The sequence below is a fragment of the Aminobacter ciceronei genome (assembly GCF_014138625.1).
Classification (GTDB): Bacteria; Pseudomonadota; Alphaproteobacteria; order Rhizobiales; family Rhizobiaceae; genus Aminobacter; species Aminobacter ciceronei.
This window is the reverse complement of record NZ_JACJHY010000003.1, coordinates 1-57,671: the sequence shown is the minus strand read 5'-3', so window position 1 is coordinate 57,671 and position 57,671 is coordinate 1. Positions and strand designations below refer to the sequence as shown.

The 57,671-nt window shown below is 65.0% G+C and carries 48 protein-coding genes (1 of these 48 running past the window's edge); 22 read left to right on the top strand and 26 right to left on the bottom strand.

Annotated features, from left to right (window positions below; translation table 11 throughout):
• The 4 genes from bglA to HNQ95_RS04135 all read right to left on the bottom strand — a co-directional run.
• On the bottom strand, nt 1–637 hold the 5' portion of the coding sequence (gene bglA / locus HNQ95_RS04150; protein ID WP_371746536.1) for a beta-galactosidase BglA. It extends 1,016 nt beyond the left edge of the window; 637 of the gene's 1,653 nt are visible here — the first part of the coding sequence; its start codon is at nt 635–637; the stop codon falls past the left edge of the window.
• A gap of 17 nt (nt 638–654) precedes the next feature.
• Nucleotides 655–1,809, bottom strand: coding sequence for a carbohydrate ABC transporter permease (locus HNQ95_RS04145; RefSeq protein ID WP_154384537.1), 1,155 nt, complete (start codon nt 1,807–1,809; stop codon nt 655–657).
• A 1-nt stretch (nt 1,810) separates the two neighbouring features.
• A complete protein-coding gene (locus tag HNQ95_RS04140; protein WP_067965784.1) occupies nt 1,811–2,827 on the bottom strand; it encodes a carbohydrate ABC transporter permease in 1,017 nt (338 codons plus the stop codon).
• Between the two features lie 213 nt (nt 2,828–3,040).
• Nucleotides 3,041–4,396 carry an ABC transporter substrate-binding protein gene (locus HNQ95_RS04135; RefSeq protein WP_067954985.1) on the bottom strand — a complete coding sequence of 452 codons (1,356 nt, stop codon included), beginning with the start codon at nt 4,394–4,396 and terminating at the stop codon, nt 3,041–3,043.
• Between the two features lie 356 nt (nt 4,397–4,752).
• On the opposite strand from HNQ95_RS04135, the gene HNQ95_RS04130 reads away from it, so the two are divergent.
• Nucleotides 4,753–5,772 carry a LacI family DNA-binding transcriptional regulator gene (locus HNQ95_RS04130; protein WP_182573585.1) on the top strand — a complete coding sequence of 340 codons (1,020 nt, stop codon included), beginning with the start codon at nt 4,753–4,755 and terminating at the stop codon, nt 5,770–5,772.
• Between the two features lie 11 nt (nt 5,773–5,783).
• Here the strand turns inward: HNQ95_RS04130 and HNQ95_RS04125 are convergent, their stop codons facing one another.
• The 5 genes from HNQ95_RS04125 to HNQ95_RS04105 all read right to left on the bottom strand — a co-directional run bounded on the left by HNQ95_RS04125 (nt 5,784) and on the right by HNQ95_RS04105 (nt 10,461).
• Nucleotides 5,784–6,425 (bottom strand): GntR family transcriptional regulator, encoded by a 642-nt coding sequence (locus HNQ95_RS04125; RefSeq protein WP_067954987.1) that lies wholly within the window; start codon nt 6,423–6,425, stop codon nt 5,784–5,786.
• A 93-nt stretch (nt 6,426–6,518) separates the two neighbouring features.
• A complete protein-coding gene (locus HNQ95_RS04120) occupies nt 6,519–8,078 on the bottom strand; it encodes a carboxylesterase/lipase family protein (RefSeq protein ID WP_182573586.1) in 1,560 nt (519 codons plus the stop codon).
• A 29-nt stretch (nt 8,079–8,107) separates the two neighbouring features.
• On the bottom strand, nt 8,108–9,121 hold the full coding sequence (locus HNQ95_RS04115) for a 2Fe-2S iron-sulfur cluster-binding protein (protein ID WP_154384535.1): 1,014 nt from the start codon (nt 9,119–9,121) through the stop codon (nt 8,108–8,110).
• 42 nt (nt 9,122–9,163) lie between these two features.
• Nucleotides 9,164–9,643: a GlcG/HbpS family heme-binding protein gene (locus HNQ95_RS04110; RefSeq protein ID WP_067965788.1), complete on the bottom strand. Its 480-nt coding sequence runs from the start codon at nt 9,641–9,643 to the stop codon at nt 9,164–9,166.
• Nucleotides 9,644–9,732: 89 nt separating this feature from the next.
• Nucleotides 9,733–10,461 carry an iron-containing redox enzyme family protein gene (locus HNQ95_RS04105; RefSeq protein ID WP_067954995.1) on the bottom strand — a complete coding sequence of 243 codons (729 nt, stop codon included), beginning with the start codon at nt 10,459–10,461 and terminating at the stop codon, nt 9,733–9,735.
• 223 nt (nt 10,462–10,684) lie between these two features.
• Here HNQ95_RS04105 and HNQ95_RS04100 point away from each other — a divergent pair, with 223 nt between their 5' ends.
• From HNQ95_RS04100 to HNQ95_RS04075, 6 genes are all read left to right on the top strand, one after another.
• A complete protein-coding gene (locus HNQ95_RS04100) occupies nt 10,685–11,257 on the top strand; it encodes a sigma-70 family RNA polymerase sigma factor (RefSeq protein WP_067965790.1) in 573 nt (190 codons plus the stop codon).
• The gene (locus HNQ95_RS04095) at nt 11,254–11,916 is read left to right on the top strand and encodes an anti-sigma factor (protein WP_154384533.1); all 663 of its coding nucleotides are present in this window, start codon (nt 11,254–11,256) and stop codon (nt 11,914–11,916) included. Before HNQ95_RS04100 ends, HNQ95_RS04095 begins: the two co-directional genes overlap by 4 nt.
• On the top strand, nt 11,913–13,421 hold the full coding sequence (locus tag HNQ95_RS04090; protein WP_154384532.1) for a S8 family serine peptidase: 1,509 nt from the start codon (nt 11,913–11,915) through the stop codon (nt 13,419–13,421). The genes HNQ95_RS04095 and HNQ95_RS04090 overlap by 4 nt, the downstream gene beginning before the upstream one ends.
• A gap of 688 nt (nt 13,422–14,109) precedes the next feature.
• Complete coding sequence (locus HNQ95_RS04085; protein WP_182573587.1) at nt 14,110–14,397, top strand: hypothetical protein; 288 nt, start codon at nt 14,110–14,112, stop codon at nt 14,395–14,397.
• A 180-nt stretch (nt 14,398–14,577) separates the two neighbouring features.
• Nucleotides 14,578–14,889 (top strand): YjhX family toxin, encoded by a 312-nt coding sequence (locus HNQ95_RS04080; protein ID WP_154384530.1) that lies wholly within the window; start codon nt 14,578–14,580, stop codon nt 14,887–14,889.
• Nucleotides 14,890–14,939: 50 nt separating this feature from the next.
• Nucleotides 14,940–15,242 (top strand): hypothetical protein, encoded by a 303-nt coding sequence (locus tag HNQ95_RS04075; protein ID WP_154384529.1) that lies wholly within the window; start codon nt 14,940–14,942, stop codon nt 15,240–15,242.
• Nucleotides 15,243–15,248: 6 nt separating this feature from the next.
• On the opposite strand, the gene HNQ95_RS04070 is transcribed toward HNQ95_RS04075, so the two are convergent.
• The 7 genes from HNQ95_RS04070 to HNQ95_RS04040 form a co-directional block, all read right to left on the bottom strand.
• Nucleotides 15,249–16,169 carry an ornithine cyclodeaminase family protein gene (locus HNQ95_RS04070; protein WP_210252512.1) on the bottom strand — a complete coding sequence of 307 codons (921 nt, stop codon included), beginning with the start codon at nt 16,167–16,169 and terminating at the stop codon, nt 15,249–15,251.
• A complete protein-coding gene (locus HNQ95_RS04065) occupies nt 16,166–16,870 on the bottom strand; it encodes a sulfite exporter TauE/SafE family protein (RefSeq protein WP_246719226.1) in 705 nt (234 codons plus the stop codon). Before HNQ95_RS04065 ends, HNQ95_RS04070 begins: the two co-directional genes overlap by 4 nt.
• 1 nt (nt 16,871) lies before the next feature.
• Complete coding sequence (locus tag HNQ95_RS04060) at nt 16,872–18,326, bottom strand: aldehyde dehydrogenase family protein (RefSeq protein WP_154384527.1); 1,455 nt, start codon at nt 18,324–18,326, stop codon at nt 16,872–16,874.
• 74 nt (nt 18,327–18,400) lie between these two features.
• Nucleotides 18,401–18,694 carry a 2Fe-2S iron-sulfur cluster-binding protein gene (locus HNQ95_RS04055; RefSeq protein WP_067955016.1) on the bottom strand — a complete coding sequence of 98 codons (294 nt, stop codon included), beginning with the start codon at nt 18,692–18,694 and terminating at the stop codon, nt 18,401–18,403.
• Nucleotides 18,695–18,719: 25 nt separating this feature from the next.
• Nucleotides 18,720–19,049 carry a ferredoxin gene (locus tag HNQ95_RS04050; RefSeq protein ID WP_246765368.1) on the bottom strand — a complete coding sequence of 110 codons (330 nt, stop codon included), beginning with the start codon at nt 19,047–19,049 and terminating at the stop codon, nt 18,720–18,722.
• A gap of 105 nt (nt 19,050–19,154) precedes the next feature.
• Entirely contained in the window at nt 19,155–19,463 is a 309-nt protein-coding gene (locus HNQ95_RS04045; protein ID WP_067955019.1) for a 2Fe-2S iron-sulfur cluster-binding protein, read from the bottom strand.
• A 9-nt stretch (nt 19,464–19,472) separates the two neighbouring features.
• Nucleotides 19,473–20,231, bottom strand: a complete 759-nt coding sequence (locus tag HNQ95_RS04040) for an iron-containing redox enzyme family protein (protein ID WP_154384526.1) — start codon at nt 20,229–20,231, stop codon at nt 19,473–19,475.
• A 170-nt stretch (nt 20,232–20,401) separates the two neighbouring features.
• On the opposite strand from HNQ95_RS04040, the gene HNQ95_RS04035 reads away from it, so the two are divergent.
• Both HNQ95_RS04035 and HNQ95_RS04030 read left to right on the top strand, forming a co-directional pair.
• Nucleotides 20,402–21,874: a gamma-glutamyltransferase family protein gene (locus HNQ95_RS04035; RefSeq protein ID WP_154384525.1), complete on the top strand. Its 1,473-nt coding sequence runs from the start codon at nt 20,402–20,404 to the stop codon at nt 21,872–21,874.
• A gap of 47 nt (nt 21,875–21,921) precedes the next feature.
• The gene (locus tag HNQ95_RS04030) at nt 21,922–22,686 is read left to right on the top strand and encodes an SDR family NAD(P)-dependent oxidoreductase (RefSeq protein WP_154384524.1); all 765 of its coding nucleotides are present in this window, start codon (nt 21,922–21,924) and stop codon (nt 22,684–22,686) included.
• Nucleotides 22,687–22,802: 116 nt separating this feature from the next.
• Here HNQ95_RS04030 and HNQ95_RS04025 read toward each other — a convergent pair whose 3' ends face one another.
• The gene (locus HNQ95_RS04025) at nt 22,803–24,062 is read right to left on the bottom strand and encodes an NAD(P)/FAD-dependent oxidoreductase (protein ID WP_182573590.1); all 1,260 of its coding nucleotides are present in this window, start codon (nt 24,060–24,062) and stop codon (nt 22,803–22,805) included.
• Between the two features lie 101 nt (nt 24,063–24,163).
• Here HNQ95_RS04025 and HNQ95_RS04020 point away from each other — a divergent pair, with 101 nt between their 5' ends.
• The 7 genes from HNQ95_RS04020 (at nt 24,164) to HNQ95_RS03990 (ending at nt 31,934) form a co-directional block, all read left to right on the top strand.
• The gene (locus HNQ95_RS04020; RefSeq protein ID WP_182573591.1) at nt 24,164–24,331 is read left to right on the top strand and encodes a hypothetical protein; all 168 of its coding nucleotides are present in this window, start codon (nt 24,164–24,166) and stop codon (nt 24,329–24,331) included.
• Nucleotides 24,328–25,698 carry an amidase gene (locus HNQ95_RS04015; protein ID WP_182573592.1) on the top strand — a complete coding sequence of 457 codons (1,371 nt, stop codon included), beginning with the start codon at nt 24,328–24,330 and terminating at the stop codon, nt 25,696–25,698. The genes HNQ95_RS04020 and HNQ95_RS04015 overlap by 4 nt, the downstream gene beginning before the upstream one ends.
• Before the next feature lie 663 nt (nt 25,699–26,361).
• Nucleotides 26,362–27,846 (top strand): ABC transporter substrate-binding protein, encoded by a 1,485-nt coding sequence (locus HNQ95_RS04010; protein WP_067955032.1) that lies wholly within the window; start codon nt 26,362–26,364, stop codon nt 27,844–27,846.
• A gap of 100 nt (nt 27,847–27,946) precedes the next feature.
• On the top strand, nt 27,947–28,867 hold the full coding sequence (locus HNQ95_RS04005) for an ABC transporter permease (RefSeq protein ID WP_067955034.1): 921 nt from the start codon (nt 27,947–27,949) through the stop codon (nt 28,865–28,867).
• A 1-nt stretch (nt 28,868) separates the two neighbouring features.
• Nucleotides 28,869–29,894: an ABC transporter permease gene (locus tag HNQ95_RS04000; RefSeq protein WP_246340571.1), complete on the top strand. Its 1,026-nt coding sequence runs from the start codon at nt 28,869–28,871 to the stop codon at nt 29,892–29,894.
• Entirely contained in the window at nt 29,891–30,919 is a 1,029-nt protein-coding gene (locus HNQ95_RS03995; protein ID WP_154384522.1) for an ABC transporter ATP-binding protein, read from the top strand. The genes HNQ95_RS04000 and HNQ95_RS03995 overlap by 4 nt, the downstream gene beginning before the upstream one ends.
• A gap of 13 nt (nt 30,920–30,932) precedes the next feature.
• Nucleotides 30,933–31,934, top strand: a complete 1,002-nt coding sequence (locus HNQ95_RS03990) for an ABC transporter ATP-binding protein (protein ID WP_067955038.1) — start codon at nt 30,933–30,935, stop codon at nt 31,932–31,934.
• Between the two features lie 28 nt (nt 31,935–31,962).
• Here the strand turns inward: HNQ95_RS03990 and HNQ95_RS03985 are convergent, their stop codons facing one another.
• The gene (locus HNQ95_RS03985) at nt 31,963–32,514 is read right to left on the bottom strand and encodes a MarR family winged helix-turn-helix transcriptional regulator (protein ID WP_246787013.1); all 552 of its coding nucleotides are present in this window, start codon (nt 32,512–32,514) and stop codon (nt 31,963–31,965) included.
• A gap of 210 nt (nt 32,515–32,724) precedes the next feature.
• Here HNQ95_RS03985 and HNQ95_RS03980 point away from each other — a divergent pair, with 210 nt between their 5' ends.
• Both HNQ95_RS03980 and maiA read left to right on the top strand, forming a co-directional pair.
• Complete coding sequence (locus tag HNQ95_RS03980; protein ID WP_182573593.1) at nt 32,725–33,093, top strand: hypothetical protein; 369 nt, start codon at nt 32,725–32,727, stop codon at nt 33,091–33,093.
• A gap of 11 nt (nt 33,094–33,104) precedes the next feature.
• Complete coding sequence (maiA, locus tag HNQ95_RS03975; RefSeq protein WP_154384521.1) at nt 33,105–33,746, top strand: maleylacetoacetate isomerase; 642 nt, start codon at nt 33,105–33,107, stop codon at nt 33,744–33,746.
• Nucleotides 33,747–33,768: 22 nt separating this feature from the next.
• Here maiA and HNQ95_RS03970 read toward each other — a convergent pair whose 3' ends face one another.
• From HNQ95_RS03970 to HNQ95_RS03955, 4 genes are all read right to left on the bottom strand, one after another.
• Nucleotides 33,769–34,407 (bottom strand): class I SAM-dependent methyltransferase, encoded by a 639-nt coding sequence (locus HNQ95_RS03970; protein WP_154384520.1) that lies wholly within the window; start codon nt 34,405–34,407, stop codon nt 33,769–33,771.
• Between the two features lie 223 nt (nt 34,408–34,630).
• The gene (locus HNQ95_RS03965; protein ID WP_154384519.1) at nt 34,631–34,909 is read right to left on the bottom strand and encodes a hypothetical protein; all 279 of its coding nucleotides are present in this window, start codon (nt 34,907–34,909) and stop codon (nt 34,631–34,633) included.
• Between the two features lie 603 nt (nt 34,910–35,512).
• Nucleotides 35,513–36,760, bottom strand: coding sequence for a flavin-dependent oxidoreductase (locus tag HNQ95_RS03960; RefSeq protein WP_154384518.1), 1,248 nt, complete (start codon nt 36,758–36,760; stop codon nt 35,513–35,515).
• A 74-nt stretch (nt 36,761–36,834) separates the two neighbouring features.
• A complete protein-coding gene (locus tag HNQ95_RS03955; RefSeq protein WP_067955049.1) occupies nt 36,835–37,731 on the bottom strand; it encodes a LysR substrate-binding domain-containing protein in 897 nt (298 codons plus the stop codon).
• 152 nt (nt 37,732–37,883) lie between these two features.
• Between HNQ95_RS03955 and HNQ95_RS03950 the strand changes: the two genes are divergently transcribed.
• Nucleotides 37,884–38,855 (top strand): bile acid:sodium symporter family protein, encoded by a 972-nt coding sequence (locus HNQ95_RS03950; protein WP_182573598.1) that lies wholly within the window; start codon nt 37,884–37,886, stop codon nt 38,853–38,855.
• Nucleotides 38,856–38,870: 15 nt separating this feature from the next.
• Here the strand turns inward: HNQ95_RS03950 and HNQ95_RS03945 are convergent, their stop codons facing one another.
• The 4 genes from HNQ95_RS03945 to HNQ95_RS03930 form a co-directional block, all read right to left on the bottom strand.
• Nucleotides 38,871–40,001, bottom strand: coding sequence for a glycoside hydrolase family 3 protein (locus HNQ95_RS03945; protein WP_067955053.1), 1,131 nt, complete (start codon nt 39,999–40,001; stop codon nt 38,871–38,873).
• A gap of 152 nt (nt 40,002–40,153) precedes the next feature.
• The gene (locus tag HNQ95_RS03940) at nt 40,154–41,215 is read right to left on the bottom strand and encodes a GNAT family N-acetyltransferase (RefSeq protein WP_182573594.1); all 1,062 of its coding nucleotides are present in this window, start codon (nt 41,213–41,215) and stop codon (nt 40,154–40,156) included.
• A gap of 227 nt (nt 41,216–41,442) precedes the next feature.
• Complete coding sequence (locus tag HNQ95_RS03935; protein ID WP_067955057.1) at nt 41,443–44,526, bottom strand: efflux RND transporter permease subunit; 3,084 nt, start codon at nt 44,524–44,526, stop codon at nt 41,443–41,445.
• On the bottom strand, nt 44,523–45,689 hold the full coding sequence (locus tag HNQ95_RS03930) for an efflux RND transporter periplasmic adaptor subunit (RefSeq protein ID WP_067955059.1): 1,167 nt from the start codon (nt 45,687–45,689) through the stop codon (nt 44,523–44,525). The genes HNQ95_RS03935 and HNQ95_RS03930 overlap by 4 nt, the downstream gene beginning before the upstream one ends.
• A gap of 323 nt (nt 45,690–46,012) precedes the next feature.
• Between HNQ95_RS03930 and HNQ95_RS03925 the strand changes: the two genes are divergently transcribed.
• The 3 genes from HNQ95_RS03925 (at nt 46,013) to HNQ95_RS03915 (ending at nt 57,544) form a co-directional block, all read left to right on the top strand.
• Nucleotides 46,013–46,906 carry a hypothetical protein gene (locus HNQ95_RS03925; RefSeq protein ID WP_246340573.1) on the top strand — a complete coding sequence of 298 codons (894 nt, stop codon included), beginning with the start codon at nt 46,013–46,015 and terminating at the stop codon, nt 46,904–46,906.
• Between the two features lie 236 nt (nt 46,907–47,142).
• Nucleotides 47,143–56,895 (top strand): autotransporter-associated beta strand repeat-containing protein, encoded by a 9,753-nt coding sequence (locus HNQ95_RS03920; RefSeq protein WP_182573595.1) that lies wholly within the window; start codon nt 47,143–47,145, stop codon nt 56,893–56,895.
• Between the two features lie 172 nt (nt 56,896–57,067).
• Nucleotides 57,068–57,544 (top strand): pyridoxamine 5'-phosphate oxidase family protein, encoded by a 477-nt coding sequence (locus tag HNQ95_RS03915; protein WP_182573596.1) that lies wholly within the window; start codon nt 57,068–57,070, stop codon nt 57,542–57,544.
• Nucleotides 57,545–57,671: the final 127 nt, after the last annotated feature.

Here is a 57,671-nt window from a genome sequence, read left to right as displayed (position 1 = left end):
TGATGGTGTCGAGACGAAAACCGTCGACGCCACGGTCGAGCCAGAAGCGGGTAACGTCGAGCAGCGCGTCCTGGACGTCGCGGTTGTGGAAGTTGAGGTCGGGCTGCTCGGCCAGGAAGTTGTGCAGGTAATACTGCATGCGCCTGGTGTCCCACTGCCATGCAGAGCCGCCGAAGATCGACAGCCAGTTGTTGGGCGGGCTGCCATCGGGCTTGGCGTCGGCCCACACGTACCAGTCGGCCTTGGCATTGTCGCGGCTGGCGCGACTTTCCTTGAACCAGGCGTGCAGATCGGAGGTGTGAGAGATGACCCCGTCGATCATCACCTTGAGGCCGAGGCGGTGGGCTTCTGCGATCATAGCGTCGAAGTCGGCGAGCGTGCCGAACATCGGGTCGATGTCGAGATAGTCCGAAATGTCGTAGCCGAAATCCTTCATCGGCGACTTGAAGAAGGGCGAGATCCAGACGGCATCCGCACCCAGGGAGGCGATGTGCGGCAGCCGGTCGATGATGCCCCTGAGGTCGCCGATGCCGTCGCCGTTCGAATCCTGATAGCTGCGGGGGTAGATCTGGTAGATCACCGCCCCGCGCCACCAGTCGCGATCGACAGCGGTTTCAGGGTTTTCGAACTTGCGCATTGCGGCTTGCATCTGAGCTAGCCTCCCTTGACTGAGCCCGCGAGCAGGCCGCGGACGAAATAACGTTGAAGCGAGAAGAACACGATCAACGGCACGATGATGGTGACGAAGGCCGAGGTGGTGAGGATTTCCCAGTCGCCGCCGCGCGAACCGAGCAGGGCATTGAGCTTGCCGGTCAGCACCAGCTGGTCGGAGCCCGAGCCAAGGAAGACCATCGCCACCAGCAGATCGTTCCAGACCCAGAGAAACTGGAAGATGGCGAAGGAGGCGAGCACCGGAAAGGACAGCGGCAGCACGATCTTGACGAAGATCTCGAAGTCGCTGGCGCCGTCGATGCGCGCCGATTCCATGATCTCGCGCGGCAGGCCGGCAATGTAGCTGCGCAGGAGATAGATCGCGAAGGGCAAGCCGAAGCCTGTATGCGCCAGCCATATGCCGAGATAGGTCTTGGCAGGCACGCCGAAGAACAGGCCGACGCCATTGTAGAGCTTGAGCAGCGGAATGAGGGACATCTGCAGCGGCACGACGAGCAGGCCGATGATGACGGCGATCAGCAGCGCGCGGCCGGGAAAACGCATCCAGGCAAGCGCATAGGCAGCATAGGCGGCGATCAGGATCGGAATGATTGTCGCCGGAATGGTGACCGTCAGCGAATTGATGAAGGAGCGTCCGATGCCTTCCGAAAACAGCACTGTGCGGTAGTTGTCGGTGGTGAAGCGCGGCGGCGCCGAGGCCGAGAAATAGACACGCTGGCCACGGGTGATCTCGAAGGCCTTGGGCGACGACATCACGTAGGAGCCGTCGTCATTGACCTGAAGCGTCACGCCCTCGCCGAGGTCGGCGGCAGTGCCGGCTTCGAATTGCGTCGGCTGCTGCGCCTTGGTGCCGAAGGCGGTCACGGTGCGTGCGTCGCCGGCGCCGAACAGGTTGCCCATGATCAGGAACTTGCCGTCCTTCTCGACCTGCTTGTCGGCGGCGTCGGTGCGCCCGGCCTCGGTCTGAGACGAAGTCGACAACGCCGTCCACCAGCCCGAGACGATGAGCTGATCCTTGTCGCGCAGCGAGCTGACCAGGATGCCGAGCGTCGGGATGGTCCAGATGGCAACGAAGACCAGCACCGCGATGTGGACGCCGAAGCGGCCGATGACGGATTTTCCCCTTGAACTGGCCATGTCAGTGTCCTCCCCCACCTTCACGATTGGCCTGGCGGATGTTCCAGATCATGATCGGCACGACGGCGAGCATGATGATGACGGCAATCGCCGCACCGCGGCCGAAGTCGCCACCACCGCGGAACATCCAGTCGAACATCAGATTGGCCAGCACCTGGCTGTTCCACTGGCCGTTGGTCATGGTCAGCACGATGTCGAAGACCTTGAGCACCAGGATGGTGATGGTGGTCCAGACGACCGCGATCGTGCCCCAGATCTGCGGCACCATGATCTTCCAGAAAATCTGGAACGGGTTGGCGCCGTCGATGACGGCGGCCTCGATGGTCTCCTCCGGAATGCCGCGCAGGGCAGACGACAGGATGACCATGGCAAAGCCGGTCTGGATCCAGATCAGGATGACCATCAGAAAGAAGTTGTTCCAGAACGGCGTCGAGATCCACACCTGCGGATTGCCGCCGAGATACTGCACGGCGGCGTTCAGGATGCCGATCTGGGTCTGGCCCTCGGCCCGATACTCATAGACGAACTTCCAGATGACGCTGGCGCCGACGAAAGAGATGGCGAGCGGCAGAAAGACCAGGCTTTTGGCGATGTTGCCCCACCAGATCTTGTCGGTGAGCACGGCGATGATCAGGCCGAAGAAGGTGCAGGCAGCCGGTACGACGGCGAGCCACAACAGGTTGTTGAAGATCGAATTGCGGAACTCGCGGTCGCCGAAGGCCCAGCTGTAGTTGGCGAGGCCGACGAAGTTCTCGCCGCCACGGTCCATGAAGGACAGCCTGAGTGTCTCGATCACCGGATAGACAAGGTAGACAGTGACGATCAGCATCGCCGGGCCGACGAACAGCCATGGCCGGATCAGGCCCTGGCGACGCAGATTGTCGACGGCGGCAGCGCCTGAAACGCCGCGCGAGGGAAAGACCGCGTCGAGGATCTTGTTGGCGCCCCAGTAATAGACAACGCAACCGCCGACGCCGACGATGATGGTGAAAATGGCCGAAAGTATCTGTGCCGTCATGGGAATCATTCCCTTTCAACCGGCCCTTTTCAACGGGCCCTTTTCAACGGACTTGTTCGAGCAGACTTGAAAGGAAGTCCCCTCACCCGCTCTCCGCGACACGCCGGGGCACCGCTCCCGGCGGGAGGGGGGACCGGGTCGGGGCCGCCGGTGCCTCCCCCGACAAGGGGAAGGCGTCCGCGAAGCGGCAAGCGAGGGGACTAGCTTGAACGCTTACTTGATCGCGTCCCAGCTCTTCTGGATGTCGGCTGCGACATCGGCTGCGGGCTTGCCTCCGACGAGGTCGATCATGCCGGTCCAGAAGGCGCCGGCGCCGATCTTGCCCGGCATCAGGTCGGAACCGTCGAAGCGGAAGGTCGAGGCGTTGACCAGGATGTCGCCCTGCTTCTTCAGCGCTTCGTTGCCATAGGCTTCCTTGTTCGCCGTCTTGAGCGGGGTCAGGAAGCCCGACTGCGCCATCCAGATCTCGTGGGCGAGCGGCATCTTCAGGAAGTCGATGAAGGCACGCGCGGCCTTGGAGTCCTTGGCGATGGTGAACAGCGTGCCGCCGCCGAGTACGGGATTGCCGAGCTCGGGCTTGGCGGCGACGGGCGGCAGGTAGAAGAAGTCGGCATCCTCGCCGAGCTTGGTGCCTTCCGGGAAGAAGGACGAGATGAACGACGCCTGGCGGTGCATGTAGCACTTCGGCGGCACGGCAAAGAGGCCCTTCGGGCTGTCTCGGAAGTCGGTCGCGGCGACCGCCGCCTTGCCGCCATCGACATATTTGTCGTTGGTGGCGATCTTGGCGAAGATGTCGAGCGCGTTGACGACGGCCGGATCGTTGAACGGAATCTCGTTCCTGGTCCACTTGTCATAGACGTCGGGCGCCTGGGTGCGCAGCATGATGTCTTCGACCCAGTCGGTGGCCGGCCAGCCGGTGGCGCCACCCGAACCCAGACCGATGCACCACGGCACGCCGCCATCGGCGACGATCTTGTCGGTCAGCGCCTGCATCTCTTCCCAGGTCTTGGGAACCTCGTAGCCGGCTTCCTCAAAATTCTCCGGCACATACCAGACCAGCGACTTCAGGTCGGCCTTGAACGGGAAGCCGTAAAAGCCGGGCTTGCCGTCCTTGTCCTTGTAGGTGCCAAGATCGACCCAGGACTGGCCGGCGCCGTAGTTCTCCTTGATGAAATTGGCAGTGCCCTCGTCGAGCGGCGTCAGCAGGCCCTTGGAGGCCAGATCCTGGATCAGGCCCGGCTGCGGCAGGATGGCGATGTTGGGCGGGCTGCCAGCCTGGGTGTCGATGACGATCTGCTGTTCGTAGTTCTCGGACGACGAGTAGTTGATCGTCGCGCCGGTGGCCTCGCTGAAATAGTCGAGCACCGAACGGGCCAGTGCCTCGTCTTCACCGCGCCATGGCCCGAAGATCGAGAGCGTCTCGCCCTTCAGGTCGACCTTCTTGAGTTCGTCGAAATTTGCCCAGGTGAAGCGGGCGTCCTCGCCCGGTTTGAACTTCAGCTCCGCCGAAGCGGGCGCGCTCAGGGCGACGGCGGCAAAAGCCACGCCCAGCAACAGGGTCTTCCTCATGGTCTTCCTCCCAGTGGATCGAAAACTCCGGACGGAACCTCCATTCCGCCCGCCTGCACCGCCCCGAACTGTGCCCCAGACTTGCATGAGCTGCAACTGCTTCACGCAACGGCATTTCAAAGCGCTTTGGATTGCCGCATCACGCCACCGGAATTGTCAGGAGTCAAGAGGCTCGCTCAACTAATCGATTTAAGTTCGACAGCAGTGTGCGCTGCAGCATGCTTTTTGGGTACCGCACGAGTAGATTTCGCTTCAAAGCAAGCAATTCGGCAGCTATTCTTGCCGGCGACACGCAGCTGCTTCGCCCGACATCAGGCAGAAGCCCGATTGAAAGCGCTTTGAGAATCGGAGCCGAGGTGAACCTCAAGCAATTGTCGCTGATGCTCGAACTCTCGCAGACGACGGTGAGTCGTGCGCTGAACGGCTATCCCGAGGTCAGCGAGGAGACTCGTCGGCGGGTTACCGATGCCGCCAAGCGCCACGGCTACCGGCCGAACCCGAGTGCGCGCCGGCTGGCGACCGGCAAGGCCGGGATGATCGGCTATGTCATGCCCACGGGAGCCTCGGTCGACATCGATCCGCATTTCGTCGAATTTCTCTCCGGCCTCGGCGACTATGCCCGCGGCCACGAACTCGATCTTGTGCTGAGCCCGGCGGATGCCCAGGACGAAGAAACCACTTACCGGCGCATCGTCGCCAACAAGCAGGTCGACGCGCTCTATATCTCGGCGCCCTACAATGCCGACAAGCGCGTGGCGCTTGCCCACCAGCTCGGCATCCCCTTCATCGTGCATGGCCGCAGCGAAGGCCTCGATTTCGACTATCCGTTCATCGACATCGACAATGAAGGCGCCTTTCATGACGCGACGCGGCTGCTCGTCCAGCTCGGTCACAAGCGGGTGGCGCTGATCAATGGCGACGACACCCAGACCTTCGCCATCTTCCGCGAGCGCGGCGTGAGGCGAGCGCTGGCCGAAAGCGGGCTGGTGCTGGAGCCGAAGAACATCCGTTCGGAGATCATGACCGAGGAAAACGGCTACCGCGCCGCGCGGCGGTTGCTCGAGGGGCCGGAGGCGCCGACGGCGATCGTCTGCTCCAGCCTGCTGATGGCGCTTGGCATCGTACGCGCGGCGCGCGACCTCAATCTCTCGATGCCACGGGATCTCTCGCTGGTCAGCCACGACGACGTGTTCCACTGGCTGAAGCCGGAGCATTTTTCGGTGCCGCTGACGACGACACGCTCGTCGATCCGCGCCGCGGGCGCCCGCGTCGCCGAAAGGCTGGCGGCGCGCATTTCGGGGCTGGAAGACGGCGCACGCGGCGAGGTCTGGCCGGTCGACCTGGTGGTGCGCGGGTCCATTTCAGGCGCGAGATAGAAACCGCCAGGCTATTCCTGCGGCATCTCGGCGGCGTTGTAGACGTGGCGGGCGGCCAGCAGGGCGGCGAGTTCGCTGTCTCCGGCGATCACCGCCCGCAGGATGCCGGCATGTTCTTCCCAGTTCTGGCGGCCGCGGCGCTTGCTGATCGGCGCGAACAGCATGACCGTGCGGTCGCGCAGCGAGCGCACCATGTCCTGCAGCACGGAATTGGCGGCGACGGTTGCCAGCGCCTCGTGGAACTCGGTGTTCTGGCGCGACAGCAGCACCGGATCGTCGGTGTCGGCGAGCTTGGCGCCGTCGTCGAGGATGCGCTGCAGGGCGGCGATCTGTTCGGGATCGTGGCGCTTGGCCGCGAGCTTGGCGTTGAGCGCCTCGAGCGTGGCGCGAACCTCGACCAGCTCGCGCTTCTGCTCCTCGCTGAAGACGGTGACGGAAGCGCCGCGTCGCGGCTCGATGGTGACGATGCCTTCGGCGGCGAGCTCGCGCAGCGCCTCGCGTACCGGCATGCGCGACACGCCCATCTCCTCGGAAAGGCGGCCCTCGACCAATCTTTCGCCGACGCCGATTTCGCCGCTGACGATGCGCTCGCGCAAGGCGGCGGTGATCAGCTTGGTGAGCGGAGCGTGGATTTCCCCGAGTACGACGGTCATGGTCTTACACTTCCTGTGGCAAGGGTCGAATCAACCTGCGGAAGCAACGCCTTGTGCCGGATGATATAGCGTCCGGGCTTTGGAGTACAATATTCAATCCGCATCGCCCATCTGCTGCATTGCAGGCCACGACGCGAGCCGGTTTGCGCCATGGAGTGGCCCAAACAGCATACCGTCGCGGCCGATGCTCATCGCCTCCGCGGCGTCCAATGGCAACCCGGGGTTGAGACCCGGCCAATCGTGAGTTGGCGTTGCCGGCGTGCCGTGGCGAATGAAGGTCGCCCAGGCAGCCATCGCGGCGGCGACGGTGGCATCGACATCGACGCCGATCTTGGGCGCAAGATGCGGATGGCGGTGGGTGCCGAAGACGAACGGCACGCAGGCGGCGTGCGGCGTGCCGCCGGTCACGGCGAGCGGCCAGGCGAAATCGTAGAGGAAAGCGGGCGAGCCGCGCCGCGCATGGCGCGTTGCATAGTGCAAGATCGGCGCGCGGAAGACGAGGTCGGAGTAGATGGCGAGCCAGATCGCGGCGGAGCCGGCATCCGGCATGGCAAAGCCATAGGCGGCGAAGGTCGCCGCGGGCGAAGGCGTGGGCTCGAACGGGTAATGCAGCGCAATCAGCCGCGCCAGCGCCGCTTCGAATGGCGCACCCGGTTCGGGCGGCGTCAGTGCCGAAAGCCTGGTGCCGTCGGGCAGAGCGAGGTCATACCAGAACCTGGCCTCGTCGCGGGTGAAACCGATCAGCAGCGGCACGTCGGCGAGCACCCCGTCATGCGGCCAGGCATGCACCAACCTGCCATCGAGCGTGGGCGCGGTGCGCGGCCGGGGGAACCGTCTGGCGAAGTCGACATCGCGCAGCAGCGCAGCTTCGCGGCGGACGAGGTCGGAACCGTCGAGATCGCGCAGGCCGGCGACCGAGGTGCCCAGTGCCGCAGCCACCGCCTCGGTGTATTCGGCGGCATCGTCGAGCCCGACGAACATTGGCGGTTGGAACAGCGGAGGGCTTTGGGCGATGACACCGCAAAACAGCCCCTCACAGTCCGGGTTCTGCGCGATCAGCACGACATTGGCGGCGCCAGAGGATTGGCCAGCTATCGTCATCTTGCGCGGATCGCCGCCGAAGCCGGCGATGCTGTCGCGCAGCCAGCGCAGGCTCGCGATCTTGTCCTGCATGCCCCAGTTGGCGCATGTGCCGGTTTCGGGGTCGGTGAGTTCGGGATGGGCAAGACCACCCAGCGGGCCGAGACGGTAGTTGACGGTGACGACGACGATGCCGTGTTCGCGGGCGAGGCGAAAACCGTCACAGGCGGCAGCGCCGCCATGGCCATTACGCGTCGCCCCGCCATGGAACCAGACCAGCACCGGCGCATCGCAGGCATCGGCAGGCGCCCAGACATTCAGCGTCAAGCAGTCCTCGTCCATGCAGGCGATCGGCTCGGTGAGCCAGGTCTGGCTGCCGGCGAGATGCTGCGGTGCCGCCGGACCGATGTGGTCGGCACGCCGTATGCCGGCCCAACCAGGCGCTGGCCTTGGCGACCGCAACCGCAGAGCACCGACGGGCGCCGCCGCATAGGGAATGCCGAGGAACCGGTCGACGCCGTCATGCCGTTGCCCGGCGAGGCTGCCGGCGGGCGTTTCGACTGCGATCTCCATGCTGCCCTCGCCCTACCAGCCGTTCGCCGCTACTCGGCCGGCACGAGCGTGTGCTGGAAATTGAAGGCGTCGGCGTAGATGAAGCCGGGATTGGCGCCGTTCTCGACGAACAGTTTCCTGGCGCTCGAAATCATCTTGGGCGAGCCGCACATGTAGATCGCGTGCTCGGAAAAATCGCCGATGTCCTCGGCGGCGACCTCCTGGACATAGCCTTGCCGCCCTTGCCAGCCCGGACCGGGCCGCGACAGCACCGGCACATACTGGAAGTCACACAGACGCTCGGCCCAGGACTGGATCTCGTCATGCAGATAGAGGTCGTCCTCGGTACGCATGCCCCAATAGAGCGACACAGGCGGGCAGTCGGGATCGTCCATCAGCGATTCCAGTATGCTCTTGATCGGCGCCAGCCCCGTGCCCGTCGCTACCATCAGCAACGGGCGAAAATCCTCCTTGCGGCAGCAGAACAGGCCATGCGGCAGCTCGACGTCAAGCCGGTCGCCGGGGCCGAGCCGCGGCAACTGGCCCGCGGTGAAGTGACCGTCACGTACGCGTCGGATGTGCAGATCGACGGTCTTGCCGTTGGGCACCGAAGCCATCGAAAAGCTGCGCTTGTTGCCGTCGCCGAGCAGCACATTGAGATATTGCCCTGGCCGGTAGACAAGCTGTTCCGCGCCGGGAAGTGCCAGCGTCAGGTGCACGACGTCGCGGCCGACATTGCGGACAGACTGGATGGTCGCGGTATACCGTTCTGGATCGGAGCACGGCTCCATCGGCCGTTCGGTCGAGATCAGCAGGTCGCTCTCCGGCCGCGCCTGGCAGGCAAGGGCGAAGCCCTCTTCCTCGTCCTCCGGGGACAGCGCCAGCGGGTATTCCTCATAGCGGACGCAGCCTTCCATCAGCCTGATACGGCAGGTGCCGCAGCCACCCTCGGTGCAGTCGTGCAGCAGCTGTACGCCCTGGCGGATCGCCGCCATCAGCACGGATTCCTCGGAGGCAACGGTAAACTGGTCCTCGGTTTCGAGGACGCGCACAACATGGTCCATCCATGTCTCCACTACGGTTGGGATGCGGCGCTGCCGCTTCGGTCACTTCTTGATGTCGGCCTGCACCATGACCTTGTGCCCCTTGGGCTCGAGCAACGCCGCAAGTGCTGCGAGTGCAGCTATGCCGCAGGCGATGTCCTGCTCGCCATTGCCGCCGCTCAAGCCGACGCCGCCGATGACCTCGCCATCGACGACGACTGGAAAGCCACCAACAAAGGCGGCGAAGCGGCCCTCGAAGCTGAGCTGGATGCCGAAGGCCTCGTTGCCGGGCAGTGCCGGGCCGTTGGGCGGGGTGGTAAACAGGTGCGTCGAGCGCTTGTGGCCGGCAGCGGTGAAGGCCTTGTTCCAGGCGATCTGCGGGCCGGTGACGCGCGCGCCGTTCATGCGCTCCAGCGCGATCGGGTAGCCGCCGTCATCAGCGATGCAGACAGTTTCGGGAACGTTGAGTTCCAGCGCCTTGGCGACCGCCGCGGCCACCATCACGCGGGCTTCTTCGAGTTCGAGTTTCAGGACCTGTTTCACGTCGGTATCGTCCGGCAATTGTTGATATTTTGGGCCACCGGGGGAACGCACGCGGCGTTGCCGCCCCGCGCGCTCCCACTGTGGCGGGATCAGGCGGCGAGCAGCTCGTCGAGCGGCAGTTCGGCCGCGACATAGTCGTTGTAGAGGGCGGTGGTGTAGAGCAGCCGCATCTGCGCGCCGACCTCGCAGATCTTGAGGCATCGCTGCTGCATCTCGACCGTGCGGGCATGCTCGAGCACGATCTGGTAGCCGCGCTCGCCATGGATCTCGTCGGAGACGATGTGCAGGTCGAAGAACTCGACCTCCTCGTCGGTAAAGCCATATTTGTCGCGCAGTGTCGGCGTCTGCTTGCGGTAGATCGACGGCACCTGGGATTCGAGGCCGACCACCAGTCCGGCAACGGCGACGATCGGATCCTCACGCATCGCCACCGCATAACACCAACTCTGCAGGGCGCGGGTGGTCGGCGACATGTTGTCGGGATCGCGCATCCTGTCGCCCGACGTGCCGCAGGCTTCGCCGAAACGGACAAGCAGATCGGTGTGGCGGTCGCCGCCGATCTCTTCCTCATACATGTTGGCGAGCAGGAAATCCTTGGCCTCGACATAGCCCTCCGGCATGCGGGCGTAGATGTAGCCGAGGTAGTCCGCGAACGGCCCGACATAGTGGTAGTGGTTCTCCGCCCAACGGGCGAGATGGTCGCGGCTGAGCTTGCCGCTGGCCCAGCCGACGCTGAACGGCGACTTGTTGGCGCTCTTGCCCTTGATGGCGTTTTCGAGCGCGGTGCGGAACTCGTCCGGGTTCATTGCAACGGTCATTCACTGTTCCCCTTGAGGTGTCGTCTGCAGGTCATTTTGGAATACTGTATACCAAAATGACCTGAGCGCAAGGGGCGGTAAAGGATACTCTGGGGTAGTGTGTCGCGCCGGACTGGCCATGCCGCGGAAGTTCCGCTAGCTTTCCTGCATCCGAAACATTCCGGTGAACCTTTTTGCGGCCAACAACGACCAAGCAGACAGGAGCCCGGCGGTAGCACCGGCCATGAACATCGCATCTGACCCCATGTCCGATCGTGATCTCGTGAGCCGCGTCGCAAACGGCGACCGCGCCGCTTTGCGGCTCCTGTTCACGCGGCACCACGCACGGGTCTACCGTTTCGTGGCGCGCCAGACGGGGTCGGAAGCGATGGCGGATGACGTAGCCAATGAAGTGTTTCTCGAATTGTGGCGCCAGGCGCCGAAATTCGAAGGCCGTTCGGAAGTCTCGACCTGGCTGCTCGGCATAGCGCGCTTCAAGGCGCTGTCGTCGATGCGCAAGCGCAAGGAAGAGTGGCTTGACGACGACGATGCGGCTGCAGTGCCCGACGACAACGACACACCCGAAGTGGCGACGATGAAGCAGGACAAGGGTGCGGCCCTGCGCCGCCTCGTCGACACGCTCGCCGACGAGCATCGCACGGTCATCGACCTTGCCTATTACCATGGCAAGTCGGTCACCGAGATTGGCGAGGTGCTCGACATTCCTGTCGCCACCGTAAAGACGCGGATGTTCTATGCCCGCAAGAAGCTCGGCGAAGCCTTGAAGGCCGCCGGATATGACAGGGGGTGGCCATGAGCGCTGCCGAGAAGATGTCGCGCCGCGACGAGATCGAAACGCTGCTGCCCTTCTACCTGAACGGCACGCTCGAAGGGTCCGAACTGGCAACCGTGGAAGACTGGCTTGCCAGCGATCCCGAGGCACCCGCGGCCCTTGAAGCCGCCGAAGCGGAGTTCTCCGGCACGATGGCCGCCAACGAGGCGATCCGCCCGCCCGCCGATGCGCTGAGCCGCTTCTCGAAGCTGCTCGACGCCGAAGCCGGGCCGATGCGCGAGCCCCAGGCACAGTCGCTGCTGTCGCGGGTCTGGGAGCGTTTCATGGGCCTGCCGGTCGGCGTCGCCTGGGGTGCTGCAGCCGCACTGCTGGCACTGGTCATGGTGCAGTCGGTGCTCGAACCGGGCAGCCGCGGCAACGACGTCCAGGTCGCCGGCACCGGCGAGGACCAGGCGAAGCTGCCCTTCGCGCTGGTGACCTTCAAGCCGGACGCCAGGATGGCCGACATCGCCACCCTGCTCGGCGACAATGGTGCCTCGATCATCGACGGCCCGACAGCGAGTGGCGTGTTCCGCATCGCCATCCCGTCCGAGACGGTCGCCGACTATGACCGCATCGTCGGCGTCATTGCGGCGGCACCCTTCGCGGACACGGTGACGGCAGGAAGGAAACCGGCTGGATGACCACGTCAGGGCGAATTGCACGGCTCGTGCTGGCGGCGGCGGTGTTCGCCGCCACGCCTGTTTTCGCCCAGACCAACGACCCCAGCCTGACGCCGCAACAGCTCGACTGCCTTAATCAGACAACGGCAGCCGGCAACGCCAATTGCCTGCAGCCGGGTGGCCCGGCGCCTGGCGGTTCCACCCCAGGAGGCCCCTCGGGCGGCAGCGGCCTGCCCGGCGCCGTCGGGCTGCCCGAGCTGATCGTCGACCTGTTCCCCAATCCCGGCGATTTTCCCGGCGTCGCCTCGGGCAGCCAGCCGGCGACGCCGGTGCCGACACCCAACCCGCTGCGCGATCCCGCAGGCGGCGCTGCTGCTTCCGGCGGCGGGCAGGCCGGATCTCCGCCGCCGACGCCTCCTGCAGCCGATGCGACGCCGCCCGGCCCCGCCATCACCGCAGCACCGCGCGCCATCTCGGGCAACTTCGTGCCTGACGAGGTGTTGGTGACGGTTGCCGGCGATGCCGCCGACGCCCAGGCGCTGGCGGCCGCCTACGGCCTCGAAATCCGCTCGCAGCGCCAGTCGACGCTGCTCGGCACCAGCCTCGTACGCTTCGGCATTCCCGATGGCCGTCCGGTCGGCGTGGTGCTGGCGCAGCTCGCCGGCGACGGCCGTACCAGCGAGCGCGAGCCCAACCACATCTACGAACTGCAGCAGGCGGCAGCCGCTCCCAGCTTCGCCTTCCAGCGCATCTCGCTCGACGAGGCGGCGGCGAATGGCGAGAACGTCAATGTCGCAGTCATCGATACGGCCATCGACGAAACCCACCCGGCGCTCAAGGGCGCCATCGCACAGAGCTTCGACGCCATGCCGGGCGTTGCCGTCACCGCGCGTGACCACGCGACGTCGGTGGCCGGGCTGATATCAGGCACCGGCGACTTCAAGGGCATGGCGCCGGGTTCGAAGATCTTCCACGCCCGCGCCTTCGAAGGCGGCAAGTCAACGATGGAAATCATCCTCAACGCCCTCGACTGGGCCGCCGAGCAGGACGTCCAGATCGTCAATATGAGCTTCGTCGGGCCCAAGAACGCGCTGCTGGAGCAGGCGAGCCGCGGTGCGCGTGCGCGCGGCATGATCCTGGTCGCCGCCGCCGGCAACAACGGTCCGGGCGCGCCTTATGGCTACCCCGCCGCCTACAAGGGCGTGATCGCGGTGACGGCCACCGACGCCAAGGACGCGATCATGAAGCAGGCCAATCGCGGGCCCTATGTCTATATCTCTGCACCCGGCGTCGACCTGATGGCGCCCGTCGGCGGCGGCACCGACCTGGTCACCGGCACGTCATTTGCCGCGGCCGTCGTCAGCGGCGCAATTGCCAACCTTTTGCACGCCGAGCCGAAACGCAGCGTCGACTCGATCGAAAAGGCTCTGGCCAGCACCGCCACCGACCTCGGCGACAAGGGCCGCGACACCGACTTCGGCTTCGGGCTGATCAACACCAGGGCGGCAGAGGCGGCAAAGCAATAGGTGCGGCGTCACCCGGCGCAGAATTGCGCGATGCCATCGAAGCGACATGTCAGGAGCCACTGCTCCACCGAATTGCGGCACGGTGGCGTGGAATTTCCGTCGCTTCGCTGACAATTTACTTCGTTCATCATAATATCCTTGGCCTGTTGCAGGCAAAAAACGACAGATGTACATGGTCACCCCATGCGCAACACTTCGCTTTTCGCAGCTGCAAGCCTGGGATGCTTCATTGTCGCAGCCATGTCCCTGGCGTCACCGCAAGCCTTGGCCGTCAGTTCCTGGCCGCCATTCGAGAGGGCCACTTGTGCTCGCTTGCTCGACAGCTATCACGACAGCGGCGTGAAGCCGGCATATGGCACGCCGGAGTACAGGCGCTACGCCGAATGCTACTACATCATCTGCCGATCGCAGCTGAGCTGGTGATCGCATTGGCCGGAGACCGTGACGGCGCCACATTAAACAAAAGCCACAGCTAATATAGATTTCACTAAATCAATCTTCACCTTTCATAACGCCACGTCAGTGCGCGTCTTTATTTTCAACTGACAGTTGACGAAAATTCCTAGCTGTTGCAGTAGGCGATTTGTTCCGATCATTTGCTTCAATCAATTTTCACGCCCGGACGCACATCATGACCCGTAAGGTAACCTTGCTTGGCCTTTCCGCAATTGTCGCGGGCTGCACGACAATGTCGCAAGGCGAATACAAGACTGCTCAGACGGCACTTAGCGGCAGCCCCGCCCTCAAACGCGAGATCATGGCGAACTGCATCAAGCGTGAGAATGCACGCCCGGCCAAGGACAAGGCCGATATGGCAACGGTGTTCAACATCAACCCGAGCAACTATGCGCAAACCTTCTGCAAGCGCATGATCAACGGCATGGCCAGAAACCGCATCACCTACCAGGACTACCGCAATCTTGATTCCACCACCGCTGACAACAGCAAATTGATCCGCGTCCTGCAGGGGCGCTGATCTCAGCCGGACATAACCGCCGTTCGACAAAGCAACTGCCTTAAGCATGCCGCAATCTGACCTATAGCTCCGCGCCATCATGACCTGTTCTTTTGAGTCCCGCTAAAGCCCCGCTTCACGCATCGCGTGGACCGGGGCCGTGTTCAGCCAAACCGGTGAGCTCTTTGCTCGCCATGGTGGATGACGCCCGGTGCATTGGCGCTGGGACTGCGGACTCACAACTTCATGAATATCTCGAAGAAGGAGCGCAAAGCGCTCGAAGTGCTGTCGTTTGGCGGCACCATCATCCTGGAAAAAGACACCAGAAACCGACCACTGGAAGCGTCGTTCGTCACCCGGGAAGGGTGGTCGCTCGAGGGCGCCGGCCTCGCCGAATTCAAGGTGCTGAAGGCGAAGCGTCTGGTGGTCTCCCGCAACGGCGGCAACTACACCATCTCACGGGAAGGCGTGGTCAGCCTGCAGCAGGCACGTCAGGCGGCGAAGAAGGGATAGAGGGTATGCCAGGTATCGGATAAGCTAACGATGAGAGCGGGATTGCAGCTATGGCAACTGTCTATGCGATGGGCCTGATGATCGTTGCGCCACTGGCTGCGAGGCTGGCGACGATCCTGCTCACGTCTGGCGGAAGCCACCGCGTCATCAGTGCGGCACTCACATCGGGCACGCTGGTGGTGTGTGGGTATTTCCTGCTTACCGGCGTGACCAACTCCTGCGCTATCAAAGAGGGTGAGTGCGTCGGATCGACCGCCACCGCCTATCTTGTCGTCGTATTCTGGCTGATGTCTGCCGCTGCATGCCTGTATCGCGTATTCTCGGTCAGGCACCCCTCGTCAACTCAGCCTTAGAGGCAATTACCCGCCGACGATCCGTCGGTAAACCAGTCCCGCAAGGGCTATGTCCTGCAGGCCGACGCCGACTGACTTGTAGATAGTGATTTCGTCCTCGCTGGTGCGGCCGCGTGCCTTGCCGGCGAGGATTTCGCCGAGCTCGACGATCTTGTCCGAAACGAGCGCCGTGGGATCCGCGAGCACGAGATCGCCTGCCTCGCGTTGGCTCTGTTCGCGCCATTCGACGGCGACGAGCGAAGCACGGGCCATCGCCCGGTCGTCGAGCTCGCGGGTGTTGGGCAGGCTCGAGCCGACGGCGGCGATGAAACAGCCTGATTTGAGCAGGTCGCCCGAAAACAGCGCGGATGGCGAACGCGAGGCGGTGACCAGGATGTCGGCTTCCGCGGCCGCCTGTTCGGCCGTGGCCAGTCGCGTGGGGATGCCGCAGGCGGCTTCAAGTTCTACCGCCGATGCAGGATCGGACGAGCGGCTGACAAGCAGCACGCGCCGGAGCGGGAAGGCCTCGGCCATCTGCACCGCATGGGCCCGTCCGAGCGGACCGGAGCCGAAGACGGAGAGCGTCGAGGCCTCCGGCCTGGCGAGGTGCTGGGCCGATATGACCGAGCAGCCGGCGGTCCGGAGCTTGGTGATGGCGCCGGCATCGAAGGTGGCGAGCGCGCGGCCGTCGACCGAGGAGAACAGCAGGATGATGAAGGAAAACTGGCCTTTGATGGTGGTGTAGACCTTGGCGCCGACCACCTCCTGTCCGGGGATGACCGCGCCCAGGGTCGACAGCTTGACGCCGCCGGCATCGCTGCGGATGCGCGCCTGCATCGCCGCCTCCTCGCGGCCGAAACGCAGAAAGGCATCGGCCAGCACCTCGCGCGCCTCGGCGGCGGAGACGGCAGCCTCGACCAGCTCGTCTGATATGTGGGGCAGGCTCATGGGACGACCGTCCTCGCGAGGATGCCGAGCGCGCCGAGGCCGGACATGGTGAGCAGCAGTAAACGCACGCCACGCGGCGAAAAATAGCGGTGGAACCGGCCGGAGACGAAGAAGCCACCAAGCATCAGCGGGAACAGCAGGATGCCAAGCCAGAGCTGCGGCAGGGTGAAACGGTCGACATATGCCAACATCAATAGCGACAGGATGGCGCCGGCGAAGAAGACGCAGCTGATGGTCGCCCGCATCTGGCGCGGCGGCACATATTGCATGACTATGGCAAAGGGCGGCGCACCGGACGAGGTAATCGTGCCCATCAGGCCGGAGGCGAGGCCGGCGATCGCCATGTTGGGGTGAGACGCCCTGACCTTCCAGCCGGCGAAGCTGAGGCCAACACCGGCGAGGATCAACAGCGCAAAGACGATCGAGAATGCATTGGTCGGCAGGGCGGCGAGCGTGGCGCCGGCAAGCAGCGTGCCGCCGGCACGTCCGGCCATCAACGTCGTCACGCTCGGCCAGTCGACGGCATCGAAATCGCGGAGCAGGCCGAGCAGTGCCAGGCCGGCGCCCAACACCAGCAGCGGCCCGGGCGCCATCTCGGGAAAGAACAGCACCGCGAGCGGCGCCGAGACCATGGCGCCCATGCCGACGAGATGGCCCGGCACGAAGTCGCCAGGCATCAGCTCAGTCAGGGACTGGAGCATGTCAGGCCCCAAGATAGATGCTCTTGATGCGGCTGTAGAAGTCCATGACGTTGGCCCCGCCCTGCTCCTTGGCCGCCTGATTGCTCGAATGCTTGAGGCCGCCGAAAGGCGCGTTGAGTGACACACCGGTTGTCGGGCTGTTGACCTTGACGATGCCGTGCTGGGTCTCGCGGGCGAAGCGCAGCACCGACGGCAGATCACCCGTCACCAGCGACACGGCGAGGCCGTATTCGGTGTCGTCGGCCAGCTTGATCGCCTCGTCGAGGCTGTCGATCGGGCGCACCGCGACGACCGGCCCAAAAATCTCCTCACGCCACAGACGGCTGGTCTCCGGCAGGTCGGAGACGACGGCGGGCCGGACGAAATAGCCATGCGCCAGGTTCGAGTCGGCCTCACGCAGCGCATCGCCGCCAACGACCCGGCCGCCCTCTTCGCGGGCGATGCCGACATAGGCCAGTACCTTGTCGTATTGCACGCGGGTGGCAAGCGGCCCCATCTGCACGCCTTCTGCCATGCCCGGGCCGACCTTGATGGCGGAGGCCGATTTTTCGAGCCGCGCCACCAGTTCGGCATAAAGCGGGCGGGCGACGAGCACGCGGCTGGTGCCGGTGCAGGCCTGGCCGGTGAGCCCGAAGGCGCCGCGCTCGATGGTGGCGACGGCCTTGTCGATGCCGGCGTCGACCAGCACGACGGTCGCGTTCTTGCCGCCCATTTCAAGCTGGACGCGGGTGTCGGTGGAGAGCGACGCCGCGATCTGCTTGCCGACCGCATAGGAGCCGGTGAAGGTCAGCGCGTCGACACCGGCGCTTGCGGTGATCGCCTGACCGACCTTCGCGCCCTTGCCCTGGACGAGCGCCACGAGCTTTGGTGGCAGGCCGGCCTCAAGCAGCACCTCGACGAGGCGCTGGCCCATCAGCGGCGTGATTTCGGACGGCTTGAACACGACGCCATTGCCGGCGGCGAGTGCCGGGCCGAGCTTGCGGGCGGCCATCGACAGCGGGAAGTTCCACGGCGTGATGACTGCGACCACGCCGACCGGCTGGCGCAGCGACAGCACCAGTTGTGCGCTGTCGCTCGGGTAAGTCTCGCCATTGAGCCGCAGCGCCTCGCCGGCATAGAGGCGGAAGTTGGCGGCGATGCGCCGGGCCTCGTTGCGTGCCTCGGTCAGCGTCTTGCCTTCCTCGCGGGTCAGCTCGGTGGCGATCTCGTCGGCGCGTCGGGCCATGATGTCGGCGGCGCGGAACAAAACGTCGGCGCGAACCTCTGGCGACTGCGCCGCCCAGGCCGGCCAGGCGGCCGAGACGCCTGAGATGGCGGCAGTGACATCGGCAGCGTCAGAATCCGGGAACAGGCCGATGAGGTCGCGCTCGTCGGCGGGATTGCGGTCCTCGAAGGTGGTGCCGCCAAAAGCTGGCTGCCACTCGCCGGCGATGTAGTTCAGGTGTCGCTCTGTCATTGGTCGTTTGCTTTCGGGGAGTCGTTTGCTTCGGCGGTCGTTCTGCTTCGAGAATGCGCCTCGGCGCACCCTGCTCAGCGTCCTTTTGGCACCCAGGAGACGGCGACATCGCCGAGCACGAAGGTCTGGCAGGCCATGCGGAAACCGGCGGCAAGATCGTCTGAAGTCAGGTGGTTGCGTTCCTTGGGCTTGACGGCATCGGTGTTCTCGATGCCGGTCTCGATCCGGCACTTGCAGGTGCCGCACAGCCCGCCGCCGCATTTGAAGGGGATGCCCCCCTTCTCGCGCAGCGACACGCGCAGCAGATTGCTGTTTTCGGGCGCGGACACCTGCTTGTTGTCGTTGGTGATGAAGGTGATGTTGATCATCGGCGCGTTCGATGCTGTTGGCCGGTCAGACCAGCTTGAGCTGGATGTCCATGCTGCCGTAGGTGGTGAGCGTCTTGAGCTCGTGGCGGGCGTCCTCGACGGACGAAAATTTCTCGAACAGCTTGCACGGCACGTTGTTCTCGATCTGCGGCGGCTCGTCCTCGACGATGCGGATGCGCGTCTGGTCCTGGTCGGTCAGCTTGGCGATGGTGAAGCTGGCGCGCTTGCGGCCGTAGAAGATGTAGTCGTAGGTTTCGACCGGCTGCACGCCGGGGCTCATTTCGGTCCGGAACTCGCCCGGCTTGGTCGTCAGAACCACATACATATCGTCCACCTCATGCTGATTGCTGGTCACGCCGACACCACCGAAGCGTTGCCGGCAAACTGTTCGGGAAGTGCCGCGCCCCTCCGGCGTGGCGAACTCACTTTGTCTTGCGCAATTCCGGACGGAAAACCGCAGCTAGGCTTGCTCCGTCACCTTCTCCTGGCGGAGTTCGATGTCGTTCTTGATCCACAGCTGGCAGACGAGCCGAAAACCCTCGTCGATCTTGTCGCCGAGCTGCTTCTTCTCCTTCCAGTTGGGCGGGGGCAGGTGCTCGGCGCCGGCGAGGATGCGGCTGGCGCAGGTGCCGCATTTTCCCATGCCGCATTTGTAAGCGAGGTGCGGATAGGGAAACTGCTTGATGCCGGCGCGGACGACGAGGTTGGTGTCCTCCTTGACCTCGCCTGAGAAGGCCTCACCCTTGCTATGGATCACGACTGTCGGCATGTGCGTGCCTCAAACCCCGCCGATGCCGGCGAGTTCGGGTTCCATCGGCGCAACGCGGCCGAGCTTCACATCCTCGGCAACATAGTCGTTGTAGAGGGCCGTGGTGTAGAGCAGGCGCATCTGGGCGCCGACCTCGCAGATCTTGAGGCAGCGTTCCTGCATCTCGACCGTACGCGCATGCTCAAGAACGATCTGGTAGCCACGCTCACCATGGATTTCGTCGGACACGATGTGCAGGTCGAAGAACTCGACCTCCTCGTCGCTGAAGCCGTAACTGTCGCGCAGCGTCGGCGTCTGCTTGCGATAGATCGACGGCACCTGGGATTCGAGGCCGACCACCAGTCCGGCAACGGCAACGATCGGATCCTCACGCATCGCCACCGCATAACACCAACTCTGCAGGCCGCGTGTCGTCGGCGACATGTTCTCCGGGTCGGTCATGCGCTCTCTGGATGTGCCGCATGCTTCGCCGAAACGGATCAGCAGGTCGGTGTGGCGGTCGCCGCCGATCTCTTCCTCATACATGTTGGCGAGCAGGAAATCCTTGGCCTCGACATATTGCTCAGGCATGCGGGAATAGATGTAGCCGAGGTAATCCGCGAACGGCCCGACATAATGATAGTGGTTCTCGGCCCAGCGCGAGAGATGGTCGCGGCTCAGCTTGCCGCTGGCCCAGGCGAGGCTGAATGGCGACTTGTTGGCGCTCTTGCCCTTGATGGCGTTTTCCAGCGCGGTGCGAAATTCGTCCGGGTTCATCGGCTTGGTCATGCGGTTCCCCTGTCTTCGATATGTCAAACTCGATTTAGAATACTGTATACCAAATTGACATCGGCGCAAGTCGCATTCTACTGTCGTGCAGGTGATCACGGCGACATGACGCATACAGTATGTTGCAAGGGCGATGATCGAAGGCCTGAACCAGGATTGGAACGACAGCGATGGACAGATCCGAGACACACGGCAACGCAGGCGTTCGCAGCGAAACCGCGATGGTGGCGACCGGGCACCCGCTCGCCGCCCGCGCCGCCCAGGACATGCTGGCCGCAGGCGGCACCGCGGTCGACGCGGCCATCGCCGCGGATGCAATCCTCGGCGTCGTCGAGCCAATGGCGACAGGCATCGGTGGCGACCTTCTGGCGATGCTGGTTGAACCAGACGGCCATGCCACCAGCTACAATGGCACCGGCCGCTCGCCGGCCGCATTGTCGGTCGAGGCGTTGGAAAACCTGCCGAACCGGCGCATCCCCGAACGACACGGACTGTCGGTCACCGTGCCCGGCGCGGTGCGCGGATGGTTCGACCTGCATGCCCGCTTTGGCCGCCTGCCCTTTGCCCAATTGATCGCTCCAGCCATCGCGCTCGCCGCCGACGGTTTTGCCGTCCTGCCGATCACCGCGCGCGAATGGGCAGTGTTCGAGCCGGTGATCAAGCTCGACCCGGTTGCAGGAAAACTCTACAGCGCCGGCAGCACGCCGCGCGAAGGCGAACGGTTCGCCAATCCCGAGCTGGCGGCAATGTTGCGGGCAATCGCCGCCGATGGGCCGGATGCCTTCTATCTCGGTACCCCGGCCCGCCAAGCAGCGGCAGCGAACCAGACCAGGGGCGGGCTGCTGACGGCTGAGGATTTCGCCAACCATCGCGGCGATTTCGTGCTGCCGCTCGAACGAAAGTTCCGTGACCTGACAGTGCTCGAATGCCCGCCCAACACCCACGGCATGGCCGTGCTCGACGCGCTGGAGGAACTCGATGCCTTGCCGCTCGACCGGGATGATCCGACGACCACGCGTGCCATGGTCGAAGCAGTCGGCCGCGCCATGGCCAAGGCCAAGAAAATCGTCGCCGATCCATCGGGCAACACGGTCTGCACAGTTGTCGTCGACAAGGATGGCCTGGCGGTGACGCTGATGAGCAGCATCTTCAAGCGTTTCGGCTCCGGCATCGCCGTGCCCGGCTGCGGCTTCGTGCTGCAGAATCGGGGCTTAGGCTTTTCCGAACCGGGCCACATCAACGGGCCGGGGCCGTCGAAGCGGCCCTACCACACGGTAATCCCGGCGGCGACGTTGAAGGACGGCCGCTTCCATGCCGGCTTCGGTGTCGTCGGTGGCGCCATGCAGCCGCAAGGCCACGTCCAGATGATGGTCCGTCTGGCCGCCTGGGGTGAGAAGCTGCAGCCAGCCATCGATGCCCCGCGCTGGCGGTTGGAGGGCGATATGGCACTGGCGATCGAACCGGGCACGCCGGATGCGATCGTCAGGACGCTGCGCGACGCAGGCTACAGCGATCCGGAAGGTGCCGGCGAACTGGCCGGCCGCAGCGATTTCGGCGGTGCGCAATTCGTTGTGCGCGACGAAGACGGCGGCCTGCTCGGCGGCTCGGACAAGCGCAAGGACGGCGTGGCACTAGGCGCCTGAGCCGAGCACCTGCAAACGTCACTCTCAATAGCTTTGGGGACAAGGATTTGACCACATCATTCGATCGCATCGTGCTCATCACCGGTGCCGGCAGCGGCATTGGCGCCGAAACCGCCCGCCGGCTTGCAACCCCTGGCATTGGCCTGGTGCTGCACACACGCAAGAATGCCGAGGGGCTGGAGAGCGTCGCCGAGACCTGCCGGGCATCGGGGGCTGCGACCGAGATCGTGCTCGGCGATCTCGCCGATCCCGTTGTGCCGGCGGCAATGATTGCTGCCGCCCGCGCCCGCTTCGGCCGCGTCGACCAGATCGTTTCCAACGCCGCCCAGGCGACGCGCTCGACGCTCGGCGAGGTCGGGCCAGACGATCTGGCCCATGCGTTCGAGACGATGCCGACTGCATTGCTCCGTCTCGTCAATGCAGCGATGGCCGACCTCGTCGCCTCGGCCTGCGGGCGCGTGGTGGTGGTCAGCTCTTTTGTCGCTCACATCTTCGGCACCGCCGAGATCCATTTTCCGGCGACGTCTGCCGCCAAGGGCGCGCTCGAGGCGCTGGCTAAATCGATGGCCGTGCAACTTGCGCCGAAGGGCGTGACGGTCAATTGCGTCGTGCCGGGCTTCACCCGCAAGGATCCGACCGGCCATTTCGCGGCGACGACCTCGGCACTGGAAAAGGCGATCGACGTGACGCCTACCGGCCGGCTGACCGAACCGGCCGACGTCGCGGCGGCGATCCTGTTCCTGCTGTCGCGCGACGCCAGGCAGATCACCGGCCAGTCGCTGCATGTCGACGGCGGGTTGACGCTGCCGTGACCGCGCCCCGCCGCCTAGCGCAATTCCAGAAAAAGTGTGCCGCGGTTTTCCGTCCGGAATTGCGCAAGAACAAGAAGGTGCAGCGCTTCCGCATTTCGAGGAAGAGCGGAAACGCTTTAGCCGCCGAAACGCGAAGGCGCGAAGGCGGCAACCGGCACCGGTGGCTGCTCGTCGTGGAGCAGGCTGGCGACGACGGCACCTGTCATCGGGCCGTTGGCGAAGCCGATATGGCCGTGGCCAAAGGCGAAGATCAGCCTGGGATGGCGGGCGGCGCGGCCGATGACCGGCAGCCCGTCCGGCGTCGACGGCCGGCTGCCGAGCCAGGTTTTGCCGTCGACCGGCGTGGTGAAGGAAAGCGTCTTTCGCGCATCGGGTTCGACACCGTCGATCTGGGCATGCTCTGGCGGATCGTCCTGCCGCGCCAACTCGACACCGGTGAGCAGGCGCACGTTGCCGTTCATCGGCGACAGCACGTAGCCACCGGCAGCATCATAGACCGGGCGGCGCAGCTCAACGCCCTCGGCAAGGGCAAAATGGCGATGGTAGCCGCGCTCGGCCGCAAGCGGAAAACGATAGCCAAGGGTGCGAGCAAGCTCGGCCGAACGGGCACCGGCGGCGAGCACGACATGGCGACCTTCGATCCTCCGGCCAGCGACCATGACCGCCATGGTCTCGCCGGTTTCGAGGATGGCTTCCGCCTTGCCGGCGACAAGGACCGCGCCCCGACCTTCTGCCGCGTGCCGGTAGAGCTCGACAAGTTCGCCGGGGCTTTCGACGGAACCGGTGTCGGGAAAGAAGATGCCATTGCTGAAACGGCGGGCGAGATGCGGCTCGAGCTGGCGGATCTCATCCTCGCCGAGGCAGTCGATTCGGACGCCGCTCTCTTTCAGGACCGCCTGCTCCAGGACGCTGCCGGCGAATGCCTCGGCGCTACGATAGAGGCGGAGCCAACCATTGCGCTTGATCAGATGGCGGCCGCCGACGAGATCGGCCAGCGCGACATGGCGGTCGAACGCCTCGGCGACCATCGGGTTGAGTGCCGCCGCTGTGCGGCGCCATGCGCCCTCCTCGGCGGCAAGCAGGAAGCGCACCAGCCAGGGTGCGAGATGCGGCAGCGAGCGCAGGCGGGCGCGCACGGCGATGTCGCGGCCAAGCGCATAACGCGGCAAGCGCGCGCGGATGCCGGGTGCGGCCATCGGGAAGATCGAGCCACGGCTGAGCACGCCGGCATTGCCGAAGGATGCCCGGGCCTCGGCAATGTCAGGATCGATGACGGCGACCGCGAGACCGCGCGACTGCGCTTCGAGCGCCACCGACAGCCCGACGATGCCGCCGCCGACAACCACCACGTCGAACGGCTTTTCATTCTGCTTCACGCTGCCCACCCGATGCCCCGGTTGGTTCGATACCGGCCGATTCCAACAATGCATAACAGACGTATACTGATCAATTCCTATCTCTCAGCACCGGACGAAACATGCGCGACGTGACCCCACCTGCTCCCGCCTCCCAAGAGATCGCGCTGCCGCCCGAGGCAAGTGCTGCGGAAGCCGCCGATTTCGCGCGCGGCATAGCAGTGCTCGACAGGCTGGCCAGGCGCGTCAAAGAGCTGGCCCGCACGCAGGAGCGAGAGGACAAACAATGAGCAGGCTGGAACAGCTTTCCATTGCGGAACTTGCCATCACAGTGGCCCGCCGCGAGATCGCCGCCGTCGAGGTGACGGGCTATTTCCTCGACCGCATCGCGCGTTTTGATGGCGAGCTTTCGGGTTACGTCCATGTCGCCGACGAGGCAGCACTTTCGCAGGCACGGCGTCTCGACGCGCGCCTCGCGGCCGGCGAGACTGTCGGCCCGCTTGCGGGCGTGCCGATCTCGGTCAAGGACATAGTCGCGGTTGCCGGCATGCCCAACACCGGCGCCTCGCATTCGCGGCTCGGCCGCAGGCCGACGCAGGATGCGCCTGTCGTGCGCCGGCTCAGCGATGCCGGGGCGATCATCATCGGCAAGGCCAATTGCCATGAACTGGCCTTCGGCGGACCGTCCTTCGACCTGCCGTTTCCGCCGGCGCGCAATCCCTGGAACCCTGAGATGTTTCCGGGCGGCTCGTCGAGCGGGTCGGGCGTCACTGTCGCCGGTGGGCTGTGCCTGGGATCGGTGGCGACCGATACCGCCGGTTCGATCCGCCTGCCGGCGACGATGTGCGGCATGGTCGGCTTCAAGCCGGGCTTCGGCGTCGTTCCCGTGGACGGCATCGATGCGCTGGCCCATTCTATGGACCATTGCGGGCCGATCGCCGCGCGTGTCGACGACTGCCGCAGGCTCTATGCCGCGATGGCGGCGCACGAAATCGGGCCGATGCCTGCCGGCGACGCGCCGTCATTTACCGGCATGCGCCTCGGTGTATCACCTGACGCCTGGGGGCTGGGCGCCAGCCTGCGGCCCGAAGTGGTAACGGCAATGCGCAACGCGCTCGAGCTTTTCGCTGCCAACGGCGGCGAGATCGTCGAACTCGACCTGCCGCCGCTCGAAACCTTCCATGCGCCGGGCGCTGTGGTGATGATGGCCGAGATCGCGGCACATTACGGCGCCGAGGTGCGCGGCAATTTCTCCGCCTTTGGCGAAATGTTTCGCGGTCGCGCGCTGGTTGGTGAAAGTCTTGCCGCCGCCGACGTCGTCGCGGCACGGAAGCTGCGCGACGTGCTGCGCAGACGGGTCGACGCCAGCCTCGCCACTGTCGACGCCATGCTTTTGCCTGGCGCACTCGCACCGGCGGGACCGCTCAAGACAGTCGACAAGTTCTACTTCCTCGAGGAGCCTATCCCCAACATCCTGGCCAACCTGACCGGCCACCCGGCGCTGGCCTTCCCTTTCGGCAAGGCCGGCAGTGGCATGCCTCTGGGGTTGCAGATCGTCGGGTCAAGCGGGACCGAAAACCGCATCTTCGACATCGCCGCCATGTTCGAGCGCCTCGACGGCGATCTGGTCAGGCTGCCACCGCGCTATTTCAGCTGACGCCAGCCCCGCCGATCTGGCGGCCCACTCCTTGAACCACCGCAACAGTGGCGCCCGCCTGCTGCCCGCGTAACACTGCAGGCGGGCAACAGTTCAACATCGCTGCCAGCGAGAAACGCGATAACAGAACGTACAAGCAGTTCCTTGTTCGAAACGAGTATTGCCCAGCAATCTCATGCCGCGGTGGAGATCAGCCAAACAGGATAACGTCTCCCGCTGCACCAACAGGCTGGCGCAATTTGCACTCTTGTCGCCCAACACCAGCGCAGCCGTGGCTGTCGTCGCGATGTATTTTCCGCAGTCGTGACCGCCGGGAAAGGCGGAGGAACGCCGTCGTCCTTCTTACCATCGTCATTTTTGGTATACTATATGCAAGAAATTGCCAAAAAGAACCACTGGACCGATTTCTTGCGTGATATTCGTGAACGAAATTTCAGCAATCACGTTCTAAATTTTGTGCATTTTCAATAATTTATGGCGCCGTTTGGCGAATTTCAGAAACTCGACCCGGTATCGTCAGCAAAGTTGATCAACAATCGCTTGACAGTCGATTGCATACAATCCACTCTTCTGGCCGAGGGATGTGGCGGCCCACACTATCAGCGCAGCACAAGACTGCGCGCATCAGGTCGATTTTGTTGTCTTTGGCGAATGGGTGGACCAATGAACGTACTGACGAGACTGACAAGCAGCGCCGCCGTGGCGGCAATCATGGCACTTTCCCCGCTGTCGGCGCTGGCCGCCGACATCACCATCGCGATCGGTTCGGAGCCTTCGACGCTCGACCCGCAGGTGCGCGACGACGGCGGCGAGCGCGCGATCAACGACAATGTCTATGAGACGCTGATGGCGCGCACGCCGGACGGCGAGCTCATCGCCGGCCTTGCGGCCGCGGCGCCGACGCCGGTCGACGCCAAGACCTGGGAGTTCAAGCTCAGGCCCAACATCAAGTTCCACAATGGCGAGGCGTTCAACGCGGATGCCGTCGTCAACAGCGTCAAACGCGTCATCGATCCGGCGCTGAAGTCGGAGCAAGCCGCCTATTTCGGCACCATCACCGGCGCCGAGAAGGTGGACGACCTGACAGTGCGCATCATCACCTCCGGTCCGGATCCGATCCTGCCCTCGCGCATGTACTGGATGAAGATGATCCCGGCGACCTATGCGGCGGACGCCAAGTTCGCCGAGGCGCCGGTTGGCACCGGCCCATATAAGTTCACCAGTTGGAACCGCGGCCAGGACATCGTGCTGGAGAAGAACGCCGACTATTGGGGCGATGCCGCGTCGATCGACAAGGTGACATATCGCTTCGTAGGCGAATCCGGCACGCGCCTTTCCGGCCTGATGGCGGGCGAGCTCGATGTCATCACCAACCTTCTGCCGGAGTTCGCCCAGCAGGCGCCGAAATTCGCGGCCGTCAGCGGCCTCGAAACCAGCCTGATGATCGTCTCGACCGACAACGAGGTGACCAAGGATCCGCGTGTCCGCGAAGCGATGAACATTTCGGTCGACCGCAAGGCGCTGGCCGAGAGCCTGTTCGGCGGCTACGCCACACCGGCCAAGGGCCAGGTCGTCAACCCCAAGGCCTTCGGGTACAACAAGTCGCTGCCCGACTATGTCTTCGACGTGGACAAGGCCAGGGCGCTGATCAAGGAAGCAGGCGCCGAAGGCAAGACCATCAAGCTCGTCGGCGAGGCCGGGCGCTGGCTCAAGGACCGCGAACTGATCGAGGCCGTCGGCGCCTACTGGAAGGACGCGGGCCTCAACGTCGACATCAAGATCGAGGACTTCGGCGAGTACCTGAACCAGTTGTTCGACAAGAACACACGGCCGGATGCGATCTTCCTGTCGAACTCCAACGAGCTGCTCGACGTCGACCGTGAAATGACCGCCGTGCTACAAAGCAAGGCGAGTTCCGCGTCCAACAGCGACCAGGAAATGTCGGACCAGATCAGCGCCGCCAGGACCGAGACCGACATCGAGAAGCGCCAGGCCATGTATGACGCCATCACCAAGAAGGCGTACGATCTGTCCTATCTCGTCCCGCTGCTCAATCAGCAGGACATCTACGGCTTCTCCAAGCGCCTGGAATGGCAGCCTCGCGTCGACTCCAAGCTCCTGGTCAAGGAGATGAAGATCACGGAGTAACCGGAACGATTGCGGCTTCGAACAACACAACAAGCGAACCGCAACAGATACGGGGCCGGCTCGACGAGGGCCGAGCCGGTTCCGGCAAATGGAGAGGACTATGGGTGGTTTTCTGCTCCGCCGGATTGGACAAGGTCTGCTTGTCGTCATCGGCGTGACCGTGATCGTTTTCATCGCCACACGCATGGTCGGCGATCCGGTAAAGGTGATGCTGCCGCTGTCGGCGACCGACGCCCAGCGCGCGGCCTTTGCCCAGCAGATCGGCCTCGACCGGCCTATCGCCACGCAATTCGTCGATTTCGTCAGCGACATGGCCCGCCTCGATTTCGGCGACAGCCTTTGGCAGCGCCGGCCGGCCCTCGACGTGGTGCTCGAACGCCTGCCCAACACGCTGAAGCTGATCGGCGCCGGCCTCGGCCTGGCGATCCTGTTGTCGCTGCCGCTCGGCGCCATCGCCGCGCTCCGGCCCGGTGGCTGGGTCGACCGGACTACTGTCTTCGTCGGCCTGTTCGGCCTGTCCCTACCGCAATTCTGGTTCGGCCTGCTGATGATCGTGTTCTTCGCCGTCACCCTCGGCTGGCTGCCGACATCGGGCATGGGCGGTGCGCGCTACTACATTCTGCCGGCAATCACGCTGGCCCTGCCCTCGCTGGCCCGGCTGGTGATGCTGGTGCGCTCGTCGATGATCGACGAGCTGAACCAGCAATATGTCCGCACCGCCCGCGCCAAGGGCCTGCATTTCAAGCGCGTGGTGATGGTGCATGCGATGCGCAACACGCTGGTTCCATTCGTGACGCTGGCCGGCTGGGAGTTGATCAGCGCACTGGCCGGCTACACTGTCGTTGTCGAGACGGTGTTTGCCTGGCCCGGCCTCGGGCTGACGGCAATGCAGGCGATCCAGAAGAGCGACCTGTTCCTGCTCCAGGCCATCGTCTTCACCGTCGCCGTTCTGATCGTGGTCATCAATGTCGGCCTCGATGTCATCTACAAACTCATCGACCCACGGATAAGGTTGGCTTGAGATGGCTATCCCCATGCCTGTGACGACGCCGGTGGCAACCGCCCGCAACGCCGCGCAACGTCCGACTCTGCTGAGCAGGCTCGACGAGTTCGGCCGTGAGCTCTGGCAGGACAAGCTCGGCACGCTCGGCTTTGCCGTCATCGTCGCCCTTTTGCTGATGGCGATCCTCGCGCCACTGCTGGCGCCCTACGATCCGGCCGCCCAATCGGTGATCTCGCGTCTCAAGCCGCCGGCCTGGCTGCCAAAGGGCAGTTGGGAACACATCCTCGGCACCGACCATCTCGGCCGCGACGTGCTTTCGCGCGTCATCTACGGCGCCCGCGCCTCGCTGCTGGTCGGGGTGCTTGTGGTGCTGTTCGCCGGCAGCTTCGGCGTCGTGCTCGGCCTGTGGGCCGGCTTCAGAGGCGGCCGCACCGACTCGATCATCATGCGCATCGTCGACGTGCAGGTGGCATTCCCCGGCCTGCTGCTGATCCTGCTGGTCATCTCGGTCATCGGCCCGAGCATGGCGACCATGATCATCGTGCTCGTCGTCACCAACTGGATGGTCTATGCCCGCGTCGTCCGCGGCATCGTGCTGTCGGTCCGGCAGACACCCTATGTCGAGGCAGCCGAAATGATCGGCTGCAAGACCTCGCGCGTCATCTTCCGCCACATCCTGCCGAACCTGACCTCGCCGCTTCTGACGCTCGGCATCCTCGAATTCACCAACATCGTGCTGGCGGAAGCGGCTCTGTCCTTCCTCGGCCTCGGCGTGCAGCCGCCGGCGACGAGCTGGGGCCTCGATGTCGCCAATGGCCGCGACTACATCTTCGTCGCCTGGTGGCTGATCACCTTCCCCGGCCTGTCGATCGCCACCACGGTGCTTGCGGTCAATCTGTTCGCCAGTTGGGTGCGCGTCACCACCGACCCGCAGGAGCGCGAGAAGCGCTTCGCCTACCAGCGCGCCAAGCTGGCCGCCCGGCGGGCCCGCCGCAGCCCGCAAGCCCAAAGCTCGGAAGCCAAAAGCCAAGGAGGCCGCTCATGAGTGTCAGCGCCAACAGCACAGGCACGCCGCTCCTCGAGGTCGAAAAGCTGAAGGTCGAGTTCGACACCAGGCGCGGGCTGGTCCAGGGCCTGCGCGGCGTGACCCTGTCGATCGGCCGCGGCGAGACACTCGGCGTTGTCGGTGAATCCGGCTCGGGCAAGAGTGTCACCGCGCAAGCTGTGATGGGGTTGATCGACCTGCCCGGCCGCATCGCTTCGGGCGACATCAGATGGAAAGGCCGTTCGCTGCTCGGCTCCGATGGCGAGCGTTACGCCCGCGACATCAGGGGCAAGGAAGTGGCGATGGTCTTCCAGGACCCGATGACCTCGCTCAACCCGGTGCTCAAGATCGGTACCCAGATCGGTGAGGTGCTGGAGCGGCATCTCGGCATGACGCGCGCCCAGGCCCGCAACCGCGCCGAAGAGCTGCTTGCCGCGGTCGGCATCAGCGCCCCCGGGCGTCGGCTCGATCAGTATCCGCACGAGTTTTCAGGCGGCATGCGCCAGCGCGTCATGATCGCCATGGCGATTGCCTGCGAGCCTGAGCTGTTGATCGCCGACGAGCCGACGACGGCGCTCGACGTCACGATCCAGGCGCAGATCCTCGAACTGCTCGCCGAGTTGCAGCAATCGCTCGGCCTGTCGGTGGTGCTGATCACCCACGACCTCGGTGTCGTCGCCGGGCTCTGCCATCGCGTGGCGGTGATGTATGCCGGGCAGATCATCGAGACCGGACTGGCCGAGGACGTGTTCGAGCGTCCGGCGCATCCCTACACGCAAGGGCTGTTGCGCTCGACTCCGCGGCTCGACGAGGTGTCCGACCGCCTGGTTTCGATCGAGGGCACGCCCCCGAACCTGGTGACGCCGCCGGAGGGTTGCTCGTTCCAGCAGCGCTGTCCGCTGTCGGGCGAGGCCTGCCGCAAGGCGCCCAAGCTCGAACATATCCGCCCGGACGCCGAGGCCGCCTGCTGGCGGCCGTCGGTACCGGCCTGGGCAACGCCGCTGATGTCGCCCACCTTCCCCTGACAGGAATTTTTCGATGCTCAACCCCGTGCCAGCCCAGCCGCCAGCACCGCCACTGCTCAGCGTGCAGGGCCTCGACGTCACCTATGAAACAGGTGCTCAGGGCTTCTGGGGGCGACCCAAGGCGTTCAAGGCGCTGGAAGATATCTCCTTCGACCTCCACCCGGGCGAGACACTCGGACTTGTCGGCGAATCCGGCTCCGGCAAGACCACGACGGGCCGCGCCGTGCTGCGGCGCATCACGGCCTCGGCGGGCAAGATCGTCTTCCAGGGCAAGGACATCACCCACACCAAGGGCGAGGCGCTGCGCAAGCTCCGCCGCAACATGCAGCTGGTGTTCCAGGATCCTTATGCCAGCCTCAACCCGCGGATGCGGGTGATCGACCTCGTCGCCGAGCCGCTCCTGGTGCACGGACTGATCCGCCATGTCGACGAAGCCCGCGACCGCATCACCGAATTGCTGCGCATCGTCGGTCTGCCGGCGGACGCGCATGACCGTTTTCCGCACGCCTTTTCCGGGGGGCAGCGTCAGCGTATCGGCATTGCCCGGGCGCTGGCGTTGCAGCCCGAGTTCATCGTCGCCGACGAGCCGGTGTCGGCGCTCGACGTCTCGGTGCGGGCGCAGGTGGTGAACCTGATGCAGGACCTGCAGCGTGAGTTGGGGCTGAGCTACCTGTTCATCGCCCACGACCTCTCGGTGGTGCGCCACATCTCGCATCGCGTGGCGATCCTCTATGCCGGGCGCATGGTCGAGATCGCCGATCGCGACGATCTCTACGACCATCCGATCCACCCCTATACCGAGGCGCTGCTGTCGGCGGTGCCGGTGCCCGACCCGCGTACCCAGCGCCAGCGCAAGCGTATCGTCTATGGCGGCGAGATCCCCGACCTGGTCAACCCGCCGGCCGGCTGCCGCTTCTCGACACGCTGCCCGCTGGCGACGGAGCAGTGCCACAAGGAAGCGCCGAAATTGTCGGAGCGTTCCGCCGGCCATCTCGTCGCCTGCTGGAACAGATAGCCCCCGCTATCGGCCTGACGGCCTTCGGTCATTCGCCGAACTTGCCGGTGGCGAGCGCCGCCCGGCCGTATTTGTTGTTGGCCTCGAGCAGCCTGATCAACGTTGCCAGGAACGCATCGCGTTCCTTGTCGCCGAGCGTGTCGAGCAGCCTGTCCTGGGCGCGGCTCATCGCCGGATGCATGGCCGCGACCAGCTTCTCGCCCTCGCCGGTAAGGCGCGCCAGTACCATGCGCTTGTCCTCGGTGCTGCGGGTGCGCTCGACCAGCCCGCGCTGGGCCAGCCGCGACAGCACGTCGGCGACGTTGGTGCGGTCGATGCCGAGCGCCTGGGCAAGTGAGATCTGGTCGGAATCGGGATTGCCCGAAAGGATGGTCAGCAGCCCGTATTGCACCGGCGTAATGCCGAAACCCTCGCACTCCTCAAAGAACAGGGCGTAGTGGACCTGGTGCAGCCGGCGGATGAGATAGCCCGGCCGCTTCCACAGCGGCAGCCGCTCGATGAGCTGCTGCAGTTCGGGATTAGGCGCGGCGGCCGTTGCTTTTTTGTTCTGCGTCCCGTCCGTCCTAACCGACTTGGCCACGCTCATTCCCCTTGCCTGTCACTGCCCATCTCTATCCCTTGCCGGACCGGCGGGAAAGAGCGGTACCACCGCATACTTCCGGCCCTCGAAACGGCAAGCGCGGGACGCCCGCCGCTCTGGAACCTTTGCCTGGCAAGGCGTTGCGCCTTGCGCACGCAATAAAAGGAAGTATACTGATGATTATTGGGAACACCGGAAAAGGAGAGCAGCATGGCGCAGGAACCGCTGGCCACGAAAGGCAACTTCCTTCACATCTACGACTTCCGCGTGGAAGTCGGACGCGAAGACGAATTCGTCCAACTGTTCGAGGAGTTCGACTATTCGGACGGCAATCCGATGCACAAGTCCTGGGCCCAGGTGAAGGACGGCGTGTTGTGCCGCGACACCGAGGATCCGCAGCGCTTCTTCCTCATCGCCGAGTGGTCCGACATCGTCGAGCACGCCAAGATCCGCAAGGTGCTGGCGGAAGAGCTCAAGCCGGCCTTTGTCAGCCTGATCGAGGGCCGCAAATTCGTGCCGAAATATGTCGAGGTCGTCTCGTCGACGCCCGACGAGATCCTCAACGCTGCGTCGCACTGACTGCCGGGGCGATGCGCACGCTCTACACCTTCTTCAGATCGTCGACCTCGTATCGGCTGCGCATCGCGCTCGCGCTCAAGGGGCTCGACTGGGAGCCCCGCTTCATCAGCCTGCCCAGGATGGATCACCGCACCGCCGACTATATGGCTCTCAACCCGCAGGGCCTGGTGCCGGCGCTTGTGGACGACGGCCAGGTCTTCGCGCAAAGCCTCGCCGTGCTCGAATATCTCGACGAAACCCACCCCGAGCCGCCGCTGCTGCCCACTGACCCCGCCGGGCGCGCTTATGTCAGGGGCCTCGCCCAGATCATCGGCTGCGACATCCACCCGCTCAACAATGTGCGCGTGCTGAAGTACCTGAAGGCGCGCTGGCAGCTGTCCGACGACGACACCAACGAATGGTACCGGCACTGGATCGAGGAAGGCTTCAGGTCGTTCGAGGCGACACTTCGCGCCGGCTGCCGGCATGGCCGCTATTGCCTTGGCGACACGATCACCATCGCCGACATCTGCCTGGTGCCGCAGGTGGCCAATGCCCGCCGCTTCGACTGCGACCTTTCCGCATTCCCGCTGTCGGTCGAGATCGCGGGCGCCGCTGCCGCTCTGCCCGCTTTCGCCGAGGCACATCCAAGCCTTCAGCCGGACGCGTTTTGAACTGTCGGCGCGGCCGTCCCGGTCAGCGCTTGCGCGCGACGATATAGGGCCTGTTGTCGTTGCCCTTTGTCGCGTGGTTTTCGGTCGCGACGACCTCGAAGCCCGCGGCAGAAATCATCCGGACCAGTTCTTCTGTACTGAAGGCACCGGCATGCGGCGCAAGTCCTGTCGCGCGCATGACTGGCAACAGCGCCAGCCGGATCAGCGGGTTCATGTCGCCGAGGCACGGCGTCTTGGAGACGAACAGACCGTCGCTGGCCAGCAGCGTGTGGATGCGCCGCAAGGTGCCGGGCAGGTCGCGCACCAGATGCAGGTAGTTGAAACCGAGAACTATCTCGAATTGCCCGGACCCGAGCTGGTGCGCCTCGGCTGTAGCGGTCAGGAAGTCAAGACCCCTGATCGGGCAAACCAAGCGCTTTTCCTCGGCAATCTCGATCATCGCTGGCGAGAAATCCGTCCCGAGATAGGATTTTACGTCACCGGCCAGCAGCATCGCCGTCGACCCGGTGCCGCATCCCAGTTCCAGCACCTGGTCGCCGGCCCGCAGCAGCCCGCGCGTCCGGTCCAGCGTGCGGGCGTAGCCGCTTTGGTCGGCCACCGCCGCCTTGGCATATCTGCGTGAAGACCGGTCCCAGAAGCGGGCGTCGCTCGCAATGCTCATCAAGGATGCTCCTTCACAGTCATACGAACCGGTACAATGTCGAAACCACGATCCAATCGAAATGGCATGTCGCAGTGATGAATAATCGGAGAGTCTTGCAGCAACATTGCGAGAAGCAGATGCGCAACGCGCGCGCACCTTTATCTATCTCCACTTCTTACGCGGCGGCACGTATCTGTCTTGTAGAGAACACAGACATATTCTTCCGTGCCCCGCGCCACCCTCAGGAAAGCACCATGGCGGCCCAATATGGCTTCAAGCTCCCTCCGGGAACCTTGCCTTCTCCCGCCATCGATACGATCTGATCATCCAGAGTTGTGAAGCCCGTCCACCGTGGCACGACGACAAAAATCCGCTTCATCGTCAGCCGGCCTGCGGCAACGGGCTGGTATCCTTGTCGCAGCAAATCGTTGCTTGAGGGGCGTTCAGCCGCCGCCGAGTGGCCGGGAAATGCGCACAGCGGTAGTGCAAGCGTCAAAGCTGCCGAGATGCCACGGTTCATGAAGAACACCCTACGTCACGAGATGATAAGGCGGCAAAGCAATTTACCAATATTGGCGCCAATAGGCCCACGCCCTGGCGCTTCGGCAAAACTGCCTTGTTCTCGATCAGCCATGAAAGATGCGTGACAAGGCCTGCATCGCTCCCGGTTCAACCGCTCCACTCAACAACCGCAAGTCTCGGCCTGTTGCAACGGGTCAAATCTTGGGGTCATGCAGCGGGCCATGAAACGACCGGAGATCCTCGACCCGGGTGCCGCCGGCCGTTTGGCAAGAGCCACCTTCTCGCGCGCCTTCATGTCAGACACCAAGTGGCGGAAACTGATTGCCGCAGTGCGCGCCACGCGCAAGGATGTAAGATGCATGACGGTTCAATTCATCGATGCCGCCAATGTCCGACAGATGCGCTTTCCACCTGGACTAAGCCTGCCCTTGGCCTTACATCGACACCATCGAATTCGGGCCGGTCGAACTTCGGTCCATTGTATGGATGGAATTCGATGCCGACCTCACGGACCTGCTCGGCCCGATCGGCAGATGTTCGATCGAGCTGCGTGACGGCAGGACCAGAATAGTCGGCTATCTGGCCTGAGCGCGCCCACCCCTCACGCCCTTCGCCGCTCGGCTACCGTTGCCTTGTCGTAGCCGGCGACCTTCTTGTAGCTGTTCGACAGCGCTGCCAGTTCGTCCTGGGTGATGACGTCGTCGAGCCGGGCGAAAGGGCGGTCCCCGGTGCGCTCATGGACCTCCTTGAGGATGACATCGGGCGGAGTGGAGCGGTTGGTGCGCACGACGGCCGCGGTCGCCTGCAGCCGCTTGTCCTCATACGCCTTGAGCACAGCCGCGACATCGCCCCCCGATGCAAAGCAGTCGGCAAGCGCACGCGCATCAAGGATCGCCTGGCCGGCACCGTTGGAGCCGCGCGGATACATCGGGTGGGCGGCATCGCCGAGCAGCGTCAGCCGGCCAAAGCTCCATCGGGCGAGCGGATCCTTGTCGACCATCGGATATTCGAGGATCGCCTCGGCACCTCGGATCAGGCCGGGCACATCGAGGAAATCGAAGCTCCAGTCGGCGAAGGCATGGATGAAGTCGTCGAGCCGGCCGCGGCGGTTCCAGTCCTGCTGGTGATAATCAGGCGTCTCGATCTCGGCGACCCAGTTGATCAGCTGGCGACCGTCAGCGTCGAGCTTGTTGCGGATCGGGTAGATGACCATCTTGCCATGCGTCAGCCAGCCGGCGCGGACGTAGCTCGCGCCGCCGAGATAGGGCCTCCACCAGGTCGTGCCGCGCCACATGTTGACGCCGGAATAGATCGGGCCGCCATCGTCGGGCACAAGCTTGCGGCGCACGACGGAGTGGATGCCGTCGCAGCCGACGATTGCGGCACCGGTCTGGACGGGCCGGTCTTCGCCGGTGCGGCCGTCGACGAAACGGGCGATCGCCGCATCCGCCGTCTGTTCGACATCGATGCATTTCCAGCCGGTAACGACGCAATCCGGGCCGGCCCTCTCGACGAGTGCTGCGTAGAGGATCTGCTGCAGGTCGCCGCGATGGATCTGGAACTGCGGGTAATCATAGCCGGCAAATGTACCGACCGGTTCCTTGTAGATCAGCTGGCCGAAACGGTTGAAGAAGCAGGATTCTCGCGCCGTGACCGCCACCTCGGCGAGTGCTGGCTGCAGGCCGAGCTCGGTCAACTCGCGGCTGGCATGCGGCAGGATCGAGATGCCGACGCCGATCGGCCTGATCTCCTGCGCGCTTTCGTAGACGCGGAAGGCAATGCCCGCCTTGTGCAGCATCAGGGCCAATGTCAGCCCGCCGATGCCTGCGCCGATGATCATCACGTCCATATGGTCTCCGATCAATTTAAGCAGTATACTGACTATTTTTTTGCTCGAAAGGTGCGACCCGCCGGGTGCCGGGCCTAGACCGCCTCGCGGAACGGCAGCTCGAATTCCTGGCGGGCGTTGCGGTCGAGGATTTCCTTCGCAAGTGCTGCGGCGACGCCCGTCGGCTCGTTGGCGGCGCTGGTCAGGATGAACTCGACCTCCTCGAGCTGCGGCAGTTGCGGGCTGGTCGGCAGCACCATCAGCCCCGACGACACCATGCTGCGCGGCTGAACCATGATGCCGAGCCCGGCGCGCGCCGCTGCCTGCAAGCCGCTCAGGCTGCCGCTGGTGCAGACGATGCGCCAGGGGATGCCCTTGCGGTCGAGCGCCTCGATCGCCGCGACGCGGGTGATGCCGGGACGCGAGAACAGGATCAGCGGCAAGGGCTTGCCGGCTTCGACGACCGATGGGTCGCGCGCCGCCCAGACCAGCCGCTCTGTGCGCACGGCAACACCGCTGCGCGCCTCGCGCTGCTGGTTGAGCCCGACGCGGCGTTTGGCGATGACGAGGTCGAGCGCACCTTCGTCGAGCAAGTCGAACAGCGTGCTCGACAGCGCCACCGTCAGCTCGAGCTCGACCGACGGGTGGCGCTCGGTGAACTTGTGCAGCACGTCGGCCAGGCGGGTGGTGACGAAATCCTCGGAGGCACCAAAGCGGATGCGGCCGCTGAGCCTGGCCCCCTGCAGATAGCTGCGGGCACGTTCGTTGGCGTCGAGGATCGAGCGGGCGAAACCGAGCATCGCCTCGCCGTCCGGCGTCAGCATCACCGAATGGGTGTCGCGGACGAGAAGCCGCCGGCCGACGCTGACTTCGAGCCGCCGGATGTGCTGGCTAACCGTCGACTGGCCGAGGCGCAGATGCACCGCCGCCCCGGTGAAGCTGCGCGAGCCGGCAACCGCTACGAAGGTCTGGAGGAGTATCGGATCGAACATGATCCCTCCCTGTGTTCACGAAACGAAATGAGCATCATTCCTGTATGCGCCATTCACAATACCGCCGGCATTTGGCATACTGTATACAAAATTAGCTCATTGCCAAGGGATCACACGCCTTGTTCGCACGTTTTCGCCCCGACACCTTCATCATGCTGATGATCGCCTGCATCGTGCTGGCATCGCTTCTGCCGGCACAGGGCAGCTTCGCCGGCCATTTCGGCACCGCGACCAACATCGCCATCGCACTGCTGTTCTTCCTCCACGGCGCGCGGCTGTCGCGGGCGACGGTGATTGCCGGCATGACACATTGGCGACTGCACCTTCTGGTGTTCTCGACCACCTTCGTGCTGTTCCCGATCATCGGGCTTGGGCTCGGCCTGCTGGTGCCGACGGTGCTGCCGGCAGCGCTCTATGCGGGCGTACTGTTTTTGTGCGTGCTGCCGTCGACCGTGCAGTCGTCCATCGCCTTCACCGCCCTTGCCGGCGGCAACGTGCCGGCCGCCGTGTGCTCGGCCTCGGCCTCAAACATCATCGGCATGTTCCTGACGCCGCTTCTGGTCGGGCTGCTGTTCGCCAAGACCAGCGGTGGCGGCGTGTCGCTGTCGGCGATCGAAGGCATCATGCTGCAGCTTCTGGCGCCCTTCATCGCCGGCCAGCTCGTCCAGCCCTGGCTTGCCGGCTGGCTCGGCCGGCACAAATGGCTGGTGACTGTCGTCGACCGCGGCTCGATCCTGATGGTGATCTATCTCGCCTTCTCCAAGGCGATGGTCGCAGGCCTGTGGCAGCAGTTGCCGCTGCAGTCGCTGGTGGTGCTGCTGCTGATCGCCGCCTTCCTGCTGTCGACGGTGCTGGCAGTCACCATCTTCGCCAGCCGCTTCCTCGGCTTTTCCAGGCAGGACGAAATCACCGTCGCCTTCTGCGGCTCGCACAAGAGCCTGGCCTCGGGCGTACCGATGGCCAACGTCATCTTCGCCGGCCAGGAGATCGGCGCGATCGTCTTGCCCTTGATGCTCTATCACCAGCTGCAGCTGATGGTCTGCGCCTGGATGGCCAGGCGTTATGCCGAGCGCACCGCCGCCGAACACGCGACGGCAGCGGAAGCCCAAGGCGCGGCGCAATAGCCGCGCCGGAAAGACCTAGATCTTGGTGGCGCCGCCGTGGTTGGCCGGCAGCGAGCGGGCGCGCAGCGGGGCGACCGAGGCGTGCTGCTCGAAAGTCTCCTCACCGAGGCGCTCGACCTTGTGGCTGGGCAGGTCCTTTAGCAGGCCGGCAACGCGGGTGAACGACTGTTCGAGCGCGCGCTCCTTGATCTCGCCGGCCTTCAGGCCGGCCGCCATGTAGTCGATCATGCGCGTGATGATCTCGGTGTCGGCCCAGTAGGCGCACATGCACAAAAGGTCACAGCCGGCATTGATGATGCGGATCGTGGTTTCGGGCTTGTCGAGCCGGTCGGAGATCGCCTTCATGCCGAGATCGTCGCTGACGACGACGCCCTCATAGCCCAGTTCCTTGCGCAGGGTATCCTGCAGGATCACCTTCGACATCGTCGCAGGAACGCCTGGGTCGATCTGCGAGATGACGATGTGTGCGGTCATGATCATGCGCGTCCGCGCATCGTTGAAATGACGGAACGCCTCGAGCTCGCGGCTGCGGAACGTCCTGGGGTCGACGTCGATGACCGGCAGCGAATAGTGCGAATCCACCGCCGTATCGCCATGGCCGGGGAAATGCTTGGGGCAACCGAGGACGCCTTCGGCCTGCATCGCATCGAGAAACGCCCTGGCAGCCGGCACCACATCGTCAGGCGTCGTGCCGAACGAGCGCTGGCCGATGACGGGATTGGCCGGGTTGGAATTGACGTCGACGACGGGCGCGAAATTGACGTTGAAGCCGAGCGAGCGCAATTCGACGCCCATCGCCTTGCCGACGTCGGCGGCCTGCTTCGGCCACTCACGCGCATAGGCAAAGGCGGTGATCGGCGCCGGCGGACGCAGCACGCCGCCGCCCTCATGGTCGATCGAGACGATCACCTCGTCACGTTCGATGTATTCGCGCACGTCCGACAGCAGCCTGCTGTGATTGTCGAGCCAGTCCTCATAAGGCGCGTCGGGCAGGAAGTTGGCGCGGAACAGAACGACGCCGGCAGGCCTGAGCAACGACAGCAGCCGCTTGTCCTTGTCGCCGAGCACATGGCCGGGCTGCAGGCCGATCAGAAATCGGTGTCCATAGGACGCAGGACCGCGCCCGAGATCGAATGAGAGATCCATTGCCGTGCCAAACTCCGCCGCTGTCCGCTGCCATCATGTGGCAGACCGATGCAAACAAAGTCCTTAGAACATGAGCGAAGGATTCGGAATCGCTTTCGAATCCGCCGCCCCGCAAAAGATGCGAGGCGGCGTGCCGGCAACGTCAGTTTATGTTAGTCCCCGAACTTCCGTGACTGCCTGGCGACGATGTCAGGCAATTCGGGGTGGCCGCGCAGCGCGGTGAAGGTCCAGTAGCTCTCCAGCCATTCCGGCTGCCCCTCCCAGTCGCCGTCGACCAGCCGCCCGAGATGGACCAAGGCGCGATCGAGGTCGCCGCCAAGTGCGAACGAACCCGCGGCATGGAAGGCATACCAGGAGATGTCGTCGCTGGCCGCCGCGTAGTGACGAGCCCAGTCCAGGCACTCCTCTGCTGGCAGGTCGCCGACATTCTCGGCCGGAAAGGTCGAGCTGAACGCCACATATGTTGTCGCCTCGACAAGGCCGTTTGTTTCGGCGATCCGCATCGAGGCAGCGTTCGAGGCATGACAATGCCAGCCAATCCGCCGGATGCCGCGGTCGAGGCAACGGGCGACGGTCTGGCGGGTCACCAGCGCGCCGAACCCGCGTCCGCGATAGGCCTCCTCGGTGCCGACGCCGAGCTCGCAGCGGTCGCCCACCACGCTGTCGGCCATGCAATGGCTGACAACAGTGCCGTCATGGATGACGCAATAGCCGATGGCGTGCTGAAGGAAGAGGTCGGGCGAGGTCCAGCTTTCGAGGTGGTCGGTGATCGTCTCGATATCGATTGATACACCGCGGTCGAGCAGTGTCTGGTCGACGAGCGCGAGCTCGAAGCCGTCGGGCAACTGCCGTGCAACGTTCCCCATTCCGCGGATATGCCGAAAGGCCTTGCGGCGATGCAGCCGGGCATATGGATTGTCCCAGATGTCGGCCAGCACCTCACCCCATTCCACGCGGTCGGGGATCAGATAGGCGGTATGCGGGATCGTCCGTTTCAAGGCCGCATAGGACGGCTGGTGGTCGACGTCGCCGGCGAGATAGTAGCCGTCGCCACCTTCGCAAAGCAGCGCCACCCTGGGCCGGGTTGGATCATCCACCCAGATATCGCCGTCAAGCACGCCGGAGGCCACCGCCTCGATGCTGGCGTGTGTGGCAGTAAGACGATCAAGCAGAGGTTCGGCGACGGCAAAGCGTGCCGGGTCGAGTTTGTACATAGGCATATGTCCTTGGTCGGCCACGCGCCTCAGCGCGGGCACAAAGATCGATGGTTTCAAAGGCGGCGGCCGGCTTGTCCCGGCCACCTGCCCGTTCTGTCGCGTAAAAGGTCGCTGTCATCTGTCTCTCCGTCGTTTTGAAATGAAACGTGGCTGCTCGCCGCCGCCACGCTGGAAACTCTTGGGGCAAGAGACCGGCAGCCAGCCTCCCGCAAATCTCAGGCCTGTCAGCCCCTCGCCCGTTCGGCGATCAGCTCGCCTTCTGCGCGGTCCGCCTCGGTCACCGATGTCAGCCGCTTGAGGCGGCGGGCGAACCAGGCATTGAGGTCGTCCATCGAGGTGAACATGACCGGCACCACGACAAGGCTGAGCAGCGTCGACGTGATCAGGCCGCCGATCACCGCTACCGCCATCGGCGCACGGAAGCTTGCGTCTGCACCAATGCCGGCCGCCGCCGGCACCATGCCGGCGACCATGGCGATCGTCGTCATGATGATCGGCCGGGCACGGGTCATGCCCGCCTGCATCAGCGCCTCGCGACGCGCCATGCCCTGGGCACGGCAGTCGATGGCGTAGTCGACGAGCAGGATCGAGTTCTTGCAGACGATGCCCATCAGCATCAGGATGCCGATGGTCGACGACAGGTCGAGCGCCGCGCCATAGAGCAGCAGGGCCAGTGCGGCACCCCCGAGCGACAAAGGCAAGGCGATCAAGATGGTGATCGGCTGCAGGAAGTTCCTGAACAGCAGCACCAGCACCGCCATCACCATCAGGATGCCCGCCACCAACGCCAGCGCGAAGCCGCGGAACATCTCGCCCATTTCTTCCGAGGCGCCGTACTTCACGTGCTGGACACTGGCGGGAAGGTTCTTGAGCAGCGGCAGCGCCTCGACGGCCGCCATCGCGTCGCCGATCGTCACCCCGTTTAGATTTGCTTCCACTGCCACCATGCGCTTGCGGTCGAGCCGTTCGACCTTGCCTTCCTCGGCGCTGAAGTCGATGTCGGCCACCGAGGTCAGCGGCACCACGGCGCCGCTGTCGGTGCCGACCCTGAGGTTGCGCAATGTCTCGAGGTCGCCTCGCGCCGACTTGTCGAGCAGCACGCGGATCGGCACCAGCCGGTCGCCCAGGTTGAACTGCGCCGAATTGGCATCGGTTTCGCCAAGCGTGGCGATACGCGCCACGGTGCCGAGCGAGACCACCGACACACCAAGGCGTGCCGCCTCGTCCATGCGCGGCCTGACCAGCAACTCGGGTGCTGCGGGAGGTTGGTTGGACAGCACGTTGACCAGTTGCGGCAGCTTGCGCATCTCGTCCTCGAGCTGGCGCGCGGCCTTGTTCAGCTCCTCCGGATTGTTGCCGGCGAGGAAGATGGACAGCTCCTTGCCGCCGGAGTCGCTGGCGAAGCTGAACTGGATGTCCGGCACGCTGGCCAGGATGGGCAACACGGAAAGCTCGAACTCCTTGCGCGAGAGCTGCCTTTCGCCGCGAGGCTTCAGCCTGATGATCAGCGATACCCTGTTGACGTCGCCGGTGATGGCCAGGACGCTCGCCACCTCCTTGCGCTGCAGCAATTGCTTGACGATGTGGTCGGAGACGCGCGTCGTCTCGTCGAGTCTGGTGCCCGGGGGCAGGGTGATGCTGGCGTCGGAGACATTGCTGTCGGTGCCGGGCACGAAGCCGGTCGAAAGCTGCGACAAAAGGAACACCGAGCCGGCAAAGAATGCGAAGACCAGCGCAAACGTCGTCTTGCGATGATCGAGCGTCCAGCCGAGAAGCGCGAGATAGCGGCGCGACAGCCGCGACGGTTCGGCGGCGTGATGACCGGCCCCTTTCGGCTGCAGCAGATAGGCCGCCATCAACGGCGTCAGCAGGCGCGCGACGACCAGCGAGATCATCACGGCAACGGCAACCGTGATGCCGAACTGCCGGAAATACTGGCCGACGGCGCCGCCGATGAAGCTGACCGGCGCGAATACGGCGACGATGGTCAGGGTCGTGGCGACCACCGCCAGGCCGATGGCATCCGCCGCCTCGATCGAGGCGAGGTAGGGCCGCTTGCCCATGTCGACATGGCGCTCGATATTCTCGATCTCGACGATGGCGTCGTCGACGAGGATGCCGATGACCAGTGTCAACGCCAGCAGGCTGACGCCGTTCAGCGTGTAGCCGAGCAGGTCCATGACGGCGAAGGTGGGCAGGATCGACAACGGCATGGCAACCGCGGCGATCAGCGTGGCGCGCCAGTTGCGCAGGAACAGGAACACCACGAGCACTGTCAGACCGGCGCCCTCGAGCAGCGCGGTCACGGCGGCATTGTAGCTTTCGAGCGTGTATTCGACGTTCGAGATCACCTCGACGAAGGCGACGTCAGGTGTCCGCGCTGTGATCTCGCCAAGCCGCTTGGTCACCGCGTCGGCAACGGCAGTGTCGCTGTAGCCCTTGGCGCGATAGACCGAGAAGCCGACAACGGCATCGCCATTGTAACGGGCGAAGCTGCGCGCCTCGGTCGGTCCGTCGGTGATGGCGGCGATGTCGCTGAGCTGCACCCAGCGCTTGCCCGGCAGCGACACCGAGAGGTTGAGCAGTTGGTCGAACGAGGTGACGCTGCCGAGCGTACGGATCGACTGCTCGCGGTCGCCGACCTCGCCGCGTCCGCCCGGCACGTTGACGTTGATGCCGCGCAGCGCGGTGTTGACCTGGTCGGCGGTGACGCCGAGTGCAAGCAGCCTGTCGGGGTCGAGTGAAACAGTGATCTCGCGGTTGACGCCGCCGAAACGCTCGACCTTCTGGACGCCGGGCGCGGCAAGAAGCTCGCGGCTGACCATGTCCTCGACGAACCACGAGGCGTCCAGCGCCGACATCTGCGGCGCCTGCATGGTGAAGTAGAGAATGGCGCCGCCTTCGACGTCGACGCGCGAGATGATCGGCTCCTGGATCGACTGCGGCAGGTCGGAGCGGATCTGGCCGACCGACTCGCGGACATCGTTGGTCGCCCGGTCGGGATCGACGCCGATCTTGAACTCGACCGTCGTCGTCGACACGCCGTCCTTGATCGTCGAGCGGATGTTCTTGACGCCGGCGAGGCCGGAGATCGATCCCTCGACTCGGCGGGTGATCTGGCTCTCCATCTCGGCGGGCGCAGCGCTCGGCTGCGTCACCGCGACGGTGACGATCGGAAACGACAGGCTGGGATTGGCGTTGACCGGCAGGCGCATGAAGGCAGCGATGCCGGCCAGCGTCGCCACCACGAACAGCACGATTGTGGGCACCGGCTTGCGGATCGCCCAGGCGGAAATGTTGCTTATCATGGCCGGACGCTTCCGGTCTTGGCGCCGATGTCGGTGGTAGCCACCTCATCACCGTCGCGCAGCGAAGCACCGGATTTGGCGACGACGACGTCGCCATCCTTGAGGCCGGCCCGGATCTCCAGCCTGCCGTTGTTGCGCATGCCGGTCTGGACCGGCCTGAGGTCGACCTTTCCGTCCTCGACCACGAAGACTGATGTCTTGTCCTTGCCGCCATAGACCAGTGCCGAGTCGGCAATGACGATCGCCTTGCGCTTGGCCACGACGATGGCAGCGCGGGCAAAGGCGCCGGAGAACAGGGCGGTATCTGTCTTGAAGGCGATGCGGGCCACGCCGAGACGGGTCTCGCGGTCGATCTTCGGCGAGATCAGCCGGACTTTGCCCGGGATCCTGCCTGCGACGCCCGGCAGGGTGACCGAGGCGGTCTGGCCGACGGCCAACTGCGGCAGCTCGCGTTCCGGGATCTCGGCTGCCAGCTCGACCTCGCCGTCGCGGATCAACCTGATCAGCGGCTCCCCGCCGGTCAGCGCGCCGGCATTGGCGTGGCGTTCGGACACCACACCGGCAACCGGCGCCACGACGACGTTGCGCTCGACCAGCCGGCGGGATTCGGTGAGTTGGGCCTCTGCCTGGTCGACCTCTGCCTGGGCGAGAGCGACACCCTCGCGCTCGACAGCCTCGGTCGAGGCACGGTCGGCGTAACCCTGGGCGGAAAGGGCCCCCGACTGCCTGAGCGGCATCGCGCGCTGCAGGGCTGCCAGCGCCTGCGCCGCCTTGGCCTGCTGCTGGGCCAGCGCTGCCTTGGCCCGTGCCAGCCGGCCTTGGCTCTCATGCAGTTGGTTCTCGCGCATCGCGGTGTCGAGCCGAACCAGGATCTGGCCGGCTTCGACGCGATCGCCGACCTCGACCTCGACGCTTGATATGCGCTGCTCCTGAAACGGCGCGCCGACGGCAACTTCCTCGCGGGCCGCAAGCACGCCGGTGAACGACAGCGTCCATTCGGTCATGTCGCTGGCAACGACGAAGGTCGACACCAGGCGCTTGGCGGTTTCGCCCTGCGCGGCAGCATTGGCGGCAGTATCAGCCGCCGCAGGCATGACCGCGCTTACCAGCAGCGCCGCGGCTATCGCCGCGATCCGCGCCCGGGGGTGAAGGTGGTGCGTCATTTGGTACAAACTTTCCACAGTCCGATGTCTCCGAAGAATGGCGGCCGCCGGCGCCCTCCAAGCCAACATACTATTATTCGATTGATCAATCTATTAATTGGGCCAAACCCGTTTTCATGATCAGCCAAATGACAGGGCACCATTGCAGCAATCTGTCGTCGCGCCGGCGGCCGGCCATTTTTGCGGTGGCAACTTGATTTTCCTCGGGCAAGGCCGATCGAAAGGTCATTTGCCGAGATAGATTTGCCGGCGTGGCTGCGATGACCATCACCCCAAGAAGAGCACGCCGGACTACTTCGTCGGGGCTGGACAGATCACGGCTGATGCGTGGATATAGCGAGCAGTTCGAGGGCCGATTCTTGCCGATAACTGCGGATGAAATCGCCAGCCACCCCGCGCTGCAGGAGCTGATCCGGCGGCAGTCGCAGGCATTGCTGATCGCCTACGAGGCCAATCCGCGGCAGTCTTCCATCTTCGCCACCCAGCAACGCTGGCTGATGGGCCACATCGGCTTCGCCGTCTATTTCAATCGAGACGCCGGCGAGCCAGGACTCCTGACGTCGCGCTTCCTCGACATGACCCAGGCCTACGCGGTGGCGAGCCGCAACACTGCCGACGCCTTCCTCAAGGAACTGCTCAACTACGGCTACATCGAATATTGCCCCGAGAGCGACGACCGCCGGGCACGGCCGGTGCGTCCGTCGCAATCGACGTTCGATGCCATACATGGCTGGATCATGGTGCATCTGGCGACGCTCGACGGCCTCGACGGTGGCCAGCGCCTCGCCACCTATCTGGCGACTTCGGACGGCATGGACCGCATCGAGCCGCTGATCTGCGAAGGGCTGCTGTCTTCGCAGGCCATCCGCGAGCCGGCCAACACGTTTTCGTTGTTCACCTGGCTCAACAATGGCGGCATCATCATGGAACGGCTGATCGTCGGGCTGGAAGACGCCAGCAGCGGTGCCGAACAGTTGTCGACAAGCATCACCTCGATCGCCGAAATGGGCCTGTGGCTGCAGCTTTCGCGCTCGCATCTCGCCCGCAAGTTGCGCGAAGCGGAAGCACTCGGCAGCATCGGCTGGCGCGGCAAGCGCGGCAGTTCGGTGATGTGGGTTTCCAGGGGGTTCCTCGGCGAAATCGCCGCCGCACAGGCAGCGAAGCTCGCCGTGATCGACGCGGCATACGAGGCCTCGCTCGCCCCCGAAATCGGCTAAACACCTGCAATAACGGCCGAAATTCCCCCCAATAATAGTCAGTCTCTAACAATTGACCCCTTTTTTTGGCGGGCATAGGGTCCCGCTCATCCCGGCGCTTGGGGTTTTTGGGGCGGGCGCCGGAGCTGAACTTAGCAGCCGATGTGAACTGCGCCGACAGCACACCTGTCGCGGCGCTGGCGGAGCCTTGCGCGCCGCCGGCTGCCGGTTTGCGTCCGCGATACAGGGAATATCACGTGAGCAGCACCAGCGGCGACCTTGAAGCCATTCGTGACAATGCCGCGACGGATGCGAAGACCGTCGTGCCGGTGTCGTCGCAATCATCCCGGCACGGCCGCTACCGCATGGCGCTGCTTGCCTGCTCGGCGCTGATTGCGCCGTTGGCGCTTGGCCCGGCGATCCAGGCGGCGGCGGCCGATACTATCGGCAACGACGGTGGCAATGGCGGCAACGGTAGTGGCACCAGAGCCGGCTCGTTCGGCATGCCCGCTGTCAACGCGGCCGGCGGCAACGGCGGCGGCGGCGGCCAGTCGGGCAACGGCCAGCCTTCTGGAGGCAATGGCGGCAACGGCGGCGCCGATGGCGGCTTTGGCGGTGGCGGCGGTGGTGTTTCTGACAACGGCGGTGGTGGTGGCAGGGGCTACAACGGCGCAGGCGGCGGTGGTGGCGGTGGTGGCGGCGGCGCCGGCCTGGTCGTCAACTCCGGTATCGTCAACGTCAATCAGAACTCGTATGGCGGCAAGGGCGGCAAGGGCGGTTACGCCGGTGTTCAGATTGGCGGCACCTCGATCGGCGGCGGCGGTGGCGGTGGCGGTGGCGGCAGCGGTATTCTCGTCGGCGGTACGAGCGGCTCCACCACAGTAACCGTGGGCGCCGGTGTTTTTGTGCGCGGCGGGTTCGGCGGTGACGGCACCGAGGGTCATACCAATGGTGGACCGGGCGGTGCATTGCGAGCCAGTGACATGGGCGCCGGCGGCAATGGCGGCCATGGCATTTCGGTCACCGATCCGAACGGCGCGACGATCATCGTCAATGGCGATGTCTCCGGCCTCGATGGCGGTGCGGGCGGTGGCTGGGCGGGTGCTCGGGCGCCGAGCGGCGCTGCGGGTGTCGGCATCCGCGGCCAGAACCTGAACATCACCATCGGCACCGCAGGCGCGATCCGACGCTCGCAAAACGGGCAGGACGCGATCTACATCACAGGCGGAACCAACCGGGTCACCAGTCTGGGCACCGCCCCCAATCAGGGCACCGTCCAGGGCGCGATCCATCTCGGCGCCGGCGTCACCACCATCGCAGGCAACTATTCGGGCGGCGTCAGGCCGACCTGGATACAGGTAGACGGCGGGGCGGAGATGAAGGTCGAAGGCAGCACCGCTGCCAACGATGCCAAGGCGATCCACGACCTGCAAAACTATGGCCTGGTCACGCTCGGGGCATCGAGGTGGCTGAGCCTCGGCGCCGGCACCAACTACGCGACGATCAACATCGGCTCTGCTGCAAAACTCGAAACCACCTATGCCGAGTTCAACAACCGAGGCACGATCAACGTCGCCGATCAGGGCATCATCGACGCGGGAACCGCCTTTCTCAACTATGCCGGTGCGGTTCTCAATCTCAACGGCACCGCGACGGTCAAGGCCACCTACGGGGCGGTGACCAATCTGGGGCAGTTCAACGTCAAGAACGGCGACGTGGTCAGCGCCGGCGCGTTCTACAACGATGGCGGCACGCTGTCGCTGTCGGGCGGCAGCCTGTCCGGCATCGACCAGCTGTTCAACCGCACCGGCGCCACGGTCGACATCGCCGCCGGACGAAAGCTCTCCGTCGCAACGTTCGCCGGAACCGGCGGTAGCACCACGGGCGCCGGGACCATCGAGGCATCGACCGCCTTCAACCTCGAGGCCGGCTCCTACGCGACAAAACTCACTGGGACGGCAGGGCTCAACAAGATCGGCCCTGGCACGGTCACGCTGACCGGCACCAACACCTACACCGGCGGCACAGACATTTCGGGCGGTACGCTGTCGGTCGCGTCCGACGCCAGCCTCGGCAACGGCGTGCTGAGCTTCAACGGCGGCACGCTGAATGCCACCGCATCCTTCGCCACCGGCCGCGACGCCACCCTTGGCGCCAGCGGCGGGGGGCTTTCGGCCGACGCCGGCATGACGCTGACCTATAACGGCCTGCTCAGCGGCACCGGCGCGCTGTCCAAGTCGGGCGCCGGCACGGTGGTGCTTGGCGCCACCAACACCTATGCCGGCGGCACCGCGGTCAATGCCGGCACGCTCAGGCTCGGCGCCGGCGGCAGCCTGCTGTTCGGCAAGGATCTCTCCGTCGCCGGCGGCGCCACCTTTGACCTCAACGGCAAGGCCCAGACCATCGGCAGGCTGACCGGCGCCGGCGCGGTGGCGCTCGGCGCGGGCGCCCTGACCGTCGGCCACGGCGACGTGTCCTCGACTTTCGCCGGTGCGACCTCGGGCACCGGCTCGCTGACCAAGGTCGGCAGCGGCATGCTCACGCTCACGGGCGCCAACACGCACAGCGGTGGCACCACGGTGAGCGGCGGTCAATTGCAGATCGGCGATGGCGGCACGTCAGGTTCGCTAGCCGGCAACGTCGCGCTGGCCAGCGGCACTGCGCTGACGTTCAATCGCTCGAACACGCTGACCTTCGCTGACGTCATCTCCGGTGGCGGCAGGGTGACAATTCTGGGCGGTGGCACCACGATCCTAAGCGGCAACAACACCCATTCCAACGGTACCGAAATTTACTCTGGCACGCTCCAGCTCGGCAATGGCGGGACCAGCGGCTCTGTTCTCGGCGCGATCGACAACTATAACGGCACGGTCGCCGTCAACCGTTCCAACACCTATACGCTCGCCAACAGCATCAACGGCAATGGCGGCTTCAGCCAGCGCGGCACGGGCAAGACGATCCTGACCGGCGCGAACACCTTCTCAGGTGGCATCGCCGTCAATGCCGGCACGCTCAGTGTCCGCAATGCTGGTGCGCTCGGCAACGGTTCGAGCGCCATCGATGTCGCGGCCAATGCAACGCTCGAGATCGACGGTGACATGTCGATCGACACGCGCGCGCTGAGGCTCAAGGGCACCGGCGCCAACGGCAAGGGCGCCCTGCACACGGTCTCGGGCGAAAGCAGCGCGATGGCCCAGGCCACCCTGAGCGGCACCGCGCTGGTGCTGACGGAAGCGGGCACCGGCTTCGAGTTCCTCGGCGGCGTGGACGGCGACGGTCACCGGCTGACCATCGACGGCAGCGGCCGGACCGGCATCACGGGCCTGAGCGGTGCCGGCTCCGAACTTGTGAAAGCCGGCTCCGGCAAGCTCCTGCTGCGCGGGCCAAGCACCTATACCGGCGGCACCTACATCGGCGGCGGCACCGTCGAGGTCGACGGGTCCGGGGGGCTCGGCACCGGCACCGTGGCCTTCGGCGGCGCGGCAACCTTGCGCGGCACCAACGGCTGGCTCGACAATGCCTTCGATCTCGATGCCGCCGCCACGCTCGATACCGACACCTCGATCGTCCTCAACGGCGCGATCAGCGGCGCGGGCAGCCTGGTCAAGACCGGGTCGGGCGATCTGGTCCTCAACGGCGTCAACAGCTACTCCGGCGGAACGACCATCTCGGCAGGCAGGCTTACCCTTGGCAATGGCGACCCCGCTACGCTCGGCAGCGGCGCGGTCGTCAACAACGCGATGCTGGTCCTCAACCGGGACGGCGACTACACCCTCGCCAACAGCTTCTCCGGCACGGGCACCATGGAGAAGCAGGGCTACGGCACGTTGACGCTGAGCGGCGCCAACACCATGTCCGGCACCACCTCGCTTGTCGGCGGCACGTTGCAGATCGGCGACGGCACTTCGGGCGGCGGCATCGGCAGCAGCTCTGTCGTCGCCCTGAACGACAGCACGCTTGCCTTCAACAGGTCGAGCCTGGTGACCTTCGGTGGCATCCTGTCCGGTACCGGCGGGCTGACGCAGAAGGGCAGCGGCACCACTGTGCTGTCGGGCGAGAACATCTACGCTGGCACGACGAAGATCACCGCCGGCACGCTGCAGGTCGGCGACGGCGCCACGTCAGGCAAGCTGGGCTCGGGCAGCGTCGAGAACGCCGGCACGCTCGCCTTCAACCGCTCCGACATCGTCACCGTCGCCAATGCTATCTCGGGCGCCGGAACGTTCGATCAGGCCGGCACCGGCACCACCATCCTCACAGGCACCAGCAGCTACACCGGCGCAACCAGGGTTTCCGCCGGCAAGCTGGTCGTCAACGGCTCGATCGCGTCGTCCTCCAGCGTCACGGTCGATGCCGGCGCGACCATCGGCGGCAGCGGCACCATCGCCACCACCATCGTCAACGGCACGCTGTCGGCGGGCAACAGCCCTGGCACTCTGACCGTCGACGGCGACCTCACCCTCAACAGCGGCTCGACCAGCATCTTCGAGCTCGGCACGTCAGGCGTCGTTGGCGGCCCGACCAACGATCTCGTCATCGTCAATGGCGACCTGACGCTCGGGGGCACGCTTGAGACGCCCAATGCGGTGACCGGCTACTACCGGCTGTTCAACGTCTCGGGCAGCGTCACCGGCTCGTTCCACACGCTGCCCACCGATGCCATCATCAGCACCGCCGTCGCCAACCAGGTCAACCTGATGATCCGCAACAACGACCAGTTGCTGCAGTTCTGGGACGGCACCGACCTCGCCGGCAACGGCACCGTCGACGGCGGCAGCGGCACCTGGAGCGCCGGCAATGGCAACTGGACCGGGGCACCTGGGGAGGCCACCATCAACGACGGCTGGCGTGGCGAGGTCGGCGTCTTTGCCGGCACGGCCGGAACGGTCACCGTCACCGGTTCGCTGGCCTTCCAGGGCCTGCAGTTCTCGACCGACGGCTATGAGCTCACCGGCGGCATCCTCGCCCTGTCCGGCAATCCCCACGGCAACGAAAAAGCGAGCTTCATCAACACCGACAACGGTGTCACGGCGACAATCGGCTCGATGATCGCCGACGGCGACATGACCGAACTCGACAAGCTCGGCCTCGGCACGCTGATCCTGACCGGCGACAACACCTACACCGGCAAGACCACCATTTCCGCAGGCACCCTGCAGCTCGGCAATGGCGGCACGTCGGGCTCGGTCGCCGGCGATATCGTCAACAACAGCGTGCTGGCCTTCAACCGCTCCGACGACGCACTCGTGATCAGCGGCTACATCGGCGGCACCGGGCGCGTCGAGCAGAACGGCACCGGCACGACAACCCTGACCTCCGCCAACTATTACACCGGCGGCACCACGATCAGCGCCGGCACGCTGCAGATCGGCAATGGCGGCTCGATCAAGGGCGACGTGCTCAACAACAGCAGGCTGGTCTTCAACAACACGGAGGCCAATGGCGAATTTGCCGGCGACATCACCGGCACCGGCGCGATGACGCTGACCGGTAACAGCACCGTCCTGATGAGCGGCGACATCAGCCACTCCGGCGGCACCACCATCGACAGCGGCAGCGTGCTGCAGATCGGCAAATCCGAGACGAGCGGCACGCTGTCGGGCAAGGTCAGCAATTCCGGCACGCTTGCTTTCGACAGGTCGGACGACAGCTCCTTCGACGGCGACATGTCAGGCTCGGGCGACTTCAAGAAATATGGCGCAGGCAAGCTCACCCTGTCGGGCGACAGCAGCGGTTTCGACGGCATCGTCTATTCGCTTGCCGGAACGTTGCGGCTCGAAAACAGCCTCGCGGCAGGCACCGGCTACATCATGATGTTCGGCGGCGGCCTCGACTATGGCGCCGGTGTCGACCTCGCCAACATAATGACCCTGCAGCAGGAAAACACCGTGCTGTCGGTCGCGTCGGGCACGGCCACGCATTCGGGCTACATTCTCAGCGGTGGCGGCGAACCGCGCGCCGTGGAGAAGACCGGCGCCGGCGCGCTTGTCGTCAAGGCCATGCAGAACGGTGGTCCGACCACGGTCAGCGGAGGCACGCTCAAAGCGGGCAATGCGGATGCATTCGACATGACTGGCGCGATGACCGTCAAGGCCGATGCAACGCTCGACCTCGACGGCTACGACCAGCGTATCGGCTCGCTGGCAGGCGCTGGCTCAGTCACGCTCGGCGTGGCCAGGCCGCTCTGGGGTTCGCCGCAAGAGGTCACGCTGACGACGGGTGGCAACGACGCCTCGACCACGTTCTCCGGCTCGATTTCCGGGGCCGGCAACCTGTCGAAGATCGGCACCGGCGTCTTCACCCTGAGCGGCAGCAACAGCTACACGGGCAAGACCTGGCTTGATGGCGGCACGCTCAAAGCGGGTGCTGCCAATAGCTTTTCTTCAGCCAGCGCGGTCGAAGTCGCCAGCGGTACCGAGCTCGATCTCGACGGCTTCGACCAGGTCATCGGCTCTCTCGCAGGCGCGGGCACGGTTTCGCTTGGAGCCGGCACGCTGACCGCGGGCGGCAACAACGGCTCGACCGAATTTTCCGGCATCATCACCGGCACCGGCAGCCTGACCAAGAAGGGCACGGGTAGCTTCACCCTGTCCGGCGCGAACACCTACACAGGCGCAACCAAAATCGATGCAGGCACGCTGACCGCGGGCGCCGCCAACACGCTTGCTTCGTCCAGCGCGGTCAGCGTCGGCTCAGGCGCCACCTTCGACCTCGACGGTCACAACCAGACCATCGCCTCGCTGGCCGGCGCCGGCAACGTCAAGCTTGGGGCAGGCACGCTGACATCGGGCAATGGCGACGACACCGAATTCTCAGGCGTCATGTCGGGCGGCGGCTTCACCAAGCAGGGCAGCGGCAAGCAGACCATGTCGGGCGAAAGCACCTACACCGGCGCGACCGCGGTCAAGGCCGGCGAGCTTCAGGTCAACGGCAAGCTTGGCAATACCGCCGTCAGCGTCGACAGCGGCGCGACGCTGTCCGGCTCGGGTACGGTCTCGGGCAGCGTCACCGTCTCCGACGGCGGCCATATCGCGCCTGGCGCCGGCAAGGGCACGCTGACGGTCGGTTCGCTCAACCTGTCCAACGGTGCCAATCTCGACTTCGAGCTCGGCGCCCAGAGCGACCGCATCGACGTCAAGGGCGACCTCGTGCTGGACGGCAAGCTCAATGTCAGCGGCGGCAACGACTTCGGCGCCGGCGTCTACCGGCTGATCGACTATGGCGGCACGCTGACCGACAACGGCCTGGTCATCGGCACCGTACCCGGCGCTTTCCAGGCCAGCGATCTCACCATCCAGACACAGGTGGCCAAGCAGATCAACCTGATCAATACCGGCGGCACGGCGCTCGCCTTCTGGGACGGCGGCGCCAACGGCAACCTCAACAACGGCACCGTCGACGGCGGCTCCGGAACGTGGAGCGCCCAAGGCGGTAACTGGACCCGCCAGGACGGCGCCTTCAACGCACCGATGGCGCCCCAGCCCGGCTACGCCATCTTCCAGGGCACAGCCGGTACGGTGACCGTCGACTCGAGCCAGGGCGGCATATCGGTCACCGGCATGCAGTTCGCGACCAGCGGCTACGTCATTAAGGGCGACGCGATCGGCCTGCATGATGCCGCCACCACCATCCGCGTCGGCGACGGCACGACCTCCAGCGACGGCACGGTTGCGACGATCGAAGCCGAGCTCACCGGCTCCGGCGGACTGGTCAAGGATGACTACGGCACGCTCGTGCTGAGCGGCGCCAACAGCTACACCGGCGGCACCGTCATCAAGGGCGGCACATTGTCGATCTCGTCCGACGGCAATCTAGGTGCTGCCTCGGGCGGGCTCACCTTCATCGGCGGCATCCTGACCAACACCGCGGCCATGACCACCGCGCGCGACATCGAGCTGCGCCTGGCAGGCGGCACGTTCGACGCCCAGGCGGACCTCACAGCGTCGGGAACGATCTCCGGCCAGGGCAAGCTTACCAAGACGGGCAGCGGCACGCTGACGCTGGCCGGTACCAACACCTATGCCGGCGGCACGAAGATCAGTGCCGGAACGCTGCAGATCGGCAATGGCGCCACGAGCGGCTCGATCACCGGCGATGTCGCCAATTCCGGCACACTGGCCTTCAACCGCTCCGACCTTCTGACCTTCGCCGGCGCGATTTCGGGCAGCGGCGCGGTCAAGCAGATCGGCACGGGCAAGACCGTTCTGTCAGGCACCAACAGCTACACTGGCGGCACGACCATCGCCGCCGGCACGCTCTCAGGTTCGGCCACCAGCTTCGGCAGCGGCGCAATCCTCAACGACGCCGCCTTCATCATTGACCAAGCCACCGACGCCGGCTTCGCCAATGCCATCAACGGCACAGGCAGCTTCACCAAAGCGGGCGCAGGTGCGCTTACGCTGACCGGCACCAGCCTGCTCTCAGGCGACACCGAGGTCAGCGCCGGCAAGCTCTCGGTGAACGGTTCGCTCGCCAAGTCGGCGGTGACGGTCGCTTCGGGCGCGACCCTCGGCGGCACCGGCATCATCGGCAAGCTGACCGCGCAGTCCGGATCGATCGTCAACACCGGCAGCTCGATCGGCACGCTCAGCGTCGCCGGCGACGCCAGCTTCGCTGCCGGCTCGACCTTCCAGGTCGATGCCGACACGACCAAGTCCGACAGGCTCTCGGTCGCCGGCAAGGCGATGCTCTCGGGCGGCACTGTCCAGGTTCTGGCTGGCAGCGGCAACTACGCACCGTCGACGCAGTACACCATCCTGACCGCGGCAACCGGCGTGCTCGGCCAGTTCGCTTCCGTCACCAGCAACCTCGCCTTCCTGACGCCGACGCTGACCTACACCAGCAACGCCGTCGGCCTGTCGCTCGACCGCAACGACATCAAGTTCACCGACATCGCCGCGACCCGCAACCAGTTCGCCGCCGGCGGGGCAGCCGACAAGCTGGGCAACAAGCACGCGATCTACAAGGCCATCGTCAATCTCGACAAGGACGCCGCGCGCAAGGCCTTCGACGCACTGTCGGGCGAGGTCCACGCCTCGGTCCGCGGCATGCTCGTCGACGACAGCCGCTTCCTCGCAAGTGCTGCCAACGACCGTATCCGCGCTGCCTTCGGCGACATCGGCACGCAAGCCCTGCCCGTCATGGCCTATGGCCCCGACGGCCCCGAGATCGCCGAGGCGACGACCGAGCGTATGGCCTTCTGGGGTCAGGCCTATGGCTCCTGGGGCAAGACCGGCAGCGACGGCAACGCGGCAGCCTTCGGCCGGACCACCGGCGGCTTCATCGGCGGTCTCGATGCCGGCATCGGCGACAACCTTCGCATCGGTACCTTCGCCGGTTACAGCAATGGCAGCTTCGATGCCGGCAACCGCGCGTCCTCCGGTGACAGCAGCGCCTACCATACCGGTGTCTTCGCGGGCGGCCGGTGGCAGGCGTTCGGCCTGCGCGCCGGCGCCGCCTACAGCTGGACGGATATCGAGACCAGCCGCACCGTTGCCTTTGCCAACTTCAAGGACAAGCTGACCGCCAGCTATGACGCCGGCATCGCCCAGGTCTTCGGCGAGGCGAGCTATCGCCTGCAGACGGGCGACGCGATCGTCGAGCCCTTCGCAGCGCTTGCCTATATCAATGTCAGGACCGACAGCTTCACCGAGAAGGGCGGCCAGGCGGCGCTGACGGCCAACGCCTCGACCACCGAGACGACGTTCACGACGCTCGGCGTCAGGGCCAGCACCGACATTGCCATCCGCGGCATGGACGCCACGCTGCGCGGGATGGCCGGCTGGCGCCACGCCTTCGGCGACGTCACCCCGCTGAGCTCGGTCGCCTTCTCAGGCGGCGCCGCCTTGACCGTCGCCGGCACGCCGGTGGCGAAGGATGTGGCGATCGTCGAGGCCGGTCTCGACCTCGCGCTGAGCCCCGATGCCAAGCTCGGCATAGCCTATACCGGCCAGTTCGGCTCCGGCGTCGTCGACCAGAGCTTCCGGGCTAGTCTCGGCGTCAATTTCTGATCAAGGGGGCGACGGAGACGCCGCTCCGGTCTGTCCGCAGTCAGGGCCCAGACACTCCCCCGCCGCTTACGAACAGTTGGCCAGACCGAGACGCTCGGGAACTCCCTTCGCCGCCCCTCAGATGGAACCTCCCGAGACGCCAGGGGTTGAACCTCCTTCAAGGAGTTTCACAATGGCCGACAAGCGAGAGTTCGAAGCAAAATTCTGGAAGTCGATACGTTCAGACATGACCGTGATGGTAAGCGTCTCAGGCATCGACCCGCGCCCGATGACCGCGCAGTTCGATGGCGAACGTAAGACCATCTACTTCTTCACGGCAAGCGACACGGAGCTTGCAGGCAAGCTAGCGCGCGCCAGAAAAGCAACGCTGGTCTACGCGGCCAAGAAACATGACCTGTTTGCCACCGTCCATGGCACCCTCAGGATCGACGGCGACCGCAGCACGATGGATCGGCTGTGGAACCGCTTCGTCGCCGCGTGGTTCGAGAAGGGCAAGGATGATCCGAAGCTCAGGCTGCTGCGGTTCGAACCGGCGGACGCCCAGATCTGGCTCGACGCTTCCAGCCTCGTTGCCGGCGTCAAGATGTTCCTGGGCCTGGGTGACCCCAAGCAGGACTACAAGGACAGCGTGGCGAAAGTGCCCCTTTAGCCAAGAGGCGAGCGAGCTCGGACGTGGTCGAATGAGCGACCCGAGACATAGGTGACGTTTCGTACCGGACACATGGGTAACACTTTTGGCTTTTGGCCGGAGGTGTTGATGCCGTGGAAGGAGAGTT

Bases quoted from the DNA above. Each gene is read 5' to 3' on its own strand.
- HNQ95_RS04145 (WP_154384537.1), bottom strand. From the start codon at position 1,809: ATGGCCAGTTCAAGGGGAAAATCCGTCATCGGCCGCTTCGGCGTCCAC.
- HNQ95_RS04140 (WP_067965784.1), bottom strand. From the start codon at position 2,827: ATGACGGCACAGATACTTTCGGCCATTTTCACCATCATCGTCGGCGTC.
- HNQ95_RS04135 (WP_067954985.1), bottom strand. From the start codon at position 4,396: ATGAGGAAGACCCTGTTGCTGGGCGTGGCTTTTGCCGCCGTCGCCCTG.
- HNQ95_RS04125 (WP_067954987.1), bottom strand. From the start codon at position 6,425: ATGACCGTCGTACTCGGGGAAATCCACGCTCCGCTCACCAAGCTGATC.
- HNQ95_RS04120 (WP_182573586.1), bottom strand. From the start codon at position 8,078: ATGGAGATCGCAGTCGAAACGCCCGCCGGCAGCCTCGCCGGGCAACGG.
- HNQ95_RS04115 (WP_154384535.1), bottom strand. From the start codon at position 9,121: ATGGACCATGTTGTGCGCGTCCTCGAAACCGAGGACCAGTTTACCGTT.
- HNQ95_RS04105 (WP_067954995.1), bottom strand. From the start codon at position 10,461: ATGACCGTTGCAATGAACCCGGACGAGTTCCGCACCGCGCTCGAAAAC.
- HNQ95_RS04100 (WP_067965790.1), top strand. From the start codon at position 10,685: ATGAACATCGCATCTGACCCCATGTCCGATCGTGATCTCGTGAGCCGC.
- HNQ95_RS04095 (WP_154384533.1), top strand. From the start codon at position 11,254: ATGAGCGCTGCCGAGAAGATGTCGCGCCGCGACGAGATCGAAACGCTG.
- HNQ95_RS04090 (WP_154384532.1), top strand. From the start codon at position 11,913: ATGACCACGTCAGGGCGAATTGCACGGCTCGTGCTGGCGGCGGCGGTG.
- HNQ95_RS04085 (WP_182573587.1), top strand. From the start codon at position 14,110: ATGTCGCAAGGCGAATACAAGACTGCTCAGACGGCACTTAGCGGCAGC.
- HNQ95_RS04080 (WP_154384530.1), top strand. From the start codon at position 14,578: ATGACGCCCGGTGCATTGGCGCTGGGACTGCGGACTCACAACTTCATG.
- HNQ95_RS04075 (WP_154384529.1), top strand. From the start codon at position 14,940: ATGGCAACTGTCTATGCGATGGGCCTGATGATCGTTGCGCCACTGGCT.
- HNQ95_RS04070 (WP_210252512.1), bottom strand. From the start codon at position 16,169: ATGAGCCTGCCCCACATATCAGACGAGCTGGTCGAGGCTGCCGTCTCC.
- HNQ95_RS04065 (WP_246719226.1), bottom strand. From the start codon at position 16,870: ATGCTCCAGTCCCTGACTGAGCTGATGCCTGGCGACTTCGTGCCGGGC.
- HNQ95_RS04060 (WP_154384527.1), bottom strand. From the start codon at position 18,326: ATGACAGAGCGACACCTGAACTACATCGCCGGCGAGTGGCAGCCAGCT.
- HNQ95_RS04055 (WP_067955016.1), bottom strand. From the start codon at position 18,694: ATGATCAACATCACCTTCATCACCAACGACAACAAGCAGGTGTCCGCG.
- HNQ95_RS04045 (WP_067955019.1), bottom strand. From the start codon at position 19,463: ATGCCGACAGTCGTGATCCATAGCAAGGGTGAGGCCTTCTCAGGCGAG.
- HNQ95_RS04040 (WP_154384526.1), bottom strand. From the start codon at position 20,231: ATGACCAAGCCGATGAACCCGGACGAATTTCGCACCGCGCTGGAAAAC.
- HNQ95_RS04035 (WP_154384525.1), top strand. From the start codon at position 20,402: ATGGACAGATCCGAGACACACGGCAACGCAGGCGTTCGCAGCGAAACC.
- HNQ95_RS04020 (WP_182573591.1), top strand. From the start codon at position 24,164: ATGCGCGACGTGACCCCACCTGCTCCCGCCTCCCAAGAGATCGCGCTG.
- HNQ95_RS04015 (WP_182573592.1), top strand. From the start codon at position 24,328: ATGAGCAGGCTGGAACAGCTTTCCATTGCGGAACTTGCCATCACAGTG.
- HNQ95_RS04010 (WP_067955032.1), top strand. From the start codon at position 26,362: ATGAACGTACTGACGAGACTGACAAGCAGCGCCGCCGTGGCGGCAATC.
- HNQ95_RS04005 (WP_067955034.1), top strand. From the start codon at position 27,947: ATGGGTGGTTTTCTGCTCCGCCGGATTGGACAAGGTCTGCTTGTCGTC.
- HNQ95_RS04000 (WP_246340571.1), top strand. From the start codon at position 28,869: ATGGCTATCCCCATGCCTGTGACGACGCCGGTGGCAACCGCCCGCAAC.
- HNQ95_RS03995 (WP_154384522.1), top strand. From the start codon at position 29,891: ATGAGTGTCAGCGCCAACAGCACAGGCACGCCGCTCCTCGAGGTCGAA.
- HNQ95_RS03990 (WP_067955038.1), top strand. From the start codon at position 30,933: ATGCTCAACCCCGTGCCAGCCCAGCCGCCAGCACCGCCACTGCTCAGC.
- HNQ95_RS03980 (WP_182573593.1), top strand. From the start codon at position 32,725: ATGGCGCAGGAACCGCTGGCCACGAAAGGCAACTTCCTTCACATCTAC.
- maiA (WP_154384521.1), top strand. From the start codon at position 33,105: ATGCGCACGCTCTACACCTTCTTCAGATCGTCGACCTCGTATCGGCTG.
- HNQ95_RS03970 (WP_154384520.1), bottom strand. From the start codon at position 34,407: ATGAGCATTGCGAGCGACGCCCGCTTCTGGGACCGGTCTTCACGCAGA.
- HNQ95_RS03965 (WP_154384519.1), bottom strand. From the start codon at position 34,909: ATGAACCGTGGCATCTCGGCAGCTTTGACGCTTGCACTACCGCTGTGC.
- HNQ95_RS03960 (WP_154384518.1), bottom strand. From the start codon at position 36,760: ATGGACGTGATGATCATCGGCGCAGGCATCGGCGGGCTGACATTGGCC.
- HNQ95_RS03955 (WP_067955049.1), bottom strand. From the start codon at position 37,731: ATGTTCGATCCGATACTCCTCCAGACCTTCGTAGCGGTTGCCGGCTCG.
- HNQ95_RS03950 (WP_182573598.1), top strand. From the start codon at position 37,884: ATGCTGATGATCGCCTGCATCGTGCTGGCATCGCTTCTGCCGGCACAG.
- HNQ95_RS03945 (WP_067955053.1), bottom strand. From the start codon at position 40,001: ATGGATCTCTCATTCGATCTCGGGCGCGGTCCTGCGTCCTATGGACAC.
- HNQ95_RS03940 (WP_182573594.1), bottom strand. From the start codon at position 41,215: ATGTACAAACTCGACCCGGCACGCTTTGCCGTCGCCGAACCTCTGCTT.
- HNQ95_RS03935 (WP_067955057.1), bottom strand. From the start codon at position 44,526: ATGATAAGCAACATTTCCGCCTGGGCGATCCGCAAGCCGGTGCCCACA.
- HNQ95_RS03930 (WP_067955059.1), bottom strand. From the start codon at position 45,689: ATGACGCACCACCTTCACCCCCGGGCGCGGATCGCGGCGATAGCCGCG.
- HNQ95_RS03925 (WP_246340573.1), top strand. From the start codon at position 46,013: ATGCGTGGATATAGCGAGCAGTTCGAGGGCCGATTCTTGCCGATAACT.
- HNQ95_RS03915 (WP_182573596.1), top strand. From the start codon at position 57,068: ATGGCCGACAAGCGAGAGTTCGAAGCAAAATTCTGGAAGTCGATACGT.